Here is a 55,500-nt window from a genome sequence, read left to right on the forward strand (position 1 = left end):
AGGATGAAGCGCTGTCAGGGTCCTGGCAGCACCATCACGCATGGATACCAGATCGCCGGGACGAAGATCGCACAGACGGGTCTTCCCCCCCGGCACTGCAATCATTCCTTCGGCATCAATGCCACCGGACAAGAAGGCACTTGCGACAGAAACCATTCTGGATTCAACCCATTCCATAGGACCACTTTCTAAGTCAGGGAGTTGAAGCTTGGCGATGCGTCTGTAACAGGTTGAGAACTGAACCAACGTCGTCCTGATCCGATTTACGGGTAATGCACTGCCCCCGAGCGGGCGACTCACTCATGGAACTGACCGGGATTTCTCAGGCTCGCCCGATCATTCAATGCATTAAATTTGCGCCATAGATTCGGATCGGTAAATTACGAATAACTACCTAAGTCGCTTCACCGTGTGAATCGCCCGTCATTTAAGGCTTTTTTCTGACGAACATCGCCACAAAGGGGACATAATTCGGGCGCATAATCCGTGAAAATCGAGTCCAATGTTTCAAAATATTAAAAATATCCTGGAGCGATTCCTGCCCGGGCAGAGCAGGCGCAGGGCGCGAGGTTTTATCTGGATTGAAGTATCAGATAGCGTGACGCGTGATTGCGCGATAAGGGAAATGCTGAGGCCCGCAGGGTTTCAGAGATGGCGGATGACGTGACGTGAAGACGTCGGAGATGTTCGGGGCCATCGACATCAGCTGTTAGTTTTAACGAGTGATTGTCAGCCATCAACCAATCCGTCTGTAAGATGGGTGCGGATCATTTTCGCCTCGGGGTGTCAGTCGTATCTGCTTCCGGGATGCCCGGATCAGTTTCTGTGCGTAAACTGGTGAAAAAGTAACTTAATTATATCAGTATGTTGCTTCAGTGTTTCGCAATCATCAGAGCCCATCTGCACCTGTTGCAATGCCGCACGCCTGACTGCCTTCGCCTGCGGAGAAAGGGAGTCTTCCCTCTGATCAAAGCTGTAATCACGGACGAAGCCATTAAATTACGGGGCAAGATATCCGAAGAAACCGGTACAATCCTGTGCCGGTTGCATTGAGCGGCGTGATGGACAGATTTATGATTCATAAATCAATCTTATGATATCGCAGATTGCCTGGTCTCTGCGTTAAATCCAGTCTTAATAAAGGCCACTCTATGACCTGTTGGCCATAATTCGTTCGCGCTTTATTCGCCCTTAAGACTGTCAGATCCATGGCAAAACCAAGTCCCCGCCCCGGAAATAACAGTGAAGCACATAGGTAATGCTACAGAATTTATGACTCAGGCCCGGAATTATAAACTGAGTCATCCAGTCTGAGCACGGCATGTGTGGCCGGTTGTGGGTGCTTGAAGACAGATCAGGAGTTACGGACAGATGCCGACGACATTCAACTGGATCTACCTTGGTGTTCCCACGAATACTCTCGGTGCTACGATTTACATAGATATCAACGAGACCGGCGATACCAGTGCTGAAAATGCTGCGGCCCTGAACGGGCAGACCTTCGGTACGGCAGGAAACCCGCTTTATAACAATATTACTTCGACCACTATGAACGGCACCGGCAGCTTTCTGAATCAGAATACCGGGCAGACCTTTTTGACGACTTACGGCGGCACCACCGGCACCCTGACACATGATGCCATTGCAACCTATAATATCACGCTGACCTACGCCGATGGCACCACCGCCACGACAACGGGTATTCTGGTGCAATCAACGACCGGACAATTGTTCCTGGCTCCCTCGCTTTCGGCAAATGCTGCGCATATTGCCAAGCCGATTGTGTCGTTGAACATCGACTCTGTCCTCTCCAGTGTAGGGAGCTTAGCCCTGGACAGGCCCATGGTGGGCTGGGACGATGGCTGGGTGCAGGGCACGGACGGCAATGACACGATCGGGCCGGGCACTGTCGAGCCTGTGGGACGCGGTTCAGATGTCATTGACGGTGGTGACGGTGTGACCTCGGCTGGCACGGGCTGGAATGATGACCGGATTGACGCTGGTGGGGGCAATGATGTGGTCTATGCCGGGCTGGGCAATGACCTCGCCTATGGCGGCGGCGGCAATGAAAGTCTGTTCGGCGGCGATGGGAACGATACTCTCGACGGCGGCACCGGCAATGATACGATCAATGGCGGTGCGGGCAATGACCTGCTGAATGGCGGCAACGATGCCGACACTTTCCTGATCACAGGGGCGAATTTCGGCACCGATACGATCGTCGGCGGCGAGGGCGGCACCGATCTCGACAGGATTGATACCAGCGGTGTCAGCGGCAATATCACTGTCAACTATAGCGGTGTCGAGGCCGGGAGCCTGAGCTCTTCGACCGGCGGCACCGCGGGCTTCTCCGAGATCGAGGCGATCACCACCGGCGGCGGCAATGACACGATCAATGCCGGATCCAATACGGCGAATTCCAGCTATGTGCTGGGTGCAGGGAATGACTCGGTCATCGGCGGCAGCGGCAATGAGGCCATCGACGGCGGTATCGGCGATGACATTTTGTCTGGTGGTGGCGGCAATGACAACATTCAGGGTGGCACCGGCCAGGATCTGATCGACGGTGGCACCGGCAATGACACCATCGACGGCGGCGATGGCAATGACGTGCTGTCGGGCGGCGATGATGATGACAGGATCCTTGGTGGCCAGGGCAATGATACCATCGACGGTGGCTCGGGTGCCGATCTGATCTATGGCGGTGACGGCGATGACTCCATCAATGGCGGCATCGGCAATGATACGATCTACGCCGGCACCGGCTCTGGCGAGACGAACTATATCGAGGGCGGGCAGGGCGATGATCTGCTCCATGGTTCTGATGGCACCGACACCCTGAGCGGTGGAGCAGGCGCCGATATCCTGCATGGCAATCTCGGGAATGACAGCCTGATCGGGGGTGACGGGACCGACAGTCTTTATGGCGGCCAGGGCGATGATATCCTCTCGGGCGGTGCGGATGGTGACAGTCTGGACGGCGGTGACGGCAATGACCGCCTGACCGGAGGCAGCGGCGCCGATACGCTGACCGGGGGCACTGGCAATGATGTCTTTATCATCGACACGGGTGGCGACCTGATCACCGATTTCGGCGCCGGCAATACCGGCAGCATCGATGATGGCGACAATACGAACAACGATTTCGTCGACCTCTCGGCCTATTACAACGAGACCACACTTGCCGCCTGGAACGCCGCTAACCCCGGCAATACCTATGGCAACCCACTGGCCTGGATGCGGGCGGATCAGGCTGATGGCATCCTTCAGCAGGTCGGCGGTCTCCAGATCCAGAACGGTGGTGTCGCCGTTGCAGCCGGCCAGCTAAGCGCAGATACCACCGGCGTTACCTGCTTTACCCGGGGCACGATGATCAAAACCTCGCTGGGGGAGGTGGCCGTCGAAGATCTTCGTGTTGGCCAGCATCTGGTGCTGACTGTCGACAGCGGATACCGGCCGTTTTCCTGGATTGGATCACGAGCACTTACTGCCGGGGATCTGGCCCGGTATCCGAACCTTCTGCCCATCCGCATCCGCGCGCATGCGCTTGGCCCGGACAACCCTGTGCAGGATCTGGTTGTCTCGCCGCAGCACCGCATTCTGGTCAACTCGCGGCTGGTCAGAAACATCTCGGGGGAGATGACAGCGCTGGTGGCTGCAAAACATCTCGTCGGCCTGCCCGGTATCGCAATCGCCCATGACATGGAGCGGGTGGAATACTGGCATTTCCTGTTCGACGGTCACGAGATCGTCTGGTCAAATGGGGCGCAGACGGAGTCCCTCTACACGGGGAAAGAAGCCCTGAAATCCCTCAGCCCGGAGGCGCGGCGCGAGATATTCCAGATTTTTCCCAACCTTGAGCGCCCGGAATGCGTCAGTGAACCGATACCGGCACGTCGTCTTCTGACTGGCCGCGAGGGTCGCGAGCTGACAAGGCGCAATCTGCGCAAGGCGTCCAGACTTGTAGAAGTACCTGCAACTTCAGTAAGTGCCCATATGGTTTAGGTGTTTGGTCCCACGGCTATTTGGCGCGATCCTTTCTTTGGAATGGGCGCACCACGGCCCCCCGGACTATCCGGGCAAAAATACAGCGATCAAAGGTCGAGGACCTGCCCGCCAGTGCTTCATGCGCGGGTCTGAGGACCCGCAGAGCTGAGCCTGGCAAGAACCCCAGGTCATGGTGACAAATGGCGGAGCAAGAGCCTGATGCAGGCGATGCCTGCGAAGCCGGGGAAACTGTCTGCGGTTCTGTCGCAGCGGGTTTCCGGCCGGCGGCTGTTCTGCGACGTGTTGAGGCAGCACTCGACCAATTCGCGCAAGGTTCAGATGGTCATGTCTACAGGCTTGCGCCCTTTTCGGTTCTCTTGCATCGGGTGAGGAGGTTCTGAAACCTGTCCGGTGGATTGTTTTCCCGACGCAAGGGCAGGGCGTTGCGGATCTCGATGTTTCCCGAATTTTATCAGAGCGATAGCCGCTTTCGGTCACGAGAACGGCTGGCTGTGGCAGTTGTCCGCCATCACCAGATCATAGCCGGTGCGGTCGGACTCCTGCCCGGGGTGATCCCGGTTCTCATCGGGGGGCCTGTGCCGTTGACGCGGATGCGGATGCGGGTCGGGAACCCACCTCTCGAACGGCCAGGAGCCTCTTATCGGCAGTCCCCTTTTTGCGCCTGCCGCATGATGATGGGCGCGGATCGGAGCCCGTGCTTCCAGGATTCTCAGCGCCCGGCGCAACCCATGGTCACCCGGCGCGACGAACCGCCATCCGGACCGCGTAGCGGTGTTTCATCTCTGCGACAGCGGCCCATCGGTGCCGCGCCCCGCCAGCCAGTCCTGCGCGACCGGGCCGAAGATCATCCGGCCGACGGCAAAGCCGCGCACCAGCGGATAGCGGCAGCGACGCGGAAGCTCGCGGCCAGCTCCGCCTCCGGCGCGTCAGGGCCGAGGACCACGATGCGATGCGCTTTCAGACAGGTTGCATCAATCATAATCGTCTGCCCGTCGGCAGACTCAGCCGCCGGGTCGTGCAGCATTCGGGGGAGCACCCCATCCGGCTCCAGCGCTTCCATCGGTTGCAAAGTGTCTTCGGTGTGCCGTATTCGCGGGGCCGTCGCGCCAGAAAAAGCCATTACGATTGCTGAATATTATGCTGCTGAGACCGCGACGATCACCGATACAGGGGCGGTCACGGCTCCTTGGGGGAAACGGCTCAGGCCGAGCCATCTGCGCCTCCGTCAGCCAGAAGAGGGCTCATCAGCAGGGCCTTCCGGGCTCATCTGAATCATCGGACAAGATCACAATCAAGGGATCCTGACCCTATGCCAGGGCTGGCTTTTTGCGGTATATCGGCTTACTCCCCCAAGGTGATCGCGTGTTATTATGAACCCGCTAAGGAATAGTCATGTAAACCATGACGTGACCAACCTCCTGCGGGGGTTCCTCTGAGCCGGCAGTTGGCTCCGATACGGGGAGGAGTACAGGATGAAGACTGACCAAAACGGCCAGCGTACGGTTTTTGGCCTCGTCGCCATCGTGATGATTATCGCGATCTGCTTCATCGCGGATCTGAACATCCCACTCGGCCATGCGGTCTGGCTGGGCTATCTGCTGGCGCTGACGATCAGCTTCTCCCTGCGGTTCATCTGGTTGCCATCGGTGATCGCGGTTGTCGGTATCGTGCTGCTGATCCTCGGCTATTTGCTGGATCCGCGGGAGGTCAATGTTGAAATCGCGTTGTCGAACCGGGGCCTTGCCGCCACAGCGCTGATATTCCTCGCGGTTGCCGGGACTTTTATGGTGCGAAACCGCCTGCGTATCGCGGCCGAAGACTGGCGCAAGAATATCGAAATGCGGCTGGCGAAAGAGCTTGAGGGCGATCTGAGCCGGACGCAGATCGGTGAGAAGGTTCTGCGGCTGATTGCCGGGACGCTTGAGGCGCGGGCAGCGGTCCTGTGGGAAAAGCAGCAGGACAGCCTGATCCCGGTCGCGTCCTGGGGCACAGTCAACACGCCCGAGGCGCTGCATGCGGGACAGCCCGGTCGTGAGGCCGGCCATCTGCGCCGGGCGCTTCGGGAAGACGAAACCGTGGTGCTGGTGGCGGCGGGTGAGGCGGCACTTGACTGGGGTTCGGGCCTGATGCATGGCCGCACCGCCTGTTCCGTGATCGTGCCAACGCGCGAGAATGGCACGGTGAACGGCGTGATGGAGATCGGTCTTGACCGTGAGCCGACCGATACCGTGCGCGAACTGATCGCCAGCCTCGGCGACAAGGTCGGGGTCGAGCTGCGCTCGGCGCATTACCGGGAAGAGGTGCAGCTATTGCTGGATGAAACCCGCCAGCAATCCGAGGAGTTGCGCAGCCATTCCGAGCGGCTCTCGGATACCAATGCCGAGCTGGAGGAGCAGGCCGAGGCGCTCAAACGCAGCGAGGCGCTGATGCGCGACCAGCAGGCGGCGCTGGAAGAGCAGAATGCCCAGCTTGAACAGCAGACCTCCGAACTGGAAGAACAGCGCGACGCTCTTGCCAAATCGGGGCAGAAACTGGCGGAACAGGCCGAGGAGCTGGCGCGCGAAAGCCGCTACAAATCCGAATTCGTCGCCAATATGTCGCATGAGCTGCGGACACCGCTGAACGCGCTTCTGATCATGGCGCGACTCCTGAGCGAGAACCGTGGCGGCAATCTGACGGGCGAACAGGTCCGCTGGGCTGAAACGGTGGAAAGCTCGGGCAAGGATCTGCTGCGGCTGATCAATGACATCCTGGATCTCGCCCGGATCGAGGCGGGCAAGGTTGAGATCGCACCAGAGCCCAGCGACCCGCGCGACATTGTCCGGCGCATTTCGCGCGCCTTCACCTTCGCGGCACAGGAAAAGGGCCTCACGCTTGAGACAGAGATTGCCGGGGATATTCCGGGGATCGTCACCGATCCCGCGCGGGTCGAACAGATTTTGCGCAATTTCGTCGGCAATGCGCTGAAATTCACCGATCACGGCTCGGTCACGCTTTCGCTGACGCGTGAGGGTGAGGGGGTGTGTTTCCGGGTGAAGGATACCGGGATCGGCATCGACCCCGGACAGCACAAGGCGGTGTTCGAGGCGTTCCGCCAGGCGGATGGTTCGATCTCGCGCCGTTTTGGCGGCACCGGGCTTGGCCTTGCGATCTCGCGCGATCTCGCCGGGCTGCTGGAGGGGCAGATCACGCTGGAGAGCAGCCCGGGTGAGGGCAGCACCTTCTCTCTGACCCTGCCGGATGTGCTAAAAGGGGTCAGCCAGGCCAGCCCCGCAGTTCCGGGGCCCGGCCTTGCCGCCCAACGCCCGCAGCCGCCAACGCCCGTGCCGGAGCGCAGCCCGGCCCTGACCACCTCCCTGAGCGATGATCGCGACGCTTTGGGCGACGACGAGCACCGTCTGCTGATTGTCGAGGATGATCCGGCCTTCGCCCGCATCCTTTTTGACCTCGCGCATGAGCGGGGGTTCCGCGCGATCGTGGTCGCCAGCGCCGATGAGGCGGTGCGCGCCGCACAGACCCATCTGCCCCAGGGCGTGATCCTTGATATGGGTCTGCCGGATCATTCCGGCCTGACCGTGCTGGACCGGCTGAAACGTGCGCCCGCGACGCGGCATATCCCGGTTCATGTCGTCTCCGCCGCCGATCACACCCGCGATGCGATGGCGAAGGGCGCGGTGAACTACCTGATGAAGCCGGTTGCGCGCGAATCCCTTGTCGAGGCGCTCGACAGTATCGAGGCCCAGGCCAATACCCATATCCGCCGCCTCTTGGTGGTCGAGGATGACCCTGCGCAGCTTTCGGGGATCAAGGCGCTGCTGGGATCAGACGCTGTCGAAGTCACCGGGGCAGCCACCACAGCCGCCGCCCTGACGGCGTGCCGCAACAAGACATTCGACTGTATCGTTTTGGATATGAACCTGCCCGACGGGACCGGTTTCGACCTTCTCGAACAGCTCGGCCAGGATGAGACAGCATCTTTCCCGCCGGTGATCGTCTATACCGCCCGCGCCCTGACCGATGCCGAAGAGCAGCGTTTGCGCCGCTATTCGCAATCCATCATCGTCAAGGGCGCGAAATCGCCCGAACGGCTGATTGATGAGGTTACGCTGTTTCTCCACCAGGTGGTCTCGGATCTGCCGCAGCGCCAGCGCGACATGCTGGCGGCCTCGCTGAATCGCGATGCGGAACTGGACGGGCGCAGGATCCTGGTGGTCGAGGATGATGTCCGCAACATCTACGCCCTGACCGGCGTGCTGGAGCCGCACGGCGTTGATGTCCGCATCGCCCGCAACGGCCGCGAGGCGCTGGATATGCTGGGCCGGGTGAGCAACGGGGGCGAGCCGCCGGTCGATCTGGTGCTGATGGATGTGATGATGCCCGAGATGGACGGGCTGACCGCGACGAAAGAGATCAGGCGCATTCCGGACTGGCGCGCTTTGCCGATCATCATGCTGACGGCGAAAGCCATGGCGGATGATCAGGCCAAATGCCTTGCCGCCGGGGCGAATGATTACCTTGCCAAACCGCTCGACGTGGACAAGCTTTTGTCGCTGATCCGGGTCTGGATGCCGAAATGACGGTCCCGGTTTCCGCCAGCGACAGGATCAGCGATATCGAGACGGACCTGTTTCTGGACGCGTTGCGGCGGCGCTATCATTACGATTTCAGCTCTTACGCCCGCTCGTCTTTGATGCGGCGGGTGGAGGTGGCGCGGACGCGGCTCGGCTGTGACAGCATTTCCGCGATGCAGGGCAGGGTGCTGCGCGAGCCGGATCTGCTCCATGACATCATCGACGCGATGACGGTCCAGGTCAGCGACCTCTTCCGCGATCCTGGCTATTATCTCGCACTGCGCCAGAAGGTGATCCCGCATCTGCGCACCTTCCCTTCGCTCAAGGTCTGGGTGCCGGGCTGCGCCAATGGCGAAGAGCTCTATTCGCTGGCCATTCTTTTTGCCGAAGAAGGTTTGCTGGAGCGCACGATGTTCTATGCGACCGAAATCAACCGCCGCGCACTCGCCAAGGCCTCGGCCGGCATCTATGAGACCGCCCGCATCCCGAGATTCAGCGAGAATTACCGCGCTGCGGGCGGCAAGACCACGCTTTCCGACTATTATACCGCCGCCTATGGCGCGGCGGCCTTTCACCGCCAGCTCCGCCAGCGCACGCTGTTTTCCGAACATGACCTCGCGACGGATCAGGTCTTCTCCGAGATGCATCTGATCTCATGCCGCAACGTATTGATCTATTTCGATGAAACGCTACAGAACAGGGTTCTGGGGCTTTTCGCGGATTCACTTGTGCGTGGCGGTTTTCTGGGTCTCGGCTCGCATGAAACCCTGCGGTTCTCCTGCATGAAAGCGGCCTTCAGCGCCCATGACGAGGGTGAACGGCTCTGGCGCCGCACGAATATCGAAAAGTTAGAACATGCCTCATAAAGCCATCCGCTTCCTGCTGGTCGACGATATCCCCGAGAACCTGCTCGCGCTGGAGACGCTCTTGCAGCGCGACGGGCTGGAGATCCACAAGGCGCGCTCTGCTTCCGAGGCGCTGGAGCTGATGCTGCGCTACAATTTCCACCTCGCCTTTGTCGATGTGCAGATGCCCGTTACCAATGGCTATGAACTTGCCGAGCTGATGCGCGGCACCGAGCGGACCCGCGAGATCCCGATCATCTTCGTAACCGCCGCCGACCATAACGAGATCCGCCATTTCCAGGGCTATGAGGCCGGCGGGATCGACTATATCTACAAGCCGATCGACCCGATCATCCTGTGCTCCAAGGCCGAGGTTTTCTACCGGCTTGCGCAGCAGACCATCAACCTCGAACGCCAGCGCGACGAGCTGCGCGAAAGCGCGCGGGCGCGCGATCTTGCCATCGCCGCTTTGCGCGCCCATGCTGACAATTCGCCGCTCGGGCTGATCGAATGCGATGCGCGCCTCGTGCTGCGTGGCTGGTCGGGCGGTGCCGAACGGATATTCGGTATTGCTGCGGATCGGCTTCTGGGCCGGGATCTGGGCCGCGCCGGTTGTTTCCAGGCGGAGACGCTCGCGCAGTTCCGGGACTGGATCGCCAGCGCCGGCACGGTCGCGCGGCACAGCGCCGAGGTGGTGGCCACCGGCGCGAATGGTGAGATCAATTGCGAAATCCATGGCTCTGTGGTGATCGACCCGGCCACCGGCAGCCATTCGCTGTCGCTCCAGGTGCTGGAGACGACCGAGCGCCATCAGGCCGAAAAGGTCCGCGCCCTTCTGGTGGGGGAGCTGAACCACCGGATCAAGAACACGCTCGCCAATGTGCAGGCGATCATGCGGCAGACGCTGCGGACATCCTCGACCCTGCCGGAGTTCAATCAGCGCTTTTCCGGTCGTCTCCAGGCCCTGGCACGGGCGCATTCCATCCTTTCGGATGTCACATGGTCGAAGGCCTCGCTGGGGCAGCTGGTCCGGGATCAGATCGAGGCAGGAACGCTCGACCGCGATTGCATTGATGTCAGCGGCCCGGAGGTTGCGCTCTCGCCCGAAGTGACGCTGCGCCTTGCACTGATCCTGCATGAGCTGGGGACCAATGCGGCAAAATATGGCGCGCTGTCGCAGCCCTCGGGGCGGGTGGCGCTGTCCTGGAGTATCGGTGCCGAAGGGCTGAACGTGACCTGGCAGGAGGCCGGCGGCCCCGCCGTCACCGCGCCCACAAGGCGCGGTTTTGGTTCGGATCTGATCCGCAATGGCGTCGGCGATGGCCTTGTCGAGGTCGACTGGCGGCAAAGCGGCGTGGTCTGGCGTATCCTGATCCATTCCGGCTTCACCCGCGAAGGGGCGGCGCGCGGCCCAGAGGCAAAAGCCGACAACCCCGCCACGACACCGCGCGACGGGATCCGAGACAGCCGGGTGCTGCTGGTCGAGGATGAGCCGCTGATCGCGATGGAGCTGTCCGATGTGATCGAAGATGCCGGCGCGAAGGTGGTGAAGGTCGCGGCCAGCCTTGATGAGGCGATGGTCGCGGCGCGCACGCTGGATATCGACATGGCGCTGCTGGATGGCAATCTGCGCGGCGCGCCGGTGGATGTGGTCGCCCATACATTGCGGCTGCGTGGTGTGCCGTTTTGCTTCATCAGCGGTTACAGCCGCGAACAGCTGCCGCGCGATTTTCAGGACGCGCCGCTTTTGACCAAACCGGTGGAGCAGGACAAACTGCTGCAAGTCATGCTGGAGTTGCAATCAGGCAAATGGACGCCGGTGACGGGCTGATCCGAACCGGTGCTTCACCAAACGCGCTGATCCCGGCAGCCCATACAGAGATTGATGCCGGCTGCCAGCGCTGATCCCTGGTTCTTGCAGGATTCAATGCATTTTCAACCTCTTACCGATTGGGGTCTCCCAGAGACGCAATATAGCTCCCGGCGCCACTACTGACTTCCTCCGGTTTCTGGCGCGCAGCCCTGACCTGTGATTTCGCCGCTGCGGGGCCGGGCCCGCGAAGCAGCATCCCATCATCAAAGGCGCGGAGGCCGGCCCCGGGGGCGCCCCCTCAGCGGCGAGATGGCTGTCGGAGAGGGGGGCGCCGCTGCCATGATCGGGGGACGCAGGCTCGTCAGAAAGGGTCACATTCAGATCATCCTCATCAAGGTCCAGATCAATGCCAGCGCCCTCTTCCGTCGCATCGGCGCCCGGCATAGAGGCCGGGAAACCGGCCCGGAGGAAAGACGCCATCTTCCCGGATTCCCACCTGAGGCGCGGCGACCATCTCGTCATCGCCCGTCGTGCTGAATTCGACGGCAATGCGGCCACAGAATTGCTTTATGGCCACGAGGTCGCGCAGGTTGTCGAAATCACCCATGCCGCAGATGGGGGAGCTCCTCCGAATGCTGCATGGCCTGGCGGCTGAGGCTGCCGACGGACAGACGATCGTGACTGATGCAACCTGTCTGAAAGCGCATCGCAGGGCCTCCAGCCTGCGGGTGAAAAAGGGGAAGCCGAAGACCCCAGCCCCGCTGCCGCGACCTGCAGATCGGAAAGGCTGCGCGGGTCCGGGACCGCCGAGGGCGAAAGATCAGGCAGCAGAACCCGCGGGTCCAGCGGGTCCAGCGCGTGCAGCTCTGTTCGGCCTGACAGCGGCACCGCCGGCCCCGACAGCGCAATCGCGATGATCGCCGCTGCAAAGGGCTACAACCCCGCCGCCCTGGTGAGGTTGACCCTGAACCTGTCGCGTCTGCGCTGATAGCGTCGGGTCATTTCTGCGCTTGCATGGCCGAGTTGTTTCTGGACATGGCGCTCATCGACTTCGGCCGATGAGGCGAGGCCGGCGCGGAGGCTGTGGCCGGAGAAGAGGGCAGGGCGGTCGCCCTCGGGCAGGTCGCCGCGCAGCCCTGCCGCCCGGGCGGCGCGTTTGACCAGTCTGGCCACCTCGCGGTCATTGAGGCGGAGCGGCCCTGGTTCCTTCCCGCCGCCGGTGATGCGGCGAAACAGCGGCCCCTGGCTGATGCGCGCGAATCTCAGCCAAAGCTCCAGCGCGTCGAGCGGGCAGGTGGCGGGCGAGGAGCCGCGTCCGATCTCGACCTCGCGCCAGCCGGTTTTGCCGCGAAGCGTGACCAGCAGCCCGCCCGGCAGCAGTTCGATCCAGCCGCGCCCGTCCTCTGTCTGGTCGCGGCCCGCATCGAGGCCGGTGATCTCCGAGCGCCTGAGGCCCCCGGCAAAGCCGATCAGCAACATGGCGCGGTCGCGCAACCCGCGCAGGGTGCTGCGGTCGCAGGTCTCCAGCATGGCCATGAGATCCCCGGGCAGGATCGCCTCCTTCTGCCTGGGCGGGGCGGCATGGCTGTTGCGGATCCCTGCGAGGACGGTGGCGATATGGCGGTCGCGCCGGTCCAGCGTCAGGCCGCGTTGGGTATAGGCCCAGGTCAGCGCCGAGAGCCGGCGCTCGATGGTCGGGACCGCGTTCTTGCGCCCCCCGATCGACGTCGCGCCGGACGCACAGGCGGTGATGTAAAGCCCGACGATCTGCGGGTCCGGTCGGATCGGGGCGGCATACAGACGTGCAGATCAGCCATCACCAAGAGATAAGAAGTCGCGATAATTTGAACGCTGCACGCTGCGGCCAATTGTCAGAGACATAATGCCCAATCGCTAAATTTTACGCGTTGGCCGATCTGGTGCGATAGAATCTGTGTGAGGTCATTGTTGATATGACCGCACTGGCGAACAATGCGGATGGTCTTGTGAAATCCGACCGATCGAACCGGGATAAAAGCCGTGACCCGGCAAGGCTGAAGGGATCTCTGACAATGCGGAAAGCCACAAGGCTTTCGGTTTCGTCTGTGATTGTCTGGCCGGTGCAGGCGGCGCTGATCGCCTGGACCATTTCGGATCTGATCGCGGGCGAGGTGCCGGCCTGGTATGCGGCGCTGCTGTTCATCCTGCTCAGCGGGCTGCGGGCGGGCCTCGACTGGCGGGCCGAGGCGGCGGCGCAGGTCGAGGCGGCGAGGACCATCGCTGATCTGCGGTTGCAACTGCTGGATTCGGCGGTCTGGCGTTCACCTGCGGGACCGGGCGAGGATGCGGCCGCGCAGGCGGCCCTGATGGGCGAGAAGGCGGCCATGCTGCGCCCCTGGCTGGAGAAGTTCCTGCCCGCCATGGGCCGTGCCAGGATCGTCCCGGTGGTGATCCTGGCGCTGGTCGCGAGCCAGAGCTGGACGGCAGCGCTGGCTCTGGCGGTCACCGGGCCGCTGATTCCGGTCTTCATGATGCTGATCGGCTATGCGGCGCAGGCGGCCTCGCGCGATCATCTGGTCGAAGCGGGGGCGCTGAACCGGCTGCTGATCGACCGCATCGCAGCCCTTGCCGACCTGAGGTTTCTGGGCGCCGTGGGGCAGGCCGGAGCCGATCTGGAAACCCGTGCCGCTGATCTGCGCGCGCGGGTGATGAAGGTTCTGCGCCTCGCCTTCCTGTCCTCGACGGTGCTGGAACTGATGGCTTCGCTCGGGGTGGCGCTGGTCGCGGTGCAGATGGGGGTCTCGCTCCTCGGGCTGGTGTCCTGGGGCGGGTGGGGCGGACAGATCAGCGCCTTCGGGGCGATCTTTGTCCTTTTGATCGTGCCGGATTTCTATCAGCCGATGCGGGATCTGGCAGCGTCCTGGCATGATCGGGCGGCGGCTCTGGCGGTGCTGGACGAGGCGCGGGCCGCGCTGGCGCAGGACGGGCCGCGCATCCTGGGCGAGGGCGCAGTCCCCGCCGCCCGCAGCGACAGGCCCTTGCCGCTGCGCTGGCAGGGTCTGGTGATTTCGCCCGGACAGGGTGCCGCGATTGCTGTGCCGGACGGATGCCTGTTGCCCCGGACGGCCACGGCGGTCACCGGGCCAAGCGGGATCGGCAAGACCACATTGCTGGCCACGCTAGCGGGGCTGCGCCCGGCACTGTCCGGCACCATCCGCTTTGGCGATGTCGGGCTTTCGGACGCGACGGTCGCGGGTCTGCGCGGCGCGACCGGCTGGCTGCCGCAGCAGCCGCGCTTTCCGGCGATGAGCCTGCGCCGCTGGCTGCGCCTTGCCGCGCCGGAGGCCACCGACGACGCCCTGATCGAGGCGCTGCATCGCGCCCGCGCCGGTCATGTCCTGGCCGCGCTGCCGCAGGGCCTTGGCACCCGCCTTGGCGAGACCGGCGGCGGTGTCTCGGGCGGCGAGGCGCGCCGGCTGATGATCGCCCGCGCGCTGCTTGCGCCCCCGGCGCTTCTGCTGGCGGATGAGCCGACCGCGGATCTGGATGCGACCTCTGCGCAAGAGATTACCGGGGCGCTGCTGGCGCTGCGCGGCTCGGGCAGCGCGCTGCTGATCGCGACACATGACGCAGGGCTGATCGAGGCGATGGATCACGTCATCGCGCTACACCCCGGGAGGGCGGCCGCATGAGACATCTTGCCGCCGTCATCCGGGAACTGAACGAAGGCAATGGCCGGCATCTGCGGCGCGCGGCCGTTCTGGCGGCGCTGGTGCCGCTTGCGGGGGCAGCGCTTCTGGGCCTCTCGGGATGGTTCATCGCCGCATCCGCGATGGCGGGTGCGGCCGGGCTTGGCCTTGTCTTCGACTTCCTGCGCCCCTCGGGTGGCATCCGAACGCTGACGCTGATCCGCGCCGCCTCGCGCTATGGCGAGCGGCTGCTGGGGCATGATGCCACGCTGCGGGCATTGGAACGGCTGCGGCTGCGGCTGTTCCGTGATCTTTCCGCTGTGCCGCTTCATACGCTGGCGCGGCGTCATTCGGCGCAGATGCTCAACCGGCTGACCGCCGATGTCGAGGCGCTTGAGGGGGTGCTGATCCGTCTTGTCTTCCCGACGATTGCGGCGGCGCTGTCGCTGCTGGTCGGGCTGGGGGTGATCTGGATCATCGGGGGGGGGGCGCTTGCCGGGGCGCTGGCGGCCATCTGGGCGACGGGGATCCTGTGTCTGGCACGGCTGGCGGGGCCTGGACAGCGCGCCCATGCCCGCCGGGAAGAGGCGGCGCTGCAGGCGATCCGCGCGCGTTCAGCCGGGCTTTTGGCGCTGCGCGGGGATCTGCTGATGCAGGGGCTGCTGCCGCAGGGTCTTGATCAGACAAAGGCGGCGATCACCCGCGCAACCAAGGCGCGCGGCGGCCAGGATCTGACGGGTCGTCTGGCCGGGGTGGTGATGCATCTCACGCCGGGCATGGCGATTGCCGCAACCCTGGCCCTGGGGGGCAGCCTTTCGCCGGCGCTGCTGCTGACGGTGATCCTGATCAATCTTGCCCTGACCGAATGCCTTCGGCTGTTGTGGCGTGGCTGGTCCGAGCGCGGGCGGATCGAACTGGCGGCCCGCAATCTGGCGCGGCGGGTCCCGGATGCCCGGCCAGCACCGGCGGTGATGCCAGCACCCCTTCGCCCTGGCGCAGTCCTGCTGACGGTCAGCAAGCTTGTGGTGCGCGCCCATGACAGCGGCAGGGAGCTGAGCGCAGCCCTGGATTTCACGCTGGACCCTGGTGAGACCCTGGCGATCCATGCGCCATCGGGCGCGGGGAAATCCACCCTTCTGGGCATGCTGGCAGGAGCAGCCGCGTCAAAGCCGGGCGAGATCACCCTTCTGGGCCGCGATCTGTGCCAATGGCCCGAATCCGATCTGCGCGCCCGGCTGACGCTGGTGCCGCAGCGGCCCGCGCTGATCGCCGGATCGCTGGCCGACAATCTCCGCATTGCCGATCCGCAGGCCGATGACGCGGCACTTGCGGCGGTGATGCAGGCTGTGGCCCTGTCGCATTTTCTCACAACGCCCGAAGGGCTCGGGCGGCAATTGGGCGAGCGTGGTGCCGGCCTTTCCGGCGGTGAGACCCGGCGTCTGGCGCTGGCGCGCGCGCTGTTGCGGCAGCCGGACATCCTTCTGATCGACGAACCGACCGAGGGGCTGGACCCGGCCAATGCGGCGGCTGTCCTGCAGGGGCTGCGCGCCTGTCTGCCCCGGTCGGGGATCATTCTCGTCTCGCATCGCGAAAGCGATCTGGCCGGCGCCGACCGGCGCCTGCAACTGCCACCGGCTGACCGTGACAGTCAGATGCCACCAGCCGCGCCAACCCCTTCCCCACATCACACTCCGGGGCACCGCCCCCCTCAGAAAGGAGGCTCCTGATGGAATTTGACGTCGTTGACCTGTCACGACTGCAATTTGCCGTGACGGCCATGTATCACTTCATCTTCGTGCCGCTGACCCTTGGCCTGTCGCTGCTCGTGGCGATCATGGAGACGGTCTATGTTATGACCCGCCGCCCCGTCTGGCGGCAGATGACGAAATTCTGGGGCACGCTTTTCGGCATCAACTTCGTGCTGGGCGTCGCCACCGGGATCACGATGGAATTCCAGTTCGGCATGAACTGGAGCTATTACAGTGTCTATGTCGGCGATGTGTTCGGGGCTCCGCTGGCGCTGGAAGGGCTGATGGCCTTTTTCCTTGAGGCGACCTTTGTGGGCCTCTGGTTCTTCGGCTGGGACCGGCTTTCGGCCCGCGCCCATTGCATCGTGGCCTGGTGCGTGGCGATCGGCAGCAATTTCTCGGCGCTGTGGATCCTGATCGCCAATGGCTGGATGCAGAACCCGGTCGGCGCGGTGTTCAACCCCGATACGATGCGGATGGAGATCGAGAGCTTCTTCGAGGTCATCTTCAACCCGGTCGCCCAGGCGAAATTCGTCCATACCGTCAGCGCGGGCTATGTCGCGGCCTCGATCTTCGTCATCGGGGTTTCGAGCTGGTTCCTGATCAAGGGGCGCCACACCGAACTGGCGCGGCGGTCGATCACGGTCGCCTGTTCCTTCGGTCTGGCCTCTGTCATGGCGGTGATCGTTCTGGGGGATGAAAGCGGCTACGAGACCACCCATGCGCAACGCATGAAGCTGGCCGCGATGGAGGGCATGTGGGAAACGCAGGCAGCCCCCGCATCCTTCACGCTTTTCGGTCTGCCCGACCAGGAGGCGCGCGAGACGCGCTATGCGGTGCATGTTCCCTATGTCATGGGGCTGATCGGCACGCGGTCCCTGACCGAGGAAATTGCCGGTATCGAAGATCTGGTGAAGGAGTCGGAAGAGCGTGTCCGCTCCGGCATCATCGCCTGGGACGCCCTCCAGACCATTCGCACTCAGCGCGCGGACACCCCGCCCGGGGTGCGCGAAACCTTCGAGGCGAACGGCGGCAACCTGGGCTACGGCATGCTGCTGATGCGCTATGTCGAGGATCCGCGCGACGCCACCGAGGCCCAGATCGCCCAGGCCGCCGCAGATACGATCCCGACGGTCTGGCCGCTGTTCTGGTCCTTCCGCATCATGGTCGGCGCGGGGTTCCTGATGCTCGGCTTCCTGGCCTATATGTTCTGGCGCACCAATTTCCGCCAGGGGCGCTATCCCAACTGGGTCCTGCGCGGCGCCGTCCTGATGATCCCGGTTCCCTGGATCGCCATCGAGGCCGGCTGGTTCGTGGCCGAGTTCGGGCGCCAGCCCTGGACGGTGGACGGTCTGCTTCCGACCTTCCTGTCGGCCAGCCGCCTGTCGGTTGCCGATCTGCTGATCACGCTGGCGGGCTTTGTCACGCTTTACACGGTGCTTCTGGTGATCGAGGTCCGGCTGATGCTGGCCGCGATCCGCAAAGGTCCGGTGCAGGATGCGGAAGAAACCGACGCCTGGAACAAAGCGCATCAGGCCCGCCTTTCCGGCGTGCTTGCCACCGATATCAAGCCTGCGGAGTGACCCGAGCATGATCCTGCATGAATTTATCAGCTATGAGATGCTGCGTCTGATCTGGTGGGGGCTGATGGGGTTCCTCCTGATCGGCTTTGCGATGACCGATGGCTTTGACATGGGGGTTGGCGCGCTGTTGCCCTTTGCGGCCCGCACCGATGTCGAGCGGCGCATTGCCATCAATACAATCGGCCCGGTCTGGGAGGGCAACCAGGTCTGGCTGATCCTTGGCGGCGGCGCGATCTTCGCCGCCTGGCCACCGCTTTATGCGGTCAGCTTTTCGGGGTTCTATCTTGCGATGTTCCTGATCCTGGCGGCCCTGATCCTGCGGCCCGTCGGGTTCAAATACCGCAACAAGAAAGAGGATCCGAAATGGCGGACCCGCTGGGACTGGGCGCTGTTCATCGGCGGCGCGGTTCCGGCGCTGACCTTCGGGATCGCGGTCGGAAATGCGCTTCAGGGGGTGCCTTTCCAGCTGACAGAGATGATGGTGCCGCTTTACCCCGGCAATGCGCTGATGAAGCTGCTCGCGCTGCTCAATCCGTTTGCGCTGCTGGTTGGTATTGTCAGCCTGACCATGCTGATCACCCATGGCGCGGCCTGGCTTTCGTTCAAGGCGGAAGGCATGGTCGCGGTCCGGGCGCGCCGGATCGGGGTCGTGACCGGGGGGATTGCGATCCTCGGGTTCCTGGCGGCCGGGCTCTGGCTGGCCTTCGGCATTCCGGCCTATCACTATGTTGGAGTGGTTGATCCCGCAGGCCCGTCCAACCCGCATCTGACTGCGATGGCACGGGGCGGGTCCTGGCTTGCGGCCTATCAGATCCGGCCCTGGATCGCGGTTGCGCCGGTGCTGGGGGTGATCGGTATCGCCTTGGCCGCATTCGGTCTGTCACGCGGGGCCGGCGGCTGGTCGCTCCTCGCCTCGAAACTGGGTATTCTCGGCGTGATCTCAACCGTCGGGCTGACGATGTTTCCCTTCATCCTGCCGTCGTCGCTGGATCCGAAATCCTCGCTGACCGTCTGGAATGCCTCGTCGTCGCACCAGACCCTGTTCATCATGCTGGGCGCCACGCTGATCTTCATGCCGATCATTCTGGCCTATACCGCCTGGGTATACCGGGTGCTCTGGGGCAAGGTCGGCGCGGACGAGCTGACAAAAAATCCCAATGCCTATTGACCCGGAAGGAACTCTGAAATGTGGTATTTCGCCTGGATGCTCGGGCTGCCGGTGGCAGCGATGTTCGCAGTCATCAATGCGATGTGGTTTGAAATGAGCGAGGACCGTCGCCATTCCGGCGCATCGGAAGACTGAGACCAGACCCTCATGCGGGGTAAGGCGCTGCTCGCGGTTCGCGGGCAGCGACCGGCTTTCCTGGGGTATCCCCCTGCTTCCCTGAAACACGACCGGCTCCGCCATTTTACACGGTGCTGACAATGACGGTGAGCTGTTCGGGCGGTTGCGCCACCAGGCCAGACTGCTCTGGCCGCTTCCGGGTCAGCAAATTGCGCATGCGAAGTTTTCCCTTGTACCTATAGTTGCCAGAGGTGTCATAGGATGATTCTTCAGCAGCCAACCCGCTGATGCGGCGCAGGAGAATTAAGATGAGCACCTCCGGATCGGATCACGCGGCCCATGGCCCGGATGACGGCCATGACCACGCCGAGGTCGTGACGGCCGACAACGAGAGACGCATCCGCTTTGTCTTCATCTTCACCGCATCTTACGCAGCCATACAAGCGGTGGGCGGCTGGATTTCCGGCTCGCTCGCGCTTATCGCGGATTCCGGCCATATGGTGTCAGATGCGGCGGCACTTCTGCTGGCGCTGATCGCCTATCGCGTGGCGCGGCGACCGGCGGATGGCACACGCACCTACGGCTTTCACCGGGTGCGGGTGCTGGCGGCGCTGGCCAATGGCGCGTCGCTGCTGCTGCTGGTGGCATGGATCACATGGGAGGCGATCCAGCGTTTCAATGCGCCGGTCGAGGTCATGGCCTGGCCGATGCTGATCGTGGCGACCATCGGCCTCCTCGTGAACCTTGGAGGCGTCTGGATCCTGTCGCGCGGGCGCAAGAGCGACAGCAACCTGCGCGGCGCGATGCTGCATGTGATGGGTGATCTGCTGGGTTCGGTGGGCGCGATTGCTGCCGCCATTGGCATCATGCTGACAGGCTGGGCGATACTCGACCCGCTCTTGTCGGTGCTGGTCTCGGTTCTGGTGGTGCGCTCGGCCTGGGGGCTGGTGCGCGACTCGTTGCGGGTTCTGTTGCAGGCGGTGCCGCGCGGCTTCGATGCACGCGTGGCCGAGGCGAAACTGGCAGACGAACTGCCCGAAGTGGCCGAGGCCGGGCATTTCCACGCCTGGACCCTGACGGATGAAACCGTAGTGGCCACGGTGCATGTGACACCCTCTCCCGGGGCTGATCCGCTGGTGCTGCCCGCCCTGGTTGCCAACTGGCTGAAGGCGCGCCATGACATCGACCATGTGACGGTTCAGGTCGACCCGCCCGGTGCGCTCTGGCGTGGACAGGGGCTGTGATCCCTGACACATCCGTGACCATTGTTCACGCAATCGGGATTTGAACCTGTAGTGACTACAGGGTGCAGAAGGGCCATGCCCGCAGCCCGGGTATTGATTCTACACGAGGTGCAACATGGACCCTGTTTTTGCAGCCGAACCCGCTCGCCGCACCGGCGGCCTGCTCTGTCCGCATTGCCGGGTCGATCTGGTGATGTCTGACCGTCAGGGCATCGAGATCGACTATTGCCCGCAATGCCGGGGTGTCTGGCTGGACCGGGGCGAGCTGGACAAGATCATCGAACGCAGCACGGCCGAAGCGCCTGCCCCCCGGCAGGCAGGGCCGCTGCGCGACGATCAGCGCGCGCAGGTCCGGAATCAGGGCACCCGGTATCAGGATGATTATGACGACGATCGCGACTACAGGTCGGACAGCCACGACTCGGATCGTGGGCGCGACCGGCATGGCAAGGACCGGCGCGACCACAGTGGTTCTTTCCTGCGGCGGCTGTTCGACTGAGGCCGGTCATGGCCTGGATCTCCGGTTGCCAGAGGCTCTGCGCGCCATCGACCGCCAGGCCCGTGAGGCCAAATCCAGGGACTGCGCGGCAGTCGTGCCCGATCTGAACAGGTTCCTCCCGCACCCCGCCGCGCCGCGATCGGGACACCGGGTGTCACGGTCTGCCGACCTTCTTCCCGGACGGCTGACCCCTGAGGATTGCACGTTTCGAAGCCCTGGCCACGGAAATCCTCAGACCGGTTTCCGGCGCTGGCAAGCTGCGGCTGACAGAGTAATTTTTGCGGATACAGCACGTCTGACAATACCGTGAGCAGGGGATGAGGCATCTTGAACCTCAGGTGGCTTGAGGTTGTAGGCGCTGTCCCTGAGAAACGGAGACGGACACCGGAATGATAGCTGTATTCGCATTCATTGCAGGCGGGCTTTGGGGCGCCTTTCTGGCTTATCGCCGGGGCGGAGCGCTTGCCGACATGGCACAACACGGTGCGGCATGCGCTATTGCCCTCGGGCTTGTTGCCATGATCGCCAGCATTGTCATGGCGCGCTTTCTCGAGGTCTGATCCGATGTTGTTGCGAAAGACACAGGCATTCCTGCTGGTTGCCGCTGGCGGCGCCGTTACAGCCAATGATACCGCGAGCCGGTATTGCCCGCCGCGCGACTGCTCACAGAACAGGCGGAGTTCCGTCCGGCCTTCGCGCGGCCGGATGCAGCGGGCGAAGCCAGGGAAATTCCATCCGGGTTCTCCGGCTTCATCCATTGTCCCGATATTCGCCCAACCATGCAGTGCAAGGGCGCAGAGGTCCCGGACGATCCGGGTGGGGGCGAGGAGCTTGTGCAGCCTCTGCTCCTTTCGATTGCCCCCTGCGGCTTCCTGTTTCGCTCCGATGGGGCCTTCACCAGCATCATGGGCTTCGGTGAAGACCCGCAATGCGCCGTTCCGAAAATCCGGCCTATCCTGACCTGAAAGGACATCCTGCCAGATGCCTCGTTCCCAATTCGCTATTCTTGCGCTTGTTGCGCTTGCCACGACAGCCGCAAATGCGGAAATCCCTGCCACGCGCCCGATGCCCTCGCCCCTTGCCGATATGGCGGCGGACAGCGTGGCCGATGCCGGGAGCAGTATCGCGGAACCCCGGGCTGCTGCGATGGCAGGGCTCACGGGCGATACAGTGATCGAACATGGTGAATCGCTGGACCGCGTGCTCTCCCGGCTGGGCATCCGTCCTGAGGTTCGGGCAGAAATCGCGATGGCATTTGAAGATGTCTATGATCTGGGCGACCTGCGCCCGGGCGATGTCCTGAACTGGAAAATCTCACGCGAGGATCCGGGCCGCCTGGCATCGCTGCGCCTGCAGGTGTCTGGCGGTGTCGAAATCGAGCTGAGTTTTGCCGGCGGTATCGAGGCCAACCGTATCGACCCGACGATGATCACCCGCGAACGCAACGAGGTGCTGGTGCTCGACGGCACGCTTTATGATGCGCTGCTGGCGCGCAATGCGCCGGGGCGCTTTGCGGTGGACCTGGTCGCGCTGATGGCGGGTCAGGTCGATTTTCGCCGCGACATCAAAGGCGGCGAGACCTTCGCGCTGGTCTGGCAGGAAGATGCGCTGCCGGACGGGACAATCGCCGGCGAGCCGCGCCTGTCCTATGCGCGCCTCACAATCGGCGAGAATATATATGAGCTGGTGTCATCCGACCCGGCCAGCCCGATCATCCTGTTCGAGAACGGCACCGCCGTGCAGCGCAGCGCGCCCCCGATCATGGGCGCCAGGCTCTCTTCCGTTTTTGGCAATCGCAAACATCCCGTGCTGGGCGGACAGCGGATGCATACCGGCATAGATTTCGCCGCTCCCATCGGAACGCCGGTGAATGCGACCGGAGCCGGCCGGGTGGTCTTTACCGGCTCCATCCGCGGTTACGGCACCACGGTCGATATTGATCATGGCGGCGGGGTCATCACACGCTATGCCCATCTGTCAAAGATAAGCGATGCCCTGCGCAAGGGATCACGCGTAAGCGCGGGGGATCAGATCGGGGCAGTCGGGGCAACCGGGCTCGTTTCGGGGCCCAACCTGCATTACGAGGTGCGCGTCGACGGCCGCCCCGTCGATCCGATGCAGGATGAGGTGATGCCCGAGCAGGAAACCGCAAGTCCCGCCGATCTGGCCTTGCTGGAAACCGGGCGGGCCAGAACCGGCTTTGACCAAGCTGATCGCGATGGCTGAAACACGCCTGCCCGGGTCGCGGGTGTTGTCCTGTCAATATGATGCAATGAGTGAGCGATGCCTCTGATACTTCCACGGATCCCGTCTGGCGCCGCGCTTGGCCTGTTGTCGATGCTGAGCCTTGCCGCCTGTGCCAATTTCAGCCCTGCATCACCGCCACGACTCGATGAGGGCGGCGCGGCAGTCGAGGGTCTGTATCAGGTAACGGCCGAGAACATTACGCAGATCCGCGCGCGCGCGCTGGATACGCTTAACAATACACGGCAGGATTCGGGGCTCTCTGCCGTGATCTCCGACCCCTATCTGGAGCAGGCGGCGAACGGTCATTCGCGTTCAATGTCCGACCAGGGGCGTGCCTGGAATTTCGGAGCCGATGGCAGCTCACCGCCGGAACGCGCCCGCCGTGCCGGCTTTCAGGGAACCGTTCTGGGCGAGCTGGTTTCGGAAACCTATGAGACCGAAGTTCAGGCCATCGCGACATGGATGGGCAACGACCTGGCCCGGAAAACCCTGCTTGATCCGGCCGCGCGCCGTATCGGTTTCGGCCTGTGGCAGGACATATCGGGCAAGCTTTGGTGGACGCTTGTGGTGGCCGACTGATGAAAGGAACAGCCTTGATCCATACCGTAACCCGTCGGGGGCTTTTTGGCCTCGGAGCTGCGTCCATCGCCATGATTGCCGCACCTGCCGTGCTGCGGGCCCAGGATATTACCTTTGTACCGCCTTCCGATGCGAAGCGGCACAACATCGCCAGCTTTCGCGGCCAGCGCTGGCAGGACCATTTTCAGAACCTGCGCAAGGGTGCGATCCTGTGCGATCTGGAATCGCGCGCCCTGCATTACTGGTCCGAGGACGAGAGCCTCTACCTCATACATCCTTCTTCCGTGCCGATGAGCGAGGAACTGACCCGCCGCGGCTATACGGAAATCGTCCTGAAGCGGCGCAATCCGACCTGGATCCCGACCCCCAATATGCGAAAGCGTGACCCAAGCCTGCCGCAATCAGTGGGTCCAGGCCCTAACAATCCGCTGGGCAGTCGCGCTCTGAACCTGAGCTGGCAATATTACCGCATTCATGGCATCGATAAGGTCGAGAAGATCGGCCGGCCCGCCTCGAACGGATGCGTCGGCATCTATAACGAATATATCGAGCGCCTGTTTGACCTGGTGGAGATCGGAACACAGGTCCGGCTGCTATAATCCTGCCCGTGCACTAATTCCTTCCCGTGAACTCAGGCGCCTTGCCCCATGGTGCAGGTGGTAATATGAAAACATTCCCTATATGAGACCCGGAAAAATGCTGACCAGACGCCATTTTGTCATAACCACCGCCGCGCTTTTCTCACAGCCCCTTGCGCTGCCTGCCTTTGCGAAATCCAGCCCCGGCGAGTCGCAGATGGCGGCCTGGGACGCCGAGGTGACGCCAGCGGGCTATGATCCGGCAACATCCAACCCCTGGGGTCTGAACCCGCGATTTCTGCCGCGGCTTGTCGAAGCGAACAGTGGTCTGAAGCCCGGCGACATACATGTCGATGCTGTTGCCCGATACCTCTATCACATTCAGAATGATGGCATGGCGATGCGCTATGGCGTCGCGATCGGGCGGGGCGATCTTTACGAACCCGGCACCTATACGGTGCGTCGCAAGGCCAAATGGCCTCACTGGACGCCAACCGCGAATATGATTGCCCGCGAACCCGAAGTTTACGGAAAGTTCGCCGACGGGGTGGAGCCAGGTCCGTCAAATGCGCTCGGATCGCGTGCGCTCTATCTCTTTGTCGGTGATCGCGACACCTATCTGCGGATCCACGGCACGCCTCTGCCGCGCTCGATCGGATCGCGTGCAAGTTCCGGCTGTGTCAGAATGGTGATGGCGCATATCATCGGCCTGTATGAGCAGGTAGAGACCGGGGTGACAGCGGTGCTCTACCCCGGTGAAGACCGTATTACGGCGCGCAGCTGATGATACGACTGGTCTGCCCTCTCCAGCAGAGAGGGCAGGTCACTCAGCTCTTTTGTACACAGATCGGGCGCCCGCGCTGCGACAACAGCGGGATCAGCGTGGTCTCGACCGGTCCGGTATGTTCATACCAGTAGCATCCATCTTCCGGCACAAGGCGCGCGCTAGCCAGATCCTGATTTGGTCCAACCAGGGCCAGAACTTCTTCGGAGAGAGGCGGCAAGGATGGTTCTGCGCCAGTTGTCGCAACACAGCCGCTGAGCAGCCCCGCAATAAGCGCCAGTGTAGTCAGCCGTAACATTGCTCTTGTCCCCATATTAAATCAGACCCCTAAGGTGATTGATCCACGCCGGTCGCTCTGTAACCGCAAGGCTCCGGGGATTGATACCGGTGTGCCCATGGCCAGACAAGAACCCAGGCCAGACAGCTGAAGCTTTTTTGAACGGTTTCCTCGTTTCCTCGCCCCGCGACCAGAATATTGAGTGCAAGTGCAGTCGCTTTCTTCGCCGCCGGAGCGAAGCCTGCCAGAGCCATGCCGGCGATATACCCGGATGCTCCGGTCTGACCGATAGCGGCATCGCTGAGAGCGATCAGCAGAAGCCCCAGGCCCATCCAAAGTCCGGACGTACCCATCAGGGCCCCCAGCTCATGCCATCTGCCGTTAAGGCCCGCACCATCTGATGCGCAGCATGCGGGTCCATGTCTTGCGGCTGAAATATTCAACTTGTCAATTGAATAGTAAAATGATTGTGGTGCAGGGTGACGGTGTTGCGGTGTTCAGGCCAACATGCCCCGGGTTCGGTTCCTGTCGGTCACGACATGATCCCGATCAGCCAGATGGCGAAAGCCTTCTGTAACATGATGGCCGGCAAACTGCCTGCCCTGACCGGGAATACGGAACGGCTGATGTCTGATATTACGCCGAAAATCCAAACTGACAGACCATAAGAACACACGAAAGAATCCAAATATGAAGAAGCTCACACAAGAGGCCCTGTCCGAAAATCGTGATCGCTACGTTGTCATCGATGTGCGCAGTTCGGCTGAGTTTGAGGCAGGCCATGTTGATGGCGCGCTTCACATTCCGCTGGACGAACTGGAGGGGCGGATCCGGGATTTGCCGGTCGACAAGGTGCCTGTTGCCGTTTGCAACCTCGGCGGTCGCAAGTCCGAAGAGGCCGCGAAGAAGCTGCATGAACTCGGTCGGGCGGACGGGATAGCGCTTGAGGGCGGCACAGCAGCCTGGCGGGGAAAAGGTGGCTGAGCCCCTATGCTGACACAGCGATGGAGCGGCCTCCGGCGCGCCACTCCGGAAGTCCGCCATCCAGGCGTCTTGCCGCATATCCCATCCCGCGCAGATGCCTCACCGTCTGCGCGGCGAGCGCGCAGAACGGGCCTTGGCAACAGGCTATGATTTCGCGTTCCTGATCGTTGTTCAGAGAATCTGTCAGATCGGAAAGGGTTGCGGGCCGCGCCCCCCTGTGTGAGCCGCGTCATGTTCGTCCATTGGACGCAGATGCAGAAGGATCACCCTTTCGTCGGAAAGGGCCTTTGGAAGCGCATCGCGACCATCGGATCGGGCGGTTCATTCCCCCGCAAGGCCACGCTCGAACTGACCCGGCCTGCACGAGCCTCGAGGCCTGCCTCCATTTGGGCACGCTGTTTGCGGATTGAGAACCGATTGGGCGCGGAAAGTGCCTTCACAACAAGGGCAAACCCTTCAGGAAACGCGGATTTGGGGTCTGCGTCATCTGCATTCACCGCATCAGGTGAAGACGTGAGAGTAGGGCGCTGGTGCCGTCCGGGCAGGCTCCCTCTGATGGGACCGTTTCCCGGCAAAGGGATGTTGACAAGACATGCCCAACAATACATCAGTCAATTCATTCATTGAATAAGATCATGTGACCTTGTTGAGGGCGGGAATCGATGCTCGGAAACAGAATGCACCGCCAGGTTTTCCTCCTGGCCTCCGCACAAGCGCTTTTCCAGACAGTCTCGGTGCTGGTGATGACGGTCGGCGGACTTGCCGGGGCGCAGATCACTCCCAGGCCCGAACTTGCCACAATGCCGATTGCGGCCATGTTCCTCGGCACTGCGCTGATGACCTTTCCGGCGTCGCATCTTATGGCACGCTTCGGCCGAAGGGCGGGATTTCTGCTTGGGGCGGCGCTTGGCATCGCAGGGGGCGTCATCGCGGCCGCCGGGATCTGGCTCTCGCAGCTATACCTGCTGTCGTTCGGGACCATGCTGGTCGGAAGCTACCAGGCCTTCGCGCAATTCTACAGATTTGCGGCCAGTGAGGTCGCCGATGATGCGTTCCGTTCCCGTGCAATTTCTTACGTGATGGCCGGCGGTATCGTGGCCGCGCTGCTGGGACCGTTGCTGGGGCGCCTTGGCGGTTCGCTGCTGACCCCGGCCTATCTTGGCTCGTTCCTCATTCTGGCCGTTGTCTCCCTTTTGGCCGTCGGCGTGCTGATGGGGCTGAAAGAACCGGCTGCCAAAGCCCAGCTTCAATATGATGGTCCGGGGCGTTCCTGGGCAGAGATCGTCACACAGCCCGCATATCTGGTGGCGCTGTTCAGCGCATTGACCGGCTACGGCGTGATGATCCTTGCAATGACGGCGACCCCGATTGCCATGAAGCATCACCAGCACGATCTCGCGGCATCCGCCACGGTGATCCAGATGCATGTGCTCGGTATGTTCCTGCCATCCTTCTTTACCGGGGCGCTTATCGCCCGTTTCGGGGTGGTCCAGATCATGCTGGCCGGGGTGGCGATCCTTGCCGCCCATGTCGCGCTGACCTTTACCGGCACCGGCTTTACATCCTTCGCCTCGGCGCTGGTCATGCTGGGGATCGGCTGGAACTTTCTCTATATTGGCGGCACCACCCTGCTGACGACGACCTACAGCCCGGCCGAGAAAAGCCGGGCGCAGGCCACCAACGACATGACCATTTTCGCAGTCGGTCTGGCCTGTTCGTTCAGCGCAGGCGGTCTGTTGCAACTGTTCGGCTGGCAGATGCTGAACGCAATCCTGCTGCCCTGGCTCGCGCTCGCTGCATTGGCGCTGATCTGGTTCGCTTTGCGCGGACGGGCGACACAGACCCCCTGAAAGTGAGAGACATCATGGAAGATATGAGTCCTGCAAAAGAGGGCGAGAAAGCCGCCCGCGCGCGGCTTGTTGCCCGCCTGCGCGAGTTGAACATCGCGGTACCGACCGTGCCTTACCCCGCGCACAAGACCGTCGAGGAAGGCAAGGCGCTGCGTGGCGCAATGACCGGCACCTTCACCAAGAACCTGCTGATCAAGGACAAAAAGGCCCGCCATTTTCTGCTGTCCTTCCATGAAGACCGGATGATCGACCTCAAGACCCTGCATCGCAGGATCGGCGGCAAGGGTCAGGTCGGCTTCGCCCCGGCCGAGCGGGTTCAGGAATACCTCGGCGTGCAGCCCGGCGCGCTGACGCCCCTCGGGCTGATTAATGACACCACCCAGGCCGTGACGCCGGTGATCGACGCCGGGCTGATGGGGGCGGAACAGCTGAATTTCCATCCGCTGATCAACACCGAAAGCACCGGCCTGCATCCGCAGGAGTTGCTGAGCTTCATCCGCTCCTGCGGGCATGAGCCGCTGATCGTCGATTTCGATATGCCGCTGCCGGACTAGGCGCGGTTCCCTGCCAAACGGAGAAGACAGATGACCGTTGATCCCAGACCCGGCCTTTCCACGCTTTGCGTGCATGGTGGCGCACAACTCGATGTGCAGGGCGGCATCCATACGCCGCTTTACAACCATTCGACCTTCGGTTTCCCGTCGACAGCGGCGCTGCTTGATGTGGTCGAGGGTCGCACCGAGGGGAACCTCTACACCCGCTACGGCCTGAACCCGACGATCAGGGCGACCGAGCGCAAGCTGGCGCTGCTGGAAGGCGGCGAAGGTGCGCTGGCCTTCAGCTCCGGCATGGCGGTCGAGGCGGCGACCTTCCTCGCCTTTTGAAAAACCGGCGACAACATCATCTGCATCGGCGATGTCTATGGCGGCACCTTCGAACTTCTGGGCGACAACCTGCCCAATGTGGGGATCACCACCACCTTCCTGCTCGGCTCGGAAATCAACCGGCTTGCAGAGGTGCTGACAGACCGCACCCGCATCGTGTTCTTCGAGACGCCGACCAACCCGCAGATGGAGATTATCAACATCGCCGGGGCGGTGAAAGTGGCCAGGGCGGCGGGGGCGCTGGTGGTGGTGGACAACACCTTCGCCTCGCCGGTGAACCAGTCGCCGCTGGAGCTTGGCGCCGATCTGGTGATCCACTCGACCACCAAATACCTCGGCGGACACAGCGATCTGACCGGCTGCGTGGTGATCGGCCGGGGCGAGCTGCTGACCCCGATCTGGACCTGGCGCAAGAATCTTGGCCAGATGATGGCGCCCGAGGTGGCGTTCCTGCTGGCCCGCAGCCTGCGCACCCTCGCCGTGCGGGTCCACCACCAGAATGCCACCGCGATGGCGGTGGCGAAGTTCCTGCAAGCCCACCCGAAGGTGAAGCGCGCCAACTATCCCGGCCTGCCCGACTTTCCCGGCCACAACGTCGCCGCCTCGCAGATGAGCGGCTTTGGCGGCATGATCAGCTTCGTCTATGACGGCGATGCGGCCGCCACGGCGGCAGTGGTGGACAGGCTGAAATATTTCACCATTGCTGCCAGCCTTGGCGGGGTCGAAAGCCTTGTGACCCAGCCAATCACCACCACCCATTATGGCGTAACCCCCGAAGAACGCGCCCGGCGCGGCATCGTGGATGGCCTGGTGCGCCTGTCGGTCGGGCTGGAGGATGCCGGGGACCTGATTGCCGATCTGAAACAGGCACTCGACTGATCCGATTTTGCCGATGGGGCCACGGCCCCATCGTCCCACTTTCGCGTTGAGACGGGGGCCATGCCGATCAGGGTTCCCGATGGTCTCTCTGCCGGTCGGCTGCCGAAGGCCGAAGACGTCTATAGCATGGGTGAAGCCAATGCTATGCCGCCGGCCAGGTCCGGTGTTGATCGTCGATAATCACAGCGTGTTGATGATGGCTCTTCGTCCCATGCATCCTCAGGTGAGGGTGGTCTGACGGCAGGTCGGGGTGGTGATGCGCAATCTCATCGGGTTCCGCTGCCGGCCAGAGGTGCCGCGCGAGCAGGATCCCTGCGGTGCCGATCAGCGCCATCATCACAAAGGTGGCCTCAATCCCGAAGGCTGCCCCAAATCGCCCTGCGAGGAGATAGCAGATCAGCCAGCAGGCATGGGACAGTGCGAATTGCGCGGCGAAGATTGCAGGGCGGTCTTCGGGATGCGCAGAGCGGCGCAGCAGGCGGCCAGAAGGGGTCTGCGCAACGCTGTAGCCAAAACCGATCACCAGCCAAAGCCCCAGCAAGGCCGCATAGCTGCTGACCAGCGCGCCGATCGCGGTTCCGAAGACCAACAGGACCGCGCCACCGATCATAGCCCTGCGGTCCCCGATCCGATCCAGAAGCCGGGGGAGGGCGAAGGCGGCAATCATCGACCCGCCTCCAAAGGCTGCGAGCGCCCAGGCAACTTCGGCCTCGCCCAAACCGAAGCGCATCTTGACCAGCACCACCGTGTTCACGATCACCATCGCTCCGGCGGCTGAGACGGCAAGGCTGATCGCCAGCAGCCCACGCAGACGGGGGGTGGCGAGATAGATGCGCAATCCCCGCGTGGTGCGCTCCCAGATCCCGCGCTTTGGCCCGGGTATGGTGCCTGGCAGCGTCACACTGACAACCAGCAAGGCCGAGATCAGGAAGCCGAAGACCGTGCCGGAGAAGAGCGCGCTGAAGCTGACCACCATCAGCAATGCCGCCGCCAGAACCGGCGAAAGCAGGCTTTCAAGATCATAGGCCAGCCGCGAGAGGGACAGGGCGCGGGTATAGTCCGCCTCGTCAGGCAGGATGTCGGGGATCACGGCCTGAAAGGTCGGGGTGAAGCCGGCGGATGCGGCCTGCAGCACGAAAATCAGCAGGTAAATCTGCCAGATCTCGCTGACGAAAGGCAGAAGCAGCGCAATCGCTGCCCGGACCAGGTCCAGGCTCACCAGCACCACCCGGCGCGGCAGACGGTCAGACAGCGCCTGCGCAACCGGTGCCACCCCGACATAGGCGATCATCTTGACCGCCAGCGCGGTTCCCAGAACGGCCCCGGCATTGGCTCCGGCCAGATCATAGGCCAGCAGTCCAAGCGCCACAGTCATCAATCCCGTGCCGATCAGGGCGATGACCTGAGCCGCAAACAGATGGCGATAGGTGCGGTTTTGCAAAACCGAAAGCATGGCATCCTCGTTGCCTGTCCTGGGACATCCGGCATCAGGATCCTGAATGAAGGAACTGCGCAGCATCCCCCCAGGGGGGATACACCCGAAGATATGAAAACCTCAATCCCCCCTGGGGGATATTTCAGAGCAGCCTGGCGAGCGCCCGGATGTCTTCCGGCGCATGAGGACCGGCCTCATCATCTGCCATTCCCAGGCAGTGATCCATGTGGTCATGGATCATCTGGCGCTTTGCCGCGACAAGACTGCGCTCAACCGCGAGCAATTGCCGGGCGGTGTCGAGGCACGGTTTGCCGTTCTCCAGCATCCCGATAACATGGCGCAAGTGCCCTTCCGCGCGCTTCAGGCGCTTGACGATGTCGGGGTGGGTGATGTGATCATGCGAATGTGCCATGATGACAGGACTATCCCCGGATGGGGGATCCGGCAATGCGTAAGCGGGCATGGAACGGCTGGCGCGATGATCCGCGCCAGCCGCAGAGATGTCAGGGCCGTTTCATCTCGGCATAATCGCCACCTGTTCGGATGGTCAGCGTCACCGGTTCCCCGGTGCGGTTGCGCCAGAAACAGCCGTGGTTGCCGGTGAAAGCCGCCGTCAGTTCGCCTGCCTGACCGGGAAAGCCGTGACCCTGTTCATAGCTGGTGGAATTGCCCCCACCATCCGCGTGGGCAGCCGAACAAGTATTTTCCAGCCTTGTCAGATTGATGACACAGCGATCTTGTCCTGCGTTGGCTGCAGCGCCAGTCGCGGCTCTTGTGTCTGGGCAGACGGCCCGTATCCCGTCCCCATGATCATCAGTATATGCACCGGGTTATGCGCCGGAATGCAGCGATCACTTTCGACCTGGCCGAGCGTGCTTTACGGCCACTGCGGCCCGGCGCAGGGTTTCTGGCTCAGGGTGCGCAGAACAGCACGCGATAGCGAATTGCAATCGTTGTGATCGCAATCTACACAACGCTAAAAGGAGTATTGAATTGAATCAGGATGAGGCGCTTCGTGGGTTCGCCGCAATTGCACAGGAAACGAGGCTCAGAATCGTTCGGGCCCTGGTCACCGCCGGCGCGGACGGGCTCGCATCGGGTGCCATTGCGAACGGGCTGGATGGCTCGCCCCAGCGGACCTCCTTTCATCTGAAAGAACTCGAGAATGCCGGGCTGATTGAAAGCCGGCGTGAGGGAAAATCCATCGTCTACAGCGCCCGCTTTCCTGCGCTTTCATCCCTCGTGGCCTTCCTGATGCATGACTGTTGCCATGGCCACTGCAAACACTGTGATGAGGCAATCGCGCTCTTCGCGAAATGTGAAGGCAGGCCAACCGCGCCGGGCCGCTGACTTCCCTGTTTGCTCTGGCTGTAACGGGGGCCTGGGCGACATATCAGGACCAAAAAAATGCGAGATATTCTGGAACGCCATCAGGTGTTGATCTACTTCGGCCTGGTCGCGCTCGCCGCGATCACGGGCCTCCTTGTCCCGACAATGGGCAGGCTGGATATCGCGATCAATCCCGCGTTGGCCCTCATGCTTTTCGTGACCTTTCTCCAGGTGCCCCTCCCGGATATTGGCAAAGGCTTTCGGGAGACCCGCTTTCTGGGTGCCCTGCTGGTCAGTAACTTTGTGATCGCCCCAGTCCTGGCCTACATCCTGCTGCAGTTCAGCCCTGACGATGCGATGCTCCGTCTTGGTATCCTGATGGTGCTACTGACGCCCTGTATCGACTATGTCATCACTTTCGCCCATCTGGGCCGGGCAGATGCAAGGCTGCTGCTGACATCCACCCCAATCCTGCTGCTGGTTCAGATGGCTTTGCTGCCGCTTTATCTGCGCCTCATGCTGGGCGATGAGGCGGCGGGCCTCATAAGCATGGCCCCCTTTCTTCATGCATTCACCGGGCTGATTATGATGCCTTTGATCTGTGCGGGCCTGGTTCAGCTTTGGGCAAAACATTCCCGGGCGGGACAAGGCATCAGCAATGTGCTGGGGCTGTTGCCGGTGCCGGCGACCGGCCTCGTCCTGTTCCTGGTCGTCGGGGCCACAGTGCCTGTCCTCGGTGCAGCCAGCCGGGCTTCCCTGACCGCCCTGCCCATCTATGTGGCCTTTGCGGTCATCGCGCCTGCCCTCGGCTGGGGTGTTGCGCGGGTTTTCACCCTGAACTCCCCTGCGGGGCGAGCCGTAAGCTTTTCGACCGCAACACGGAACTCTCTCGTCGTGCTTCCGCTCGCACTGGCCGTCCCGGGGGCGATCCCGGTTCTGCCAGCGGTGATCGTGACGCAGACCCTTGTTGAACTCGTAGCCTCCCTGATCTACATTCGGATCCTGCCTCGGGTAGGGATGACCGGCAAAACTCCAGGATGAAAGGCGGGATGCCGACCCGATGCTGCGCCTCCCGGGCCGGAGATGGAAAGCGGTTGGGCATGCCTGGATGACAGCGACGAGCCGCGCGGGATCCTTGATATGCCGCTAACCCCGACCTCCCTGTCCGATCCCCGAACTCTGGGTTTCGACGAGATCATCGACATGCGCGCGCCATCGGAATTTGCCATCGATCACCTGCCTGGCGCAAGCCGCCCGGCTGGACAGGCGAGACCCGTTTTGCGTTTTGTCTGGCCGACCACGCCGCAGAAAAGCAGCAATGAAGATCGCGGTCAGGATCAGAACGACGGTCGGGGCGGGCGCGGAGTTCAGGAAAAAACTGGCGTTAACGCGGCCCGGCATGGAGATGAGACAGACCACGACCGAGACCACGAGCATTTTTCCGAAACTGCGGGTGAGCAGGAATGCAATCGCGCCCCGCCACCCCGACGCCAGAGGTTTCAGGCCACGTCCGGGATATGAACCGGGAAACCGAAAGCACGCCATTCGGGGAAGCCATCTTCCAGACGGATCGCAGTTCTTCCCTGGGATCGCAGGAAACCGACCGCTTCATAGGCCTGCGCGCAATAGGGGCCCCGGCAATAGACGATGATTTCGCGACCTGCCGGCAGATCTTCCAGGTGGTTATGAAGGTCAAACATCGGGATGTTTGACGCACCAGGAATATGGCTCACCGCAAACTCGTCCTCGGCGCGCACGTCTATGACAAGGCTGCCCCCCGCACGAAGCCTTTCGGCCAGTTCCTCACGACGAAGCGGAGGGCTTGCGTCGTGATTGCGGAAATGCGTGTTCAGCGCGCGGTCTACGGCAGCGTCATGTTTCTCTGCCGCCTGACCAAGTGCCTTAATGAGAAGCACGATCTCTGCCGTCCCGTTCAGGCTGTAGCGGGCAAACTTGCCCTCTCTCTCGGTGCGCACGATACCCGCGCGGCGCAAAATTTGCAGATGCCGGGAGGTATTCGCAAAGGCCATGCCCGAGCGCAGACTCAGATCCTCAACCGTCCGGGGCCCCTGCGCCAGATGCTCCAGCAGTTCCAGGCGATTCACATGACCGACAGCCTGCGCCAGTGAGGCGAGGCTCTCGAATATCTCCTGTTTCGGTGTGGTGCAGGCCGGAAACAGCATAGGGGCTCATTCATAACTATCGTTGAATGAGGGTAGCAACCACCGACAGCCGGCACAATCCTGCGTGCCGTTCAATTTGTATAACCCGGAACGCCCATCGAGGATGGAAGCCGCCCGTACAATGTCAGGCACGATCCTCATGCGGATGAATCCTGGGGGCAAACATACAGGCTGCCAATCACGCGGCACTCCGGCATCAGGCCGCTGGCGCATTACAGCCGTAGCGTTATCAGTGTTGATACGGCTGCATTGTTCCTGGTCGTTACTGTCGCGGCACAAGAACTTGCAGGCAATGATCACGCCGATGGACGAGAGAAGACCTGAGTGGATGGTCGTGCCCCTTTAGCCGCACGGACGAGCCACAGTGCGAGGATGTGACTGTCTGGACGCAGGGGATCCCCCGGGGCAGGCTGCGCAGAGACCGGGTCCATATCGGCACAGGCATTTGCAGCACAAGCATCCGCTCAACCCCGCCCCCTCGGAGCATGCCGGGGGCGCGCTTCCCCTGAACAGGGATAGTGCTTTGTCTGGCTCTGTGCTTCTCGCTTTTCAGCCAGGCTTACAGCCATGCTCCGGAAGCCCTGGTGGAAGGGCAGTGTGTCATGGCGGCAATCGAAGAGCATGGTCATGCCCATGGCCCGGTTGGCCAAAATGCCGCAGACCACGGCCATCAGACCGCAGAGATCGTCGTAGCTGCTGAAACCATATCCCCGATCCTTTCCCACCGCCGGCCGCACGGCCTGCGGGCGGCAACCCGCCCGAGGGCATCGCGCGGGATGGCCTCAGGCAACCTCCGAGACCTGCTGCTGTCTGAGCCGGGCCTGATGGCCTGACAGATCAACAACATCTTTGGAAAAAACACTGAACTCCATGCGAACTGCCCGCGTCACGCGGTTGCAGGCGCGCGGGCTGGTGGCAGGTCTCCTGCTGTTCAGCCTCTGCCTGCTGGTGGCTGGGGCCGCCTTTGCCCATGCCGTCACCCTGGGTGACCAAGGCTATATCCAGGAAGTCACCGGGTGAAGGTCATGCCCTTCATCTGTCTCGGGGCCAAACACATGGTGACCGGATTCGATCGCGGTTTGAAGAATGTCAGCCGTTGATCTGAAACAAAGCCCAGGCAACGAGAAATGAAAGCACCGGGGCCAGAAGACCCGCACGCATGACAAGGGTGAAACCCCCGGCTCTGCTCTCATCCGCGCGACTTGCCCGGACGAGGACAGAGGCCCATGCCCACCAAAAATACAGCCCCGGAAGTATCCATGGCCCCCAGAAGCCTGATATGGCCGCTGTCTGTGGCGAGGTGTCGGGGGAGGGATGCAGCAGAAAGACTGCGACCGGCAGCGCAATCGCGGCAAGAAAGAAGGCCGCCAGCCCCAGCAGGGCCAGCCGCCAGAGCGCCACAGACCGATCCGGATCGGCGAGCAGGTTTTTCATCACCGCAACCGGCGCCGCAGCGCATTGTTGACCAGTTCGATCATCACAATGATCGCGATCACCACAAGCGCCAGCGTTGCCACCTTGTCGTATTGGAAGGAGCGCACATAGGTCTGGATATAGAAACCGATCCCCCCGGCACCCACGATGCCAAGGATCAGGGACTCGCGCAGGTTCATCTCGAACCGGAACAGCGTATCGCGCAGGATATCCGGGGCGATTTGCGGCCAGGCCCCAAAACGCATGCGCTGGACAAAAGAGGCGCCGGCGCTTTCCAGCGCCTCGACCGGCTCGGGCGCGATGCTTTCAATGGCCTCGGAATAGAATTTGGCCAGCATGCCCGTTGCATGAAAGGCGATGGCCAGGATCCCCGGCAAGGCGCCAAGGCCAACCGCCCCCACCATCAACATGGCGACGAGTATCAGAGGGATGCCCCGGATGACCGCCAGCAGGGCCTTGACCGGCACATGAACCCAGGCAGGCGTAAGGTTCTGGGCACCCAGAATGCCGAAGCCGATCGACAGCACGATACAACCGACCGTGCCCAGAATGGCGATACGCAGGGTTTCCGCCGTTGAAGCCCATGCCACCGAAAGCACCGACAGATCGGGCGGCACCATCCGGCCCAGAAACTCGACGATCCGCGGGCCGCTTTCGGCAAGGCGGCTGAGCTCCAGCTCCGGGTCAGCGGCGGCCCAGATCAGCACAGCAGCGACCACAGCCCAGGTGACAAAGCTGCCAAATGCGCTGCGCCGGATCCCCTCATAGTCACGCGGCGCGGACATCTGACGCCCCCTTGTAGATCGCGGCGAGCCTCTCCTCATCCAGATCGGCGGGTCTCCCGTCGAAGACAATGCGCCCGGCATCCATGGCGATGAAGCGATCAACATGGGGCGCGATAAGCTGCGGCTGGTGCGAGGACAGGATCAGGGTCGCCCCGCGCTGGCGGACGATGGCTTGCAAAAGCTGCAAGACGGTTGCGGCGGTTTCCGGGTCAAGGCTGCTGATCGGCTCATCGGCCAGGATCATCGCGGGTTCCTGCGCCAGACAGCGCGCAATGGCGACCCGTTGCCTTTGCCCGCCACTCAGCCTGTCAACGCGCCGCCCTGCCAGATCGGCCAGGCCCACCTCGGCCAGCGCGGCATGGGCGATCTGATGGTCCCGGGGTGAAAACCGCCCCGTCAGACTGGCCCAGGGAGAGATATGCCCAAGGCGTCCGTTCAGCACATTGGCGTGCAGATCAAGGCGTTCGACCAGGGCATAGCTTTGGAAGATGAACCCCACCTGCCGGCGCCATGCGCGGGGCGGACGGCGGGTGGGGTCAAGCTCCTGGTCCAGCACCCTGGCCCGGCCCTGCCAGCCCCGAAGCCGCCCGTCCAACAGCCGCATCAGCGTGCTTTTCCCGGCACCGGAGGCGCCGATCAGCGCCACCCGCTGGCCCTGCGGAATGCGCAGATCCGGCACCGAAAGCGCGGCTGCCGTTGTGGCCTGATAGGCAAAGGAAATGCTTTTCAGCGCAACCGCATCCATTGGATTACTGCAAAAGCCCCCAGGCACGCGCCATCTGCCGGACCTCTTCATAAGACGCCAGATCGGCGGGCACATAGCCGTCGGGATTGTAGACATAGCGCAGCAGCGGGCGCAGTTCCGGCTCATTCAGCCGCATCATTGCCGTGACAAAGGCGGCCTGCAGCGCGGGGTCCAGATCGGGGCGCGCGATGACACTGTGCGAGGGGATGGGGCGCGACTCTGCGATCCATGTCACCTCAACCTGCTGTGCCGGGGTGAGCAGAAGGTCAGCATACTGGCTGCTGCCCGCCGCATCGACCAGACCATTGGCCAAAGCCTGAATGGATTGCTGATAACCCCCCGCAAAAATCACCCGGTCAAAGAAAGTGCCGGGATCGCCGCCGCGCTTGATCAGCCCGGCCTCGGCGAACAGATCCAGCGGGTAGAAATAGCCCGATTCCGAGATCGGGTCAGCGAAGGCGATCTTCTTGCCGCGCAACTGGTCCAGCGTGGTGATGCCGCTGTCACGGCGCACGAAAATCCGCGACGTGTAGCTTGGTTTGCCGAAATAGACCTCCTGCAGGATGGCCACGGCACCGGCATATTCATTGGCCAGAACGTAAGGCAGGGCGCCCAGGAAGGAGATATCGGCATCGCCATTGCGCAGGGCCTCGACCGCTGCCGCATGATCCGAGGTGACAAAGCCCCGGACAGGCATGCCAAGCTCGGCACTCAGCCAGTCGGTGATGCCCTTGATGTCATCCAGCAGCTTTTGCGGATCTTCCTGCGGGACGAAGGCCAGTGTCAGCCCCTCCGATTGCGCAAGCGCGACCTGGGGGGCAAGCCCAAGCGCCAGTCCCCCCAGAAGCAACCCGCGCCGACCGATGGCCAGATCAATACATGTCTTCATCGTGGCGCTCCTGCAGATCCTTGAAACTGGCCCAGATTTCGCCCGCGCCATCCCAGTCATCGCGGCCGACCGCAGCACGCATCCCGTCCAGCAAACCGGCCATTTCCAGAACCCGCGTGCGCGCCGCGCTGTTGACCATCGCGGTCGAATCGAGAGCAAGATCGCCGGCCACCGTCTCCAGCATGAGAATGGCGTTTTCCGCGTCCCGGCTTTTTGCCAGCGTGTCATAGGTGCTGGCGAAGGTCGTCAGCTCTTCCCATGCGAGGCGGAACGCGGAATTGCGGCCCTCGAAAGTCTGATAGGGCTCGTCTGCTGCGCCGATCGCTTCCAGATAGGCGGTCAGATCGGCGCGTTCATTTTCGCCGAGTTCAAGCTTGTAGCGGGTGTCGAACCAGTCAACGACACTGGCAAGTGTGGGCAGTGAGCCGTCGTGGAAATAGGGTGCGGTGTAGACGGTGCCGAGCAGGGTTGGCGTGTCGAAGGCACCATCGCGCGCGCCCTCATAACTGCCGGTTTTCGAGCCGATATCATAAGCCTTACGGTCGAGGAAGTTCGATGACGGCACATGGCAGGAGGAACAGGCCATGCCGTCCATCTGCGGAAAGGGTTTGCGGAACAGCGCTTCACCGCGCAACTCGGCCTCACTGGCGCCTGCGGTCAGGCGACCGAGATTGTCGATGCGCGCATTCGGCAGAAAGTCGAACTCCAGCATGTAGGCCAGCAACGCATCGAGCTGATACGGGGTCGGCTCAGGCCCGCCGAACTCGTTGACGATGACATTGCGGTTGAATTCATTGAGGCTGGCAAAGCGCCCGTCGCGACCATAGGGCGCCGTGAACCGCGTCCCCCGCAGCGAGGGAATATCGAGGCTGTCGCCGCGCCAGTCATTGAAGCCGGGGTTGAAGAAAGATCCGCGCACATCCGCCGCACCGGGTTGATGGCTGATGCCGGGGATAAAGAAGCGCTGGTTGATGTCGCTGCGGTTATGGCAGGTGGAGCAGGTGATCCCCAGGGATTTTGCCGGTTCGCCAAAGATATTGGGGCTGTCGAACAGCATGTCGCCGTAAGCCACCAGCGGCAGATCGGTCTCGTCAATGCCACGTTCTTCAAAATTCAGAACCAGCATCGGGAAAGGATCCTGATCCATCAGATCGCTGCCCGGCGGCAGCCAGGGGGCGACCTGAACCTCTCCCTTTGCAGCGACAATGGTTTCCGGCAAGGGGGTCAGGCCATCCCGCTCGGTAAAATCTGCGGGTTCAAAATTTGCCAGCAGGTAGGTTTCGATCGTGGCGCGCGCCTCGGCAAAGTCCTGAGCATTTCCCGCAATCGCGCCCACGCCCATGATCCCGGCACTGCCGGCTGCTCCGACAATGTCCAGCCATGCCGCACCGACCCGACGCCCGCCTTCCGGATCGACCTCCATCACGAAGCTTTCGAACCCGCGATAATAGGCCTGCGCCTCACGGATCTTGCGCTGCGCAAGCCCCGGATCGGCCAGCCCCGCTTCGGCTTCTGCCAGCGCCTGACGTGTCATAACAGAAAGGCCGCGTGTCGAGGCTTCATACAGAGCCTGCGCGTCTTCGGCTTCGATTGCGGCCAGAACCGCTGCGCCAATTCCATCGGGCAGCGCATCGAAGTAGCCCTGCCCCGGGCGGGCAATCGAGGCACTTGGCAGGGGGGCCGCGTAGGATTCACGAATGCGATCCCATTGTGGCGGAACCAGATCCGCAAGGAACAGGCCGGTGCGGTAGCTGGCCGTCGCAGGATGCCAGGGCACTTCCTTCACAACATCGGCTGACGCGGAGAAGGCAGACAGGCAGGCCGCCAGGGCAAGTGTCGCCGCCGTGGCTCTCAATATGGATCGCATAGTGCCCTTTCTGGCATAAGTGCTCGGAGGGGTAGCAGCCTGTGTCGAATTCATGCCGCCGGAAAACCGCAGCCTTGTTGCGCCATGGTCCGGCGCAGCACAGCCATGTGGCGTCGCCAGTTTGTATTGCAAATCATTCGCAACAGTCAATGAAATTGCGAAGCATTCTCAACTAATTTCAAAATCCGGAAAGGCCATGGCTGTGTGCCCTGTCTGCCGGGACCGACCATGGAAGGCCGCAATGCCGGTTGAGGGGCCATTCGTGCAAACGGAGGCGGCCGGGCTGATCCCCGGCTCAACACAGACAGGGGCGGGCCGGCCTGATCGAATGGCCCGCCCCTTTATTCCTGTGTTTGCGGCTCAGGCCGGGATACCAGGCCTCGTTCCAGCGAGGCGTTGCGCAATCAGATCAAGCGCAAGCATGACCAGAAGGGAGAGGCCGGTCAGGGGGAAGATCAGCCCGCCGACTCCAAGGATCAGGAAAAGCCCGACAAAGGCCTTGCGATCCGTCGGCAGCGGCGGCACGCCAAGCTTGCCCGAGGGCCTGCGCTTCCACCACATCACGCCTGCGGAAACCGCAAGGAATACGATTGCCGCGCAAACCAGCGTCAGGATGATCTGGTTCCACAAACCAAAGGTCTGGCCCATATGGGTATTGATCCCGAATTCCAGCCACTTCGCCGCAGCACCGTAATCGGCATAGCTGAGATCGACCATCGGCATGCCGCTATACTGATCAAGATGGATCATCCGCTGCTGGCTCAGGTCATCGGGATAGACCGAGGCCGAATAAACCCCGGTCTCCGATTGCGGCAGCGCGACCGAGAAGCCGCGATGCAGACCTTCGGCCTGCACAATCTCGACAATGGCATCAAGCCCGATCGGCTCCATCCCGGCCATCATCGGGCTGGTCTCCGGGACCTGGGCCTGCTCCAGCGACCAGGAGGTTTGCGCGATATGGTTGGAGTGATCCTCTGACATCGGCACGCCGATATAGAGGCCGTTCGGGTAGCCGTAATTCCCGCCATTGGCCATTTCATTGACCTTTGCGCCCCAGACAGACGACCAGGGCATGCCCGTCACAGCCAGGAAGACGATAAATCCGCCGACGAAGATCCCCGTGACAGCATGGGCGTCGCGCCAGAATACCCGCCGCGCCGGTGTGCCGCGGACCGAGACAACGCCGCCGCGCTGGCCGCGAGGCCACCAAAGCCAGATCCCTGTCAGCACCAGAAGGATCGACCAGCCGCCGACGATCTCGATGATCATCCTTGGGGTGGCGCCGAACAGGCGGAACGAGTGCAGATAACGGACAGTCCATGCAAAGGTACTGCGGTCCGGACGCACCTCGAGGACCTTGCCGCTGTACTGATCGACATAGACCGCCATGCGCTCCCCTGTTTCGGGCTGGATGGTGATCTCGGTGGAAAGCCCGTCATGCGCAGGGTCAGTGTATTTCAACGCCGTTCCGGGCTGGGCTGCAAGCGCGGCATCGACAATCTCTGACGGCGCAAGTCTGGCGCCCTCCACCGGGGTGACCTGCATGAAGCGCGCATGAACCAGCGGGTCGATCTCATCCTTGAAAAGGTAGATCGCTCCGGTGATGGCGAGGGTGATCATAAAGGGCAGGACCAACAGGCCTGCATAAAAATGCCAGCGCCAGACGGCGCGATAGATGTTTGAGGCCTGCGCAGGCGTCGCAGCGGCCTGCAGGGCACTTTGAGCCCCGTTGGTTGCATGGTTGTTCATCTGGGTATCCGTTCTGAAAGGTCTGGGATGAGCTGGTTTCAGAACGCTGATGGGGGCCCCGTAGCTGGCGGCAGCCCGGTTTCAGCTGCCACCAGCAGGATGGTTGGCGGCAGCCCGGGCGCAATGCTCCCGGCAGTTGCAATCGCTGGCAGGATCGGGGTGTCAATCGGCAGGTCGAGGCCTGGATGGGCCATCGCCCAGGTGCATTGATCCGGGCTGGCAGCAGGTGTGCGGCTTCCCCCGTCCGCTGTGGCAACTGGTTCCATCGTGACCGCATCGACGGGCATTTCAATCATGCCCTGGCCGGTACAGATCACCAGCATGATGATGCCGTTTGAGCCTATGACCGGCATGACGCCCTTGCCGATCAGCGCCGTCGCCGAGAAGGGCAACAACATTGCCCAAAATGCGATCACACGCAGATATGAAAGCGGCGTCGGGCCCATTGCTGCACTCTAGCCGTAGGGAGGAATTCGGACAATGCGTCAGGATGACAAAGTTGCCACACCCTGATCCGGCGAATGTTGCCAACAGATTCCGCAGCCTAGCGGAAATGTGATCGGGTGTCGCCGCAAAATACGAAAACAGGCCTTGAGTCTATAGTTACTACAGGACCCAGCTTTCCTGTGAGCCTGGTCTTCGCTGCCAACGTCAACGTGAATCGCGCTCAATCAGAACGGAGCGTCGCGATGGAACTTGTCCTGTCTGCAGCAATCGGAGTGCTCAGTGGCTCCGGGATCTGGCTGCTCCTGCGGCCTCGGACCTTTCAGGTGATCTGCGGCCTGATCCTTCTGTCATATGCCGTCAATCTGTTCATCTTCTCGATGGGCAGACTGACGGTCGGGCGCGCTCCAATCATGCCGGAAGGCGGGTATGTCGACGCTGCCGCCTATGCCGATCCACTCCCACAAGCCCTGGTTCTGACAGCGATTGTGATCAGCTTCGCGGCGACTGCTTTGTTCCTGGTGGTGATCATCGTCGCACGCGGGATGACCGGCACAGACCATGTTGATGGCAAGGAGAGCAAATGAAATCCGTGGAAAGAGACCGGGCAGGGAAACCGGTGAAGCATCCGGTGGCTGCTGGCCTGCCACAGTCAGGTGAGGGAACGCGATGCTGACAATTGGCAAGCTCTCGGAAGCCACCGGGGTCAAGGTCCCGACCATCCGCTATTATGAGCAAATCGCCCTGATGCCAAAGCCCGGGCGCACGGGTGGCAATCAAAGGCTCTATGGGCGCGAGGCGCTGGAGAGGTTGAGCTTTGTCCGTCATGCGCGCGATCTTGGATTTCCTCTTGAGGCGATACGCGAACTGCTCAGCCTCTCGGACCAGCCTGACCAAACCTGCGATGCTGCGGATGCGATTGCGCGCAGGCAATTGGGCGCCGTAAAGGCCAGGATCGTGCGGCTCCTTGCGCTGCAACAAGAGCTGGAGCGCATGCTCGATCACAGCAGAGGTGGTCTGATTTCAGATTGCCGGGTGATCGAAGTGCTTGGAAATCACACGCTTTGCCGGGAAGAGTGCCGCGCAGGGACTGTCGTGAGTGAACATTAGCCCGGTCGGCCTCGCTGCCTCCCGGGGGCATTCGGATTTCAGTTGGGGCCAGCGTTCCGGACCGGAGAAAGCGCGTCAATGATGCGGCAATCTGCAACTGTGCCACAGCTGCATTGGGTGAGCATCCGGCTCAGCTCTGCTTGCAACGCTTTGAGATCAGAAAGCTTTTGCTCTACCTCAATGAGATGCTCACGGGTGATCGCATCCACAGAATCGCAGGAGCGGAACCGGTCGTCCGACAGGCGCAACAATTCGCGGATCTGATCGAGCGAAAAGCCTAGCGCGCGGGCGCGGCGAATGAAGCTGAGCCGGTTGAGATGCTCGACCTCATAGGCGCGGTAATTGCCTTCCGTGCGCCCGGGCTCGGGCAAGAGCCCCGATTTTTCATAGAAGCGGATCGTCTCCACCTTGGTTTCAGTAAGTCGCGACAGGGTGCCAATGGTCAGGCTTTGCGCTTTCACAACAGAATCTCCCGGATGCGGCCTGCAGGGCATTTGCCGCGATCTCGCAGTGTATTTTCAGACTTGACCCTATAGTAACTACAGAGATTAGTTTCGATTCGTCAATTCGACTCCAAGGAGAAAATCATGTCGGAAACCATCCAGTTCAAGATCGAGGGCATGGATTGCGGCTCTTGCGTCAAGCAGATCGAAGCCGCCGTCGGTGCGGTCGCGGGCGTCGAGACCGTGAAGGTTTCTCTCGCAGAGAATAATGCAACCGTGTCCTTCGACCCCACCAAAACCAGCAAGGCGGCTGTCATTGAGGTTGTCGAAGACGAAGGGTTTGATGTGCCGGCATGACGACACTTGAGCTTCCCATCGGGGGAATGGACTGCTCGGCCTGTGCCAAGAAGGTGCAGCGGGCGGTCAGCAAAATGCCGGGCGTGTCGAAGATCGAAGTCCTGCTGAACGCCGAAAAGGCGGTCATCGAGATCGATCCGAAACAGGTCACGCGTGAGGCCTTGCAGGCCATGATCGAGCGGGTCGGTTTCACCGTCCCGCAGGTCGAAGAGCCTGATTATGTAAAGCAGGGCAATGACTTCCAGCGCCAGATGTTCATGGTGCTGGGGCTGGTCTTTGGCGTGATCCTGCTTTTGGTCGTGGCGGGCGAGGGGCTTGGCCTCTTTGACGCCGTGACCGACCGGGTGCCCATGTGGGCCGGCACATTGGTGGTGGTGGCCTTTGGCGCCTCGATCTTCTGGGGCGTCATCAAATCGGCGATGCGCCTTGAAGTCACCAGCCACACGCTGATGAGCATCGGCGCTGTGGCCGCACTGGTTACCGGGCAATGGGCCACAGGCGCGATTGTCATTTTCTTCATGCGCATCGGGGTCTTTGTCGAGCGTTTCACCAGCGAGAAAGCCCGCAAGCTTCTGAAGGAGCTGAACGCTCTGGCGCCCACGATGGCGCGGGTGGAGAGGGATGGCGAAGAGGTTGAGATCCCGGTCGAGCAGGTTGTGGTCGGTGACACCATCATCGTCCGCCCGGGCGAGCGGGTGCCGGTCGATGGCACCGTGATCGACGGGCAGGCGACTTTCGATCAGGCGGCGATCACCGGCGAAAGCATGCCGGTCGAGGCCGAAGCCGGAGACCGCGTCTTTGCCGCGACCCTGGCCAAGCTTGGCCATGTGCGGCTGCGGGCCGAACGCATCGGGCGCGACACGACCTTTGGCCGCACGGTCAAGCTGGTCGAAGAGGCCGAGGCCAATCGCGGCGAGATGCAGCTCCTGGCCGACAAGTTCAGCGCCTGGTATCTGCCGGTCGTGATCGTGATTGCGCTCCTGACCTACTATCTCAGCGGCAATGTGATGGCGGTGGTCGCGGTTCTGGTGGTGGCGTGTTCGTGCTCGTTCGCTCTGGCCACACCGATTGCCATGATGGCCTCGATCGGGGCGGCGGCGAAACGCGGCCTTCTCATCAAGGGCGGGAAATATGTCGAAGCGATCCGGGCCGCAGATGTGGTTCTGGTCGACAAGACCGGCACCCTGACCACGGGCAAGCCGCAGATCACCGATATCGTCTCGTTCGATGGTCGCAGCCAGGAGGAACTCTTGCAACTCGCCGCCACGGCCGAGCGGCATTCAGAGCACCCTCTGGCCGAGGCTGTGCGCCTTCATGCCCGCGAACAAGGCGTGCGTGCAGGTGAGCCCGAGCGGTTCGAGGCGGTTCCCGGCAAGGGGATCAAGGCCGTGATCGGTGGCCAGGCGGTGGATATCGGCAACCGGCGCCTTGTGGCGGTGGATGAAAACCAGCCCGATATCGCGCGGCTTGAATCCGAGGGCAAGACGCTGTTGATCCTTGCGGTCGATGGCAAACCCGCAGGGATCATTGCGGCGATGGATACGGTCCGGCCCGAAGTGGGAACCGCGATCGAGGAAATCCGCAAGCTGGGCATCACCCGGATCGAGCTGTTGACGGGTGACAACGCGCGCACGGCCACAGCCATCGCAGGCCCGCTGGGGATCGGTTTTCAGGCCAATCTTCTGCCTGAAGACAAGATCCGTGTGGTGCGCGAATATCAGGCCAAAGGTCACCGCGTTGTCATGGTGGGCGATGGCGTGAACGATGCGCCGGCGCTGGCGCAGGCCGAGGTGGGCATCGCCATGGGCGGTGGTACCGATGTGGCCATGGAAGCGGCGCATATCGTGCTGATGCGTGAAGATTGGGGGCTGGTCGCCGACTGCTTCCGTATCGCGCGGCGCACGATGGGTGTGGTGCGGATGAACATCGCCTTCACCGCGCTTTACAACATGGTTGGCCTTACCCTCGCTGCAACTGGGGTCATCCCGCCGGTTGTCGCCGCTGCAGCGCAGTCGATCCCGGATATTGGCATTCTTGCCAATTCCTCGCGGCTGATCCGGCAGAAGTAACGCAAAAGGCCCGTGGGAAACCACGGGCCTTTTTCACATCGCTTGTGCCGTTATCAGGCGAGGATACGCTTGATTTTCGGGACCGCGAATTGCGGGTCTTCGTGGAAGTCGATGATGCTGGCAAAGCGGCCATCCGGGTAGAACAGGAAGACACCGGCCGTATGGTTCATGGTGTAATCCCCATCATCGCGCGGAACCTTTTCATAGCGAATACGGAACTCGGCTGCGGTCAGGGCAATTTCCTCGGGCGAGCCGGTCAGGCCCAGGATCCGCGGATCGAACATGGCGACATACTCGCTCATCACCTCGGGCGTATCGCGCTCGGAATCGACACTGATCAGCGCAATGGTCAGCTTATCCGCCTCACTTCCCAGCTCCTCAAGCCAGCCCGCGATATTCATCAGCGTGGTGGGGCAGACATCCGGGCACCAGGTGAAGCCAAAGAACACCAGGGCCGGCCTGCCGACCCAGTCACCCGGACCCACCCTGGCCGAGAGGTGACTGGTCAGCTGCCAGCTCATCGCCGTCAGGGGAAGGGGCAGATCGGCAGAGGGGGGGGCAGGTGCGACACCAGACCGGCTGCGCCAGGCACCAAGCGCCAGGGTGCCCGCCGCCAGGGCCAGAATGCCCCCCGTGCCGAGGATCAGCTGGCGTCTTGTCGGCATGTGGGCTCCCTCGCGGTAAGCGCCTCAACGGCAACCTCGATTTCAACGGTTCCGGCACGCTCGAAGGTCAGCGTGGCGGGGAAAGTATCGCCTTTCGCAAGCGCAGCGGTCAGCCCCATCAGCATTCCGTGATACCCGCCGGGGGCAAGCGACACGCTGCCATTCGCGGGCACAGGGATGGCCGGCGCATGCGGCATGCTGGCGATACCGTCGGTAACGACGGTTTCATGCAGCATCGGCATTTCGGCCGCAGGGGTCGCGATACCCGTCAGATTGTCGGCCTCGGCGCCGGTATTGGTAACCGTGAAGTAGATGATGCCGGGGCGGGCGTCGCCAATGGTGGCCTTCGACCAGGCCGCGTCGATCACCAGATCTCCAACGGTCCATTGAGGACAGGATCCGGCGATCGCGGAAGAGGCGATCAGCAAAAATGGCACCGAATACAGAAGGGTCTTCATCGTCACAGCCTTTCCTGGAGGTCCTGGGTTATTTCTGCCGCCGGAGTTCCATAACCATACTGGCGCAGCCATTCTCCGTCCGGCCCGACCAGATAAAGGGCGGGGCTGTGCGACATCGTATAGCCGTCAGGCGCGTTGGGGTCGGCTTCGCGGCTGAAGTGAATGCGAAAGCTCTCGGCGGCGGCTTTGGTTTGCGCCTCGCTGCCTGCAAGTCCTAGGATCGAGGGATGGAACATCCCGACATATTCCCCAAGCCCCAGTTCAGTATCGCGCACAGGGTCAATGGAAATGAAAATGGGCTGCACCCTGGCGGCATCGGCACCAAGAGCATCCATCACATCGGCCACTTCGGTCATGGTGGTCGGGCAGACATCCGGACAATTGGTGAACCCAAAGAACACCAGGAGATACTTCCCGCGGAATTCAGCGCTGGTGCGCTGCTTTCCGTTGGTGTCGGGCAGGTCGAATTCGGGCTGTAACGAGCCGATAACGGCCGGAGCAGAGCTTTGCTGCCGGCTTTGGAGGTAGAGCGCCCCGGAGGCAATGGCGGCGAGGCCAACAGCGCCCCAAAGGGCGAGGCGGATTTTGCGAAGGTTCATGCTCAGTCTCGGGCGTAGTGGCGCGTGATATGTTACTTGCTGCGCGCAACCGCGTCGCGGACAGTTGCCTGGAGGCTCTCGAAACTGACTTGTTGCAGTTGCTTGCCTTCGAAGAAGAAGGTTGGGGTCGCGCGCACTCCCAGGGCTTCGATATCCTCAAGATCCTGGCGCAAAATGGCGACGGTGCCCGGGTTTTGCGGCTCAGACGCGCGGGTTGAAATATCCATCCCAACGGAACCAGCGATCTGCCAGGCGAAATCAATGTTCGGCGCACTGTCGCTGCCCCATTCGGGCTGGCGCTCGAACAGGGCGTTCAGGACCTGCTCGAACTTGCCCTGGCGCCGGGCGGATTCAAGGATGGCCACAGCCTCGGCAGAGCCCTGATGGAACGGCGTATAGCGCAAGACGATGCGCAGCTCGGTCGGGAATTCCTTGCGCAGCGCTTCAAGCACCGGGTGGAAGGCCCGGCAGGCCTCACAGGACGGGTCAAAGAACTCAACCAGAGTTACAGCTGCATCTTTCGGTCCAAGGAAGGGGGCACCGGGGCGCAGCAGGATCTCGTTCAGATCGGGGACGGCTGCAAGGCGGGCTTCAGCCTCATCTGCCTGACGTTTTTTATTATACCATGTTCCACCGGCAAATACAGCCGCACCCAGGGTGATGGCACCAATGACAAAGCCGCGACGGTTCATGTTGTTTCCTGTGACAAGTGCGAAGACGCAGTTCTAGTGGTTTTGGCTCGCGTAACCCCTGTAGCCGCTTCAGAGTCAAGAAATGAGTTTTCGACACACGGAACTGTGACCTGGGGCGGCGGCAGCGATCTGCGGCGGGATTGGCCTCAGACCATGGATGTGACCGAAAGGTCCCCTGCATAAGACCCCCCGGTCTGGGCAGCGCCTTGCCCGATCGGACCTTCCGGCGTCTCGTTAAGTTTGCTTATCACCAGAGCGAGCAAAACGAAGAATATCACAATCCAGATGCAGGCGTTGGGCATTCATCGGGGGCGGGGCCCCCGAAGGCGTGCAGGCACGATGCCGGCTGTGATGGCAGTTGCCCGCTTTCCAAGGCTCATACAGAACGTGCCTTCGGGAGCAGCAGCAGTGAAATGGCGGCAAAGGCTGCGAGCGAAAGGAACGGAATTGGCAGGCCCAGAATGCTCTGTGCAGCGCGGTCTGTGCAGGACGGGCCGTTCGCGGTACAGGGCGCCAGTGGTTCGGGGATCAGGCCGGTATAGAGACCACTGTGCCACACGGCGATGCCAAACCCGACAAGTGCCAGGGGCAAGGCGTATAGCCGACCGCGCGGGTCGTTTGACCAAAGCGCCACCCCCAAAACCACGACAAGCGGGAACATCGCAATGCGCTGATACCAGCAAAGTGTGCAGGGCATCTGGCCCAGAATCTCTCCGATGAACAGGGCGGAGAGCGTTGCGGTAAGGGCGATCAGAAAGGCCATCATCTGGCGTGTGGCAATTTCAGGCATGCCCGGTCTCCTTTTTGTGGGAAAGGCCTGCGAGCAAAATCGCTGCAACGCCCAGGAAAATTGCAATATCGGCGCCGTTGAACGTTGGCCAGTGCCAGTCGCGCCAGTAGAAGTCAAGAAAGTCGGTCACGGCCCCCTGACGCAACCGGTCGAAGATATTGCCGCTTGAGCCGCCGACGATCAGCGCAAAGCCTGCGGTCTCCCAGGCCCGACCGGCGCGCAGGCCCAGCCAGGCCAGGCCAAGTGTGATGAGCCCGGTCAGAGCCGCCATGATCAGAGGCGTATCGGCCATCAGATCCGACAGCATGCCAAAACTCGCACCGGTGTTGAACCCCAGTGTCAGGTTGAAGCCGGGAAAGATCGGAACCGGCTGGTGAAGATCCAGCGCGTAAAGCGCCGCTGCCTTCGTCGCCTGATCAAGGGCAAACGCGACGAGGGCAAGCAAAAGGAAAAGTGTGATTCGAGTCATCAATCTGGCCTCCGAAGCCCAATCCACCGCGGTACGGATTGCAGGTAAGCGGCATAGTGTGGTCCATGGCGGCGCATCAGGGCACGCTCTTCACTGCGGATTTGCAGATTGGCCGCGATGAGAAACAGGAAAAATCCAAACCATCCGGGCAGGGAAGGGATAGCCAGCGCCACGCCCAGAAGCAGCAGGCTCTGCCCAAGAAAGGTCGGGTTGCGCGACAGGCGGAAAAGCCCGGTCGTCACCAGATCCCCCGTTGCCGAATTGTCTCCGGCCTGGGGAACCCCCACACGCCAGGATGCGCCCATCCGCGATTGCGCGATCAGCGCCAGTGCGGTGCCAAGCGCCGCCAGTGCAAAGCCCGGAATATCAAGGTCCGGATAGACGGTTTCGCGCCAGAGAGGATCAGCCTTGTGCAGACCAGGAACGGCCAGCCACAGGAGCGGCCCCAGCAGCGCGAGAGCAAAGCCAAGCCGGAACGCCATGGCTGCCACGCGATCCCAGCCGCGCGCGCGCCTGAACAGCCACACCTGCTGACCCATTGTCATAAGCCGCCATGACCCGACCGCGAAGGCCAGAAGATAGAAACAAAGAGCTGCGATTGCGGCCCAGCCGAAGAATGTTGGCATCGCGATCAAGCCTCTCTTGAGGGATCAAAGCGCAAAAGCCGCAGCGCGTTCAGCGTCACAAACACGGTGGCCCCGGTGTCTGCCAGAATTGCAACCCAGAGCCCGGTCAGTCCCAGAACCGAGGTCACAAGAAACACTGCCTTCAACCCCAGAGCCAGTATGACATTCTGCCGGATATTGCCCATTGTCCCACGGGCAAGCCGGATCAGTGCGGGCACGTCGACCACGCGGTCGCGCAAGATGGCGGCATCAGCGGTTTCAAGCGCCACATCCGTGCCGGAACCCATGGCGACCCCCACACTGGCCTGTTTCAGTGCAGGCGCATCATTGATGCCGTCCCCTATCATCATCACGCCGCCACCGCCGCTCATGTCGCGGATCACCAATAGCTTGGCCTCGGGCATCATTTCGGCCCGGTAGTCCATCCCCAGCTGCTCTGCGATGGCCTCGGCGGTGCGGGGATTGTCACCGGTGAGGATGACAGGCGCGATTCCCATAGCCTTGAGCTGGCGCATCGCATCGACCGCATCCGCGCGCGGCTCGTCGCGCAGGGCGATCAACCCCAGGGGCTGCGCCCGGCGGAAGACAGCAACCACGGTTTTCCCTTCGGATTCCAGCTGGGTTGCACGGTGGATATGACCCCCGGCAATGCCGCGCAGCTCGGAGGCATGGCGCGGTGACGAGACCCACGCCCTGTCACCACCGACAAGCGCCTCGACCCCTTTCCCGACGATGGCGCGGGCCTCAGATGCTGGCAGCGCTTCCACTCCGGCTTCTTCGGCGCGCCGCAGGATCGCCAAAGCAAGCGGGTGCGACGAACCGGTTTCCACCCCGGCGGCAATGGCCAGAAGATCATTTTCGGTCACATGCGGAGCCGTGACAATGTCGGTGACTTTGGGCTTGCCATGCGTAAGGGTGCCGGTTTTGTCAAAGGCAATCCGGCTGACATGGGCGGCAGCCTCGATCACCGCGCCTCCTTTCATCAACAACCCTTTCCGGGCACCGGAGGACAATGCCGAGGCAATTGAGGCCGGAACCGAGATGACCAGCGCGCAGGGGCAACCGATCAGCAAAAGTGCAAGACCGCGATAGATCCAGGTGTCCCAGTCCCCACCAAAGGCCAGCGTCGGAACAAAGATCACCAGAAGCGCCACAATAACAATCGCGGGCATATACCAGCGCGAGAAACGGTCGATGAAGCGTTCTGTCGGTGCGCGCGCCTCCTCGGCCTCTTCGACCAGCTGGATGATGCGGCTGATCGTATTGTCAGCGGCGGTCCTGGTCACGTTGATACGCAAGACCGCTTCGGTGTTGATCGAGCCGGCAAAGACATTTTCGCCCGGCCCCCGCGTCACCGGAATGCTTTCGCCGGTGACCGGGCTTTCATCGATGCCACTGGTGCCCTCGAAGATTTCACCATCGGCGGGGATGCGATCACCGGGGCGTACAAAGACGCGCTGCCCGATCTCCAGGCTCGCAGCCGGCACTTCGCGGGTTTTGCCCCCCTCCTCCAGCAGGGCTGTTTTCGGCACCAGATTGGCCAGCGCCCGGATGCTGTCGCGTGCCTTGCCGGCGGCCACGCCCTCCAGAACCTCGCCCACCGCAAAGAGGAAGACGACAAGTGCCGCCTCTTCGGCCGCGCCGATGAACAGGGCACCAATGGCCGCGATGGTCATAAGGCTTTCGATGGTAAAGGGCTGGCCAAGCCGTAAGGCTTCGAAAGCGCGCTTTGCCACCGGGGCGACCCCGATGACACAGGCAACGGCGAAGGCCCAATAGCCCCATTCGGTCGATGTCAGCAGCTCGAAAATCCAGGCCAGACCAAGAAGCAGGCCGGTAAAGATCACCAACTGCCCCTTCCTGGTCTGATACCACGCCTTGCCCCGAGCGGCCGGAGTGCCATGCACATGGCCGGGGCTGCCGTGACCGATATCTGCGGCAGAATGCGACGGTGTTGCGCCGGCACGATCAGACCCTTCATGGGCGCCAGTGTCCGACTTTGCGGCAGGTGGTTCACCAGGCATTACAAAGGCTTTCTTGCCCTCTGCCTTTGCGCCCCGCGCCGCAATGCCGAAGCCAAGCCGTTTCACGATGCTTTCGATCTCGGAGGTTTTGGTCGTGCCGGGCACCAGGCTGAGCGTCAGCTTTTCGGCCATCAAAGCGACCTTCACATCGCTGACACCAGGCAGGTTCTCAACAGCCTTGGTCACCTTCACTGTGCATGAGGCGCAATCCATACCGCTGACAGTCCACTCCTGCCGTCTCGCTTCGCTCATCACTGTCTCCGAGCCAGGCAACGCCCGGGTAATCATGTATATGATTCGGACCCTTACAGCCTGTAGCAGCTATAGGATCAAGAGGTTTTCGCACGCAGAACAGATGCCAATCACCTCTCCGTGCGCGTGGCATGGCCTGGCTTCATCCCAACCAGTGGTATGTCGCGTTCCACTCCTCTCTCTGCATCTTCATACAGCGTCAGGTACCGAGGGCCGCAACTACCGCCGATGTGGTCACACGGTCAGGCGCAAGCCTGCTTGTTCCGAAACATCGCAGTGGGTCTGGCACTTCTCACCATTCATTCGCGATGCGAGATCAATATATGGGGTCCTTATCAGCGCCCCAGCCCCGGAAAGTCGTCGAAAAAGTTAAACACCAACCGAACAGCCGTTGCCACCAAGCTTCCGGGCGTCGTCTCCAAGAGTTGTGCCTGCAAAGTCTTGAAGTTTATCACTTCAATTTTTAGCTTTGGAATAAATATAAATGGCGCAACTGCACACAAAATCAACCCCGCGCACCAAGGTATTTAACATTTATGAACAGATGCTAATTAATGGAACCAGGGTATCCATTGCGCTGAAAAAGAATGCCAATCCCGGACTGGTAAAGGACAGCATACTCCGGATCAACGACACAAGATTACAAAAGAGCTCTGAGAGATCACATTGTTTGGGGCAAAGCGCATTTCCCATCGGATATATTTTCGCTGAAGATACCTCGCTTGATGAGCTGCCCGACCTTTTGTCTATGGATGATGCGGAGAAGATCGCGCAAGCTATCGACAGGGAAGAAGCCAATAGGCGGGCGCTCGCTGTGCAGCAGCTGGCCAGGCCATCAAAAGAGAAGAAACCTTCTGGAAAGGCGACTAGATGGTTACCGACAGATTTTCCGGTTGTTGAAGCAGATTCTCCTGTCAGGGCACCCGAGCGCTGTGACTGCGGCAGAAAGATGACTGCGAAGGAAACCCGGACGAAAACCATTCCAACAGTAGTTCCAACTCAACTTGCAATACAGAAGCCAAATTACCACCATATGCGATGTAACGGTTGCGGGCACCAAAAATGGGAAAAGTCACTCATGTTATTATGGGAAGATCCAACCATTCTCTGGATTACGCCGTCGAGACCGCCACTCTCAAATACGCATATAGCTTACCATTGCACGGGGTAGCGTGTACATGGTCCATGTCGGGATATTCAGTTTACGAAAGAACCCTTCGCGGCCTTACATCAAGACTTTAGTCATATGTCAGGCTTTTGGTATTTGCGATCAAAGATCGAATTAAGTCATCCTATTGCATACAGATGGATGAACCCCAAATTCTCACGATCGCGATGAAAAAGCGGCGTTATGATTGGGGCGCACTGTCAGATGAACGCAGGTGTAATCCGAGGGCGCATCCATGCGCGTCTTTCCGGTTCGAGGAAACCCGCAGGCGGCGCCCCGAAAGAGTTTTTAACTGGATCAGCTTGCAAGGTTCTGACTTATGATGGGTATTCTGGTTATAATATCATCCAGCCTCAAATTATCATGGATGAGCCGCGAATTATACAAAGATGCAATATCCATGCCCGTAGGTATTTTGCCGACATCATGAAGTCTAAGAAAGACTGCGGCCCTTCTCGACCAGATTCTTGTGCATGCCGCCGAGGCCTGTAACGTTGTCAAAGCGACGCAACAGAGCCTTGTTGCAACGCCATTCAGCTACCCGAGTGCAGACGATCAATCAGGGCGGCAAGTTCCGGGGTCGTTTCAGCCT

53 protein-coding genes and 6 pseudogenes are annotated in these 55,500 nt (G+C 61.9%); 32 read left to right on the forward strand and 27 right to left on the reverse strand.

Annotation, left to right across the window (positions count from 1 at the left end; translation table 11 throughout):
- The first annotated feature begins 1,371 nt into the window (after positions 1-1,371).
- Positions 1,372-4,005, forward strand: coding sequence for a Hint domain-containing protein (locus tag DRF71_RS09930; protein ID WP_112310409.1), 2,634 nt, complete (start codon positions 1,372-1,374; stop codon positions 4,003-4,005).
- A gap of 170 nt (positions 4,006-4,175) precedes the next feature.
- Here DRF71_RS09930 and DRF71_RS28555 read toward each other — a convergent pair.
- The 3 genes and pseudogenes from DRF71_RS28555 to DRF71_RS28565 all read right to left on the reverse strand — a co-directional run.
- Positions 4,176-4,694: pseudogene (locus tag DRF71_RS28555) on the reverse strand (IS5/IS1182 family transposase); the annotation flags it as partial.
- A gap of 90 nt (positions 4,695-4,784) precedes the next feature.
- Positions 4,785-4,856 carry a hypothetical protein gene (locus DRF71_RS29405; RefSeq protein WP_408634536.1) on the reverse strand — a complete coding sequence of 24 codons (72 nt, stop codon included), beginning with the start codon at positions 4,854-4,856 and terminating at the stop codon, positions 4,785-4,787.
- A gap of 98 nt (positions 4,857-4,954) precedes the next feature.
- Positions 4,955-5,222, reverse strand: a pseudogene (locus DRF71_RS28565) (transposase); the annotation flags it as partial.
- 258 nt (positions 5,223-5,480) lie between these two features.
- Here DRF71_RS28565 and DRF71_RS09940 point away from each other — a divergent pair.
- From DRF71_RS09940 to DRF71_RS09950, 3 genes are read left to right on the forward strand one after another with little or no spacing between them, the layout of a single operon-like run.
- Positions 5,481-8,585: a response regulator gene (locus DRF71_RS09940; protein ID WP_112310410.1), complete on the forward strand. Its 3,105-nt coding sequence runs from the start codon at positions 5,481-5,483 to the stop codon at positions 8,583-8,585.
- Positions 8,582-9,445, forward strand: coding sequence for a CheR family methyltransferase (locus DRF71_RS09945; protein ID WP_112310411.1), 864 nt, complete (start codon positions 8,582-8,584; stop codon positions 9,443-9,445). The genes DRF71_RS09940 and DRF71_RS09945 overlap by 4 nt, the downstream gene beginning before the upstream one ends.
- A complete protein-coding gene (locus tag DRF71_RS09950) occupies positions 9,435-11,255 on the forward strand; it encodes a response regulator (protein ID WP_112310412.1) in 1,821 nt (606 codons plus the stop codon). The genes DRF71_RS09945 and DRF71_RS09950 overlap by 11 nt, the downstream gene beginning before the upstream one ends.
- A 385-nt stretch (positions 11,256-11,640) precedes the next feature.
- Here DRF71_RS09950 and DRF71_RS09955 read toward each other — a convergent pair whose 3' ends face one another.
- Positions 11,641-11,844 carry a hypothetical protein gene (locus DRF71_RS09955; protein WP_112310413.1) on the reverse strand — a complete coding sequence of 68 codons (204 nt, stop codon included), beginning with the start codon at positions 11,842-11,844 and terminating at the stop codon, positions 11,641-11,643.
- 25 nt (positions 11,845-11,869) lie between these two features.
- On the opposite strand from DRF71_RS09955, the pseudogene DRF71_RS09960 reads away from it, so the two are divergent.
- Positions 11,870-11,977: pseudogene (locus DRF71_RS09960) on the forward strand (IS5/IS1182 family transposase); the annotation flags it as partial.
- 193 nt (positions 11,978-12,170) lie between these two features.
- On the opposite strand, the gene DRF71_RS09965 reads toward DRF71_RS09960, so the two are convergent.
- Positions 12,171-12,767: a tyrosine-type recombinase/integrase gene (locus DRF71_RS09965; protein WP_332872060.1), complete on the reverse strand. Its 597-nt coding sequence runs from the start codon at positions 12,765-12,767 to the stop codon at positions 12,171-12,173.
- Between the two features lie 521 nt (positions 12,768-13,288).
- Between DRF71_RS09965 and DRF71_RS09970 the strand changes: the two genes are divergently transcribed.
- From DRF71_RS09970 to DRF71_RS10030, 13 genes are all read left to right on the forward strand, one after another.
- Positions 13,289-14,908: an ABC transporter ATP-binding protein/permease gene (locus DRF71_RS09970; protein ID WP_198672136.1), complete on the forward strand. Its 1,620-nt coding sequence runs from the start codon at positions 13,289-13,291 to the stop codon at positions 14,906-14,908.
- Positions 14,905-16,632 carry an amino acid ABC transporter ATP-binding/permease protein gene (locus DRF71_RS09975; RefSeq protein WP_112310416.1) on the forward strand — a complete coding sequence of 576 codons (1,728 nt, stop codon included), beginning with the start codon at positions 14,905-14,907 and terminating at the stop codon, positions 16,630-16,632. The genes DRF71_RS09970 and DRF71_RS09975 overlap by 4 nt, the downstream gene beginning before the upstream one ends.
- Positions 16,632-18,236: a cytochrome ubiquinol oxidase subunit I gene (locus DRF71_RS09980; protein ID WP_112310417.1), complete on the forward strand. Its 1,605-nt coding sequence runs from the start codon at positions 16,632-16,634 to the stop codon at positions 18,234-18,236. The genes DRF71_RS09975 and DRF71_RS09980 overlap by 1 nt, the downstream gene beginning before the upstream one ends.
- A 7-nt stretch (positions 18,237-18,243) precedes the next feature.
- Complete coding sequence (gene cydB, locus DRF71_RS09985; protein ID WP_112310418.1) at positions 18,244-19,404, forward strand: cytochrome d ubiquinol oxidase subunit II; 1,161 nt, start codon at positions 18,244-18,246, stop codon at positions 19,402-19,404.
- Positions 19,405-19,422: 18 nt separating this feature from the next.
- Positions 19,423-19,539: a cytochrome bd-I oxidase subunit CydX gene (gene cydX, locus DRF71_RS09990; protein WP_112310419.1), complete on the forward strand. Its 117-nt coding sequence runs from the start codon at positions 19,423-19,425 to the stop codon at positions 19,537-19,539.
- Between the two features lie 290 nt (positions 19,540-19,829).
- The gene (locus tag DRF71_RS10000; RefSeq protein WP_112310421.1) at positions 19,830-20,765 is read left to right on the forward strand and encodes a cation diffusion facilitator family transporter; all 936 of its coding nucleotides are present in this window, start codon (positions 19,830-19,832) and stop codon (positions 20,763-20,765) included.
- Between the two features lie 115 nt (positions 20,766-20,880).
- Entirely contained in the window at positions 20,881-21,264 is a 384-nt protein-coding gene (locus DRF71_RS10005; RefSeq protein WP_112310422.1) for a TFIIB-type zinc ribbon-containing protein, read from the forward strand.
- Positions 21,265-21,653: 389 nt separating this feature from the next.
- Entirely contained in the window at positions 21,654-21,824 is a 171-nt protein-coding gene (locus tag DRF71_RS27375) for a hypothetical protein (RefSeq protein WP_157971025.1), read from the forward strand.
- An 84-nt stretch (positions 21,825-21,908) separates the two neighbouring features.
- A complete protein-coding gene (locus tag DRF71_RS27380; RefSeq protein WP_157971026.1) occupies positions 21,909-22,229 on the forward strand; it encodes a hypothetical protein in 321 nt (106 codons plus the stop codon).
- A 16-nt stretch (positions 22,230-22,245) separates the two neighbouring features.
- Complete coding sequence (locus tag DRF71_RS10015; RefSeq protein ID WP_112310424.1) at positions 22,246-23,490, forward strand: M23 family metallopeptidase; 1,245 nt, start codon at positions 22,246-22,248, stop codon at positions 23,488-23,490.
- A 57-nt stretch (positions 23,491-23,547) separates the two neighbouring features.
- A complete protein-coding gene (locus DRF71_RS10020; RefSeq protein WP_112310425.1) occupies positions 23,548-24,090 on the forward strand; it encodes a CAP domain-containing protein in 543 nt (180 codons plus the stop codon).
- Positions 24,090-24,689 carry a L,D-transpeptidase gene (locus DRF71_RS10025; protein ID WP_112310426.1) on the forward strand — a complete coding sequence of 200 codons (600 nt, stop codon included), beginning with the start codon at positions 24,090-24,092 and terminating at the stop codon, positions 24,687-24,689. The genes DRF71_RS10020 and DRF71_RS10025 overlap by 1 nt, the downstream gene beginning before the upstream one ends.
- A 97-nt stretch (positions 24,690-24,786) precedes the next feature.
- Positions 24,787-25,452, forward strand: a complete 666-nt coding sequence (locus DRF71_RS10030; RefSeq protein WP_112310427.1) for a L,D-transpeptidase — start codon at positions 24,787-24,789, stop codon at positions 25,450-25,452.
- Between the two features lie 43 nt (positions 25,453-25,495).
- Here DRF71_RS10030 and DRF71_RS10035 read toward each other — a convergent pair whose 3' ends face one another.
- Entirely contained in the window at positions 25,496-25,750 is a 255-nt protein-coding gene (locus tag DRF71_RS10035; RefSeq protein WP_232831431.1) for a hypothetical protein, read from the reverse strand.
- Positions 25,751-26,419: 669 nt separating this feature from the next.
- Here DRF71_RS10035 and DRF71_RS10045 point away from each other — a divergent pair.
- On the forward strand, positions 26,420-26,713 hold the full coding sequence (locus tag DRF71_RS10045) for a rhodanese-like domain-containing protein (RefSeq protein WP_112310429.1): 294 nt from the start codon (positions 26,420-26,422) through the stop codon (positions 26,711-26,713).
- Between the two features lie 4 nt (positions 26,714-26,717).
- On the opposite strand, the pseudogene DRF71_RS29410 reads toward DRF71_RS10045, so the two are convergent.
- Positions 26,718-26,903, reverse strand: a pseudogene (locus DRF71_RS29410) (hypothetical protein); the annotation flags it as partial.
- Between the two features lie 487 nt (positions 26,904-27,390).
- Here DRF71_RS29410 and DRF71_RS10050 point away from each other — a divergent pair.
- The 3 genes and pseudogenes from DRF71_RS10050 to DRF71_RS10060 all read left to right on the forward strand — a co-directional run bounded on the left by DRF71_RS10050 (position 27,391) and on the right by DRF71_RS10060 (position 30,326).
- A complete protein-coding gene (locus DRF71_RS10050; RefSeq protein ID WP_198672138.1) occupies positions 27,391-28,563 on the forward strand; it encodes an MFS transporter in 1,173 nt (390 codons plus the stop codon).
- Between the two features lie 14 nt (positions 28,564-28,577).
- Entirely contained in the window at positions 28,578-29,117 is a 540-nt protein-coding gene (locus DRF71_RS10055) for a prolyl-tRNA synthetase associated domain-containing protein (RefSeq protein ID WP_157971027.1), read from the forward strand.
- Positions 29,118-29,147: 30 nt separating this feature from the next.
- A pseudogene (locus tag DRF71_RS10060) lies at positions 29,148-30,326 on the forward strand (trans-sulfuration enzyme family protein).
- A gap of 142 nt (positions 30,327-30,468) precedes the next feature.
- Here the strand turns inward: DRF71_RS10060 and DRF71_RS10065 are convergent.
- Together DRF71_RS10065 and DRF71_RS10070 are read right to left on the reverse strand one after the other, a co-directional pair.
- Positions 30,469-31,779, reverse strand: coding sequence for an MFS transporter (locus DRF71_RS10065; protein WP_112311247.1), 1,311 nt, complete (start codon positions 31,777-31,779; stop codon positions 30,469-30,471).
- A 124-nt stretch (positions 31,780-31,903) separates the two neighbouring features.
- Positions 31,904-32,173, reverse strand: a complete 270-nt coding sequence (locus DRF71_RS10070; protein ID WP_112310432.1) for a metal-sensing transcriptional repressor — start codon at positions 32,171-32,173, stop codon at positions 31,904-31,906.
- A gap of 581 nt (positions 32,174-32,754) precedes the next feature.
- Between DRF71_RS10070 and DRF71_RS10075 the strand changes: the two genes are divergently transcribed.
- Together DRF71_RS10075 and DRF71_RS10080 are read left to right on the forward strand one after the other, a co-directional pair.
- Positions 32,755-33,111 (forward strand): ArsR/SmtB family transcription factor, encoded by a 357-nt coding sequence (locus DRF71_RS10075; RefSeq protein WP_112310433.1) that lies wholly within the window; start codon positions 32,755-32,757, stop codon positions 33,109-33,111.
- 57 nt (positions 33,112-33,168) lie between these two features.
- A complete protein-coding gene (locus DRF71_RS10080; protein ID WP_112310434.1) occupies positions 33,169-34,131 on the forward strand; it encodes an arsenic resistance protein in 963 nt (320 codons plus the stop codon).
- Positions 34,132-34,389: 258 nt separating this feature from the next.
- Here DRF71_RS10080 and DRF71_RS28575 read toward each other — a convergent pair.
- Positions 34,390-34,566 (reverse strand): annotated as a pseudogene (locus tag DRF71_RS28575) (metal ABC transporter permease); the annotation flags it as partial.
- Between the two features lie 23 nt (positions 34,567-34,589).
- The gene (locus tag DRF71_RS10090; RefSeq protein WP_112310435.1) at positions 34,590-35,273 is read right to left on the reverse strand and encodes an ArsR/SmtB family transcription factor; all 684 of its coding nucleotides are present in this window, start codon (positions 35,271-35,273) and stop codon (positions 34,590-34,592) included.
- Between the two features lie 602 nt (positions 35,274-35,875).
- On the opposite strand from DRF71_RS10090, the gene DRF71_RS10095 reads away from it, so the two are divergent.
- Positions 35,876-36,106, forward strand: a complete 231-nt coding sequence (locus DRF71_RS10095) for a hypothetical protein (RefSeq protein WP_112310436.1) — start codon at positions 35,876-35,878, stop codon at positions 36,104-36,106.
- 37 nt (positions 36,107-36,143) lie between these two features.
- On the forward strand, positions 36,144-36,293 hold the full coding sequence (locus tag DRF71_RS28580; protein ID WP_232831432.1) for a hypothetical protein: 150 nt from the start codon (positions 36,144-36,146) through the stop codon (positions 36,291-36,293).
- 69 nt (positions 36,294-36,362) lie between these two features.
- Here DRF71_RS28580 and DRF71_RS10105 read toward each other — a convergent pair whose 3' ends face one another.
- The 7 genes from DRF71_RS10105 to DRF71_RS10135 all read right to left on the reverse strand — a co-directional run bounded on the left by DRF71_RS10105 (position 36,363) and on the right by DRF71_RS10135 (position 43,188).
- On the reverse strand, positions 36,363-36,707 hold the full coding sequence (locus DRF71_RS10105; protein WP_112310437.1) for a hypothetical protein: 345 nt from the start codon (positions 36,705-36,707) through the stop codon (positions 36,363-36,365).
- Positions 36,707-37,492: a phosphonate ABC transporter, permease protein PhnE gene (phnE, locus tag DRF71_RS10110; RefSeq protein ID WP_112310438.1), complete on the reverse strand. Its 786-nt coding sequence runs from the start codon at positions 37,490-37,492 to the stop codon at positions 36,707-36,709. Before phnE ends, DRF71_RS10105 begins: the two co-directional genes overlap by 1 nt.
- A complete protein-coding gene (locus DRF71_RS10115) occupies positions 37,476-38,237 on the reverse strand; it encodes a phosphonate ABC transporter ATP-binding protein (protein WP_112310439.1) in 762 nt (253 codons plus the stop codon). Before DRF71_RS10115 ends, phnE begins: the two co-directional genes overlap by 17 nt.
- 4 nt (positions 38,238-38,241) lie before the next feature.
- Complete coding sequence (locus DRF71_RS10120) at positions 38,242-39,126, reverse strand: phosphate/phosphite/phosphonate ABC transporter substrate-binding protein (protein WP_112310440.1); 885 nt, start codon at positions 39,124-39,126, stop codon at positions 38,242-38,244.
- On the reverse strand, positions 39,110-40,981 hold the full coding sequence (locus DRF71_RS10125) for a cytochrome c peroxidase (RefSeq protein ID WP_232831433.1): 1,872 nt from the start codon (positions 40,979-40,981) through the stop codon (positions 39,110-39,112). The genes DRF71_RS10120 and DRF71_RS10125 overlap by 17 nt, the downstream gene beginning before the upstream one ends.
- Positions 40,982-41,353: 372 nt before the next feature.
- Positions 41,354-42,742 (reverse strand): PepSY-associated TM helix domain-containing protein, encoded by a 1,389-nt coding sequence (locus DRF71_RS10130; protein ID WP_112310442.1) that lies wholly within the window; start codon positions 42,740-42,742, stop codon positions 41,354-41,356.
- 38 nt (positions 42,743-42,780) lie between these two features.
- Positions 42,781-43,188: a hypothetical protein gene (locus DRF71_RS10135; RefSeq protein WP_112310443.1), complete on the reverse strand. Its 408-nt coding sequence runs from the start codon at positions 43,186-43,188 to the stop codon at positions 42,781-42,783.
- Between the two features lie 243 nt (positions 43,189-43,431).
- On the opposite strand from DRF71_RS10135, the gene DRF71_RS10140 reads away from it, so the two are divergent.
- Positions 43,432-43,773, forward strand: coding sequence for a Na+/H+ antiporter subunit C (locus DRF71_RS10140; RefSeq protein ID WP_112310444.1), 342 nt, complete (start codon positions 43,432-43,434; stop codon positions 43,771-43,773).
- 82 nt (positions 43,774-43,855) lie between these two features.
- Entirely contained in the window at positions 43,856-44,296 is a 441-nt protein-coding gene (locus tag DRF71_RS10145) for a MerR family transcriptional regulator (RefSeq protein WP_112310445.1), read from the forward strand.
- A 38-nt stretch (positions 44,297-44,334) separates the two neighbouring features.
- Here the strand turns inward: DRF71_RS10145 and DRF71_RS10150 are convergent, their stop codons facing one another.
- Positions 44,335-44,757, reverse strand: coding sequence for a MerR family transcriptional regulator (locus tag DRF71_RS10150; RefSeq protein ID WP_112310446.1), 423 nt, complete (start codon positions 44,755-44,757; stop codon positions 44,335-44,337).
- Positions 44,758-44,883: 126 nt separating this feature from the next.
- On the opposite strand from DRF71_RS10150, the gene DRF71_RS10155 reads away from it, so the two are divergent.
- A complete protein-coding gene (locus DRF71_RS10155; protein WP_112310447.1) occupies positions 44,884-45,096 on the forward strand; it encodes a heavy-metal-associated domain-containing protein in 213 nt (70 codons plus the stop codon).
- On the forward strand, positions 45,093-47,165 hold the full coding sequence (locus tag DRF71_RS10160) for a heavy metal translocating P-type ATPase (RefSeq protein ID WP_112310448.1): 2,073 nt from the start codon (positions 45,093-45,095) through the stop codon (positions 47,163-47,165). The genes DRF71_RS10155 and DRF71_RS10160 overlap by 4 nt, the downstream gene beginning before the upstream one ends.
- Before the next feature lie 53 nt (positions 47,166-47,218).
- Here DRF71_RS10160 and DRF71_RS10165 read toward each other — a convergent pair whose 3' ends face one another.
- The 8 genes from DRF71_RS10165 to DRF71_RS10200 all read right to left on the reverse strand — a co-directional run bounded on the left by DRF71_RS10165 (position 47,219) and on the right by DRF71_RS10200 (position 53,740).
- Positions 47,219-47,830: an SCO family protein gene (locus DRF71_RS10165; protein WP_112310449.1), complete on the reverse strand. Its 612-nt coding sequence runs from the start codon at positions 47,828-47,830 to the stop codon at positions 47,219-47,221.
- Positions 47,809-48,288: a copper chaperone PCu(A)C gene (locus DRF71_RS10170; protein ID WP_112310450.1), complete on the reverse strand. Its 480-nt coding sequence runs from the start codon at positions 48,286-48,288 to the stop codon at positions 47,809-47,811. Before DRF71_RS10170 ends, DRF71_RS10165 begins: the two co-directional genes overlap by 22 nt.
- 2 nt (positions 48,289-48,290) lie before the next feature.
- Positions 48,291-48,887 (reverse strand): SCO family protein, encoded by a 597-nt coding sequence (locus DRF71_RS10175; RefSeq protein WP_112310451.1) that lies wholly within the window; start codon positions 48,885-48,887, stop codon positions 48,291-48,293.
- 32 nt (positions 48,888-48,919) lie between these two features.
- Positions 48,920-49,579: a DsbA family protein gene (locus DRF71_RS10180; protein WP_112310452.1), complete on the reverse strand. Its 660-nt coding sequence runs from the start codon at positions 49,577-49,579 to the stop codon at positions 48,920-48,922.
- Positions 49,580-49,955: 376 nt separating this feature from the next.
- On the reverse strand, positions 49,956-50,369 hold the full coding sequence (locus DRF71_RS10185) for a disulfide bond formation protein B (protein ID WP_112310453.1): 414 nt from the start codon (positions 50,367-50,369) through the stop codon (positions 49,956-49,958).
- On the reverse strand, positions 50,362-50,838 hold the full coding sequence (gene lspA, locus DRF71_RS10190; protein WP_112310454.1) for a signal peptidase II: 477 nt from the start codon (positions 50,836-50,838) through the stop codon (positions 50,362-50,364). Before lspA ends, DRF71_RS10185 begins: the two co-directional genes overlap by 8 nt.
- On the reverse strand, positions 50,838-51,464 hold the full coding sequence (locus DRF71_RS10195; RefSeq protein ID WP_112311249.1) for a methyltransferase family protein: 627 nt from the start codon (positions 51,462-51,464) through the stop codon (positions 50,838-50,840). The genes lspA and DRF71_RS10195 overlap by 1 nt, the downstream gene beginning before the upstream one ends.
- Positions 51,465-51,469: 5 nt before the next feature.
- A complete protein-coding gene (locus tag DRF71_RS10200; RefSeq protein WP_112310455.1) occupies positions 51,470-53,740 on the reverse strand; it encodes a heavy metal translocating P-type ATPase in 2,271 nt (756 codons plus the stop codon).
- Between the two features lie 484 nt (positions 53,741-54,224).
- Between DRF71_RS10200 and DRF71_RS27385 the strand changes: the two genes are divergently transcribed.
- Together DRF71_RS27385 and DRF71_RS29415 are read left to right on the forward strand one after the other, a co-directional pair.
- The gene (locus DRF71_RS27385) at positions 54,225-54,911 is read left to right on the forward strand and encodes a hypothetical protein (RefSeq protein ID WP_157971028.1); all 687 of its coding nucleotides are present in this window, start codon (positions 54,225-54,227) and stop codon (positions 54,909-54,911) included.
- Between the two features lie 201 nt (positions 54,912-55,112).
- The gene (locus DRF71_RS29415; RefSeq protein WP_157971029.1) at positions 55,113-55,400 is read left to right on the forward strand and encodes an IS66 family transposase; all 288 of its coding nucleotides are present in this window, start codon (positions 55,113-55,115) and stop codon (positions 55,398-55,400) included.
- Positions 55,401-55,500: the final 100 nt, after the last annotated feature.

Origin of the sequence: Pseudogemmobacter bohemicus (assembly GCF_003290025.1) — a bacterium.
GTDB lineage: Bacteria > Pseudomonadota > Alphaproteobacteria > Rhodobacterales > Rhodobacteraceae > Pseudogemmobacter > Pseudogemmobacter bohemicus.

Bases quoted from the DNA above. Each gene is read 5' to 3' on its own strand.
- DRF71_RS09930 (WP_112310409.1), top strand. From the start codon at position 1,372: ATGCCGACGACATTCAACTGGATCTACCTTGGTGTTCCCACGAATACT.
- DRF71_RS09940 (WP_112310410.1), top strand. From the start codon at position 5,481: ATGAAGACTGACCAAAACGGCCAGCGTACGGTTTTTGGCCTCGTCGCC.
- DRF71_RS09945 (WP_112310411.1), top strand. From the start codon at position 8,582: ATGACGGTCCCGGTTTCCGCCAGCGACAGGATCAGCGATATCGAGACG.
- DRF71_RS09950 (WP_112310412.1), top strand. From the start codon at position 9,435: ATGCCTCATAAAGCCATCCGCTTCCTGCTGGTCGACGATATCCCCGAG.
- DRF71_RS09955 (WP_112310413.1), bottom strand. From the start codon at position 11,844: ATGGGTGATTTCGACAACCTGCGCGACCTCGTGGCCATAAAGCAATTC.
- DRF71_RS09965 (WP_332872060.1), bottom strand. From the start codon at position 12,767: ATGCTGGAGACCTGCGACCGCAGCACCCTGCGCGGGTTGCGCGACCGC.
- DRF71_RS09970 (WP_198672136.1), top strand. From the start codon at position 13,289: ATGCGGAAAGCCACAAGGCTTTCGGTTTCGTCTGTGATTGTCTGGCCG.
- DRF71_RS09975 (WP_112310416.1), top strand. From the start codon at position 14,905: ATGAGACATCTTGCCGCCGTCATCCGGGAACTGAACGAAGGCAATGGC.
- DRF71_RS09980 (WP_112310417.1), top strand. From the start codon at position 16,632: ATGGAATTTGACGTCGTTGACCTGTCACGACTGCAATTTGCCGTGACG.
- cydB (WP_112310418.1), top strand. From the start codon at position 18,244: ATGATCCTGCATGAATTTATCAGCTATGAGATGCTGCGTCTGATCTGG.
- cydX (WP_112310419.1), top strand. From the start codon at position 19,423: ATGTGGTATTTCGCCTGGATGCTCGGGCTGCCGGTGGCAGCGATGTTC.
- DRF71_RS10000 (WP_112310421.1), top strand. From the start codon at position 19,830: ATGAGCACCTCCGGATCGGATCACGCGGCCCATGGCCCGGATGACGGC.
- DRF71_RS10005 (WP_112310422.1), top strand. From the start codon at position 20,881: ATGGACCCTGTTTTTGCAGCCGAACCCGCTCGCCGCACCGGCGGCCTG.
- DRF71_RS27375 (WP_157971025.1), top strand. From the start codon at position 21,654: ATGATAGCTGTATTCGCATTCATTGCAGGCGGGCTTTGGGGCGCCTTT.
- DRF71_RS10015 (WP_112310424.1), top strand. From the start codon at position 22,246: ATGCCTCGTTCCCAATTCGCTATTCTTGCGCTTGTTGCGCTTGCCACG.
- DRF71_RS10020 (WP_112310425.1), top strand. From the start codon at position 23,548: ATGCCTCTGATACTTCCACGGATCCCGTCTGGCGCCGCGCTTGGCCTG.
- DRF71_RS10025 (WP_112310426.1), top strand. From the start codon at position 24,090: ATGAAAGGAACAGCCTTGATCCATACCGTAACCCGTCGGGGGCTTTTT.
- DRF71_RS10030 (WP_112310427.1), top strand. From the start codon at position 24,787: ATGCTGACCAGACGCCATTTTGTCATAACCACCGCCGCGCTTTTCTCA.
- DRF71_RS10035 (WP_232831431.1), bottom strand. From the start codon at position 25,750: ATGTTACGGCTGACTACACTGGCGCTTATTGCGGGGCTGCTCAGCGGC.
- DRF71_RS10045 (WP_112310429.1), top strand. From the start codon at position 26,420: ATGAAGAAGCTCACACAAGAGGCCCTGTCCGAAAATCGTGATCGCTAC.
- DRF71_RS10050 (WP_198672138.1), top strand. From the start codon at position 27,391: ATGCACCGCCAGGTTTTCCTCCTGGCCTCCGCACAAGCGCTTTTCCAG.
- DRF71_RS10055 (WP_157971027.1), top strand. From the start codon at position 28,578: ATGGAAGATATGAGTCCTGCAAAAGAGGGCGAGAAAGCCGCCCGCGCG.
- DRF71_RS10065 (WP_112311247.1), bottom strand. From the start codon at position 31,779: ATGCTTTCGGTTTTGCAAAACCGCACCTATCGCCATCTGTTTGCGGCT.
- DRF71_RS10070 (WP_112310432.1), bottom strand. From the start codon at position 32,173: ATGGCACATTCGCATGATCACATCACCCACCCCGACATCGTCAAGCGC.
- DRF71_RS10080 (WP_112310434.1), top strand. From the start codon at position 33,169: ATGCGAGATATTCTGGAACGCCATCAGGTGTTGATCTACTTCGGCCTG.
- DRF71_RS10090 (WP_112310435.1), bottom strand. From the start codon at position 35,273: ATGCTGTTTCCGGCCTGCACCACACCGAAACAGGAGATATTCGAGAGC.
- DRF71_RS10095 (WP_112310436.1), top strand. From the start codon at position 35,876: ATGGCGGCAATCGAAGAGCATGGTCATGCCCATGGCCCGGTTGGCCAA.
- DRF71_RS28580 (WP_232831432.1), top strand. From the start codon at position 36,144: ATGCGAACTGCCCGCGTCACGCGGTTGCAGGCGCGCGGGCTGGTGGCA.
- DRF71_RS10105 (WP_112310437.1), bottom strand. From the start codon at position 36,707: ATGAAAAACCTGCTCGCCGATCCGGATCGGTCTGTGGCGCTCTGGCGG.
- phnE (WP_112310438.1), bottom strand. From the start codon at position 37,492: ATGTCCGCGCCGCGTGACTATGAGGGGATCCGGCGCAGCGCATTTGGC.
- DRF71_RS10115 (WP_112310439.1), bottom strand. From the start codon at position 38,237: ATGGATGCGGTTGCGCTGAAAAGCATTTCCTTTGCCTATCAGGCCACA.
- DRF71_RS10120 (WP_112310440.1), bottom strand. From the start codon at position 39,126: ATGAAGACATGTATTGATCTGGCCATCGGTCGGCGCGGGTTGCTTCTG.
- DRF71_RS10130 (WP_112310442.1), bottom strand. From the start codon at position 42,742: ATGAACAACCATGCAACCAACGGGGCTCAAAGTGCCCTGCAGGCCGCT.
- DRF71_RS10135 (WP_112310443.1), bottom strand. From the start codon at position 43,188: ATGGGCCCGACGCCGCTTTCATATCTGCGTGTGATCGCATTTTGGGCA.
- DRF71_RS10140 (WP_112310444.1), top strand. From the start codon at position 43,432: ATGGAACTTGTCCTGTCTGCAGCAATCGGAGTGCTCAGTGGCTCCGGG.
- DRF71_RS10145 (WP_112310445.1), top strand. From the start codon at position 43,856: ATGCTGACAATTGGCAAGCTCTCGGAAGCCACCGGGGTCAAGGTCCCG.
- DRF71_RS10155 (WP_112310447.1), top strand. From the start codon at position 44,884: ATGTCGGAAACCATCCAGTTCAAGATCGAGGGCATGGATTGCGGCTCT.
- DRF71_RS10160 (WP_112310448.1), top strand. From the start codon at position 45,093: ATGACGACACTTGAGCTTCCCATCGGGGGAATGGACTGCTCGGCCTGT.
- DRF71_RS10165 (WP_112310449.1), bottom strand. From the start codon at position 47,830: ATGCCGACAAGACGCCAGCTGATCCTCGGCACGGGGGGCATTCTGGCC.
- DRF71_RS10170 (WP_112310450.1), bottom strand. From the start codon at position 48,288: ATGAAGACCCTTCTGTATTCGGTGCCATTTTTGCTGATCGCCTCTTCC.
- DRF71_RS10175 (WP_112310451.1), bottom strand. From the start codon at position 48,887: ATGAACCTTCGCAAAATCCGCCTCGCCCTTTGGGGCGCTGTTGGCCTC.
- DRF71_RS10180 (WP_112310452.1), bottom strand. From the start codon at position 49,579: ATGAACCGTCGCGGCTTTGTCATTGGTGCCATCACCCTGGGTGCGGCT.
- DRF71_RS10185 (WP_112310453.1), bottom strand. From the start codon at position 50,369: ATGCCTGAAATTGCCACACGCCAGATGATGGCCTTTCTGATCGCCCTT.
- lspA (WP_112310454.1), bottom strand. From the start codon at position 50,838: ATGACTCGAATCACACTTTTCCTTTTGCTTGCCCTCGTCGCGTTTGCC.
- DRF71_RS10195 (WP_112311249.1), bottom strand. From the start codon at position 51,464: ATGCCAACATTCTTCGGCTGGGCCGCAATCGCAGCTCTTTGTTTCTAT.
- DRF71_RS10200 (WP_112310455.1), bottom strand. From the start codon at position 53,740: ATGAGCGAAGCGAGACGGCAGGAGTGGACTGTCAGCGGTATGGATTGC.
- DRF71_RS27385 (WP_157971028.1), top strand. From the start codon at position 54,225: ATGGCGCAACTGCACACAAAATCAACCCCGCGCACCAAGGTATTTAAC.
- DRF71_RS29415 (WP_157971029.1), top strand. From the start codon at position 55,113: ATGAACGCAGGTGTAATCCGAGGGCGCATCCATGCGCGTCTTTCCGGT.